The 55,486-nt window shown below is 75.0% G+C and carries 57 protein-coding genes and 1 pseudogene (1 of these 58 cut by a window edge); 13 read left to right on the top strand and 45 right to left on the bottom strand.

Features of this window, described 5'->3' with window-relative positions:
* Together ACI78Q_RS17395 and ACI78Q_RS17390 are read right to left on the bottom strand one after the other, a co-directional pair.
* Positions 1 to 696: the 5' portion of a phosphotransferase gene (locus ACI78Q_RS17395; RefSeq protein ID WP_456924666.1), read on the bottom strand. It extends 321 nt beyond the left edge of the window; 696 of the gene's 1,017 nt are visible here — the first part of the coding sequence; the start codon lies at positions 694 to 696; its stop codon lies off the left edge, out of view.
* A complete protein-coding gene (locus ACI78Q_RS17390) occupies positions 693 to 4,145 on the bottom strand; it encodes a glycogen/starch synthase (protein WP_456924665.1) in 3,453 nt (1,150 codons plus the stop codon). Before ACI78Q_RS17390 ends, ACI78Q_RS17395 begins: the two co-directional genes overlap by 4 nt.
* A gap of 356 nt (positions 4,146 to 4,501) precedes the next feature.
* Here ACI78Q_RS17390 and ACI78Q_RS17385 point away from each other — a divergent pair, with 356 nt between their 5' ends.
* From ACI78Q_RS17385 to ACI78Q_RS17370, 4 genes are all read left to right on the top strand, one after another.
* Entirely contained in the window at positions 4,502 to 5,176 is a 675-nt protein-coding gene (locus ACI78Q_RS17385; protein ID WP_456924664.1) for a response regulator, read from the top strand.
* The gene (locus ACI78Q_RS17380) at positions 5,173 to 6,591 is read left to right on the top strand and encodes a sensor histidine kinase (RefSeq protein WP_456924663.1); all 1,419 of its coding nucleotides are present in this window, start codon (positions 5,173 to 5,175) and stop codon (positions 6,589 to 6,591) included. The genes ACI78Q_RS17385 and ACI78Q_RS17380 overlap by 4 nt, the downstream gene beginning before the upstream one ends.
* A gap of 135 nt (positions 6,592 to 6,726) precedes the next feature.
* Entirely contained in the window at positions 6,727 to 7,128 is a 402-nt protein-coding gene (locus tag ACI78Q_RS17375; RefSeq protein ID WP_456924662.1) for a hypothetical protein, read from the top strand.
* A complete protein-coding gene (locus ACI78Q_RS17370) occupies positions 7,125 to 8,828 on the top strand; it encodes an AMP-binding protein (RefSeq protein ID WP_456924661.1) in 1,704 nt (567 codons plus the stop codon). Before ACI78Q_RS17375 ends, ACI78Q_RS17370 begins: the two co-directional genes overlap by 4 nt.
* Positions 8,829 to 8,884: 56 nt before the next feature.
* Here ACI78Q_RS17370 and ACI78Q_RS17365 read toward each other — a convergent pair whose 3' ends face one another.
* The 3 genes from ACI78Q_RS17365 to ACI78Q_RS17355 form a co-directional block, all read right to left on the bottom strand.
* Positions 8,885 to 9,079: a YbdD/YjiX family protein gene (locus ACI78Q_RS17365; RefSeq protein ID WP_456924660.1), complete on the bottom strand. Its 195-nt coding sequence runs from the start codon at positions 9,077 to 9,079 to the stop codon at positions 8,885 to 8,887.
* On the bottom strand, positions 9,076 to 11,295 hold the full coding sequence (locus ACI78Q_RS17360) for a carbon starvation CstA family protein (RefSeq protein WP_456924659.1): 2,220 nt from the start codon (positions 11,293 to 11,295) through the stop codon (positions 9,076 to 9,078). Before ACI78Q_RS17360 ends, ACI78Q_RS17365 begins: the two co-directional genes overlap by 4 nt.
* Before the next feature lie 181 nt (positions 11,296 to 11,476).
* A complete protein-coding gene (locus ACI78Q_RS17355; RefSeq protein WP_456924658.1) occupies positions 11,477 to 12,607 on the bottom strand; it encodes a 5-methyltetrahydropteroyltriglutamate--homocysteine S-methyltransferase in 1,131 nt (376 codons plus the stop codon).
* A 140-nt stretch (positions 12,608 to 12,747) separates the two neighbouring features.
* Between ACI78Q_RS17355 and ACI78Q_RS17350 the strand changes: the two genes are divergently transcribed.
* A complete protein-coding gene (locus ACI78Q_RS17350; protein ID WP_456924657.1) occupies positions 12,748 to 13,485 on the top strand; it encodes a ComF family protein in 738 nt (245 codons plus the stop codon).
* A gap of 26 nt (positions 13,486 to 13,511) precedes the next feature.
* Here the strand turns inward: ACI78Q_RS17350 and ACI78Q_RS17345 are convergent, their stop codons facing one another.
* From ACI78Q_RS17345 to ACI78Q_RS17305, 9 genes are all read right to left on the bottom strand, one after another.
* Positions 13,512 to 14,075, bottom strand: coding sequence for a DUF1353 domain-containing protein (locus ACI78Q_RS17345; protein ID WP_456924656.1), 564 nt, complete (start codon positions 14,073 to 14,075; stop codon positions 13,512 to 13,514).
* Positions 14,076 to 14,245: 170 nt separating this feature from the next.
* The gene (locus tag ACI78Q_RS17340; RefSeq protein ID WP_456924655.1) at positions 14,246 to 14,884 is read right to left on the bottom strand and encodes a class II aldolase/adducin family protein; all 639 of its coding nucleotides are present in this window, start codon (positions 14,882 to 14,884) and stop codon (positions 14,246 to 14,248) included.
* Positions 14,881 to 15,912, bottom strand: a complete 1,032-nt coding sequence (locus ACI78Q_RS17335; RefSeq protein ID WP_456924654.1) for a s-methyl-5-thioribose-1-phosphate isomerase — start codon at positions 15,910 to 15,912, stop codon at positions 14,881 to 14,883. Before ACI78Q_RS17335 ends, ACI78Q_RS17340 begins: the two co-directional genes overlap by 4 nt.
* Positions 15,913 to 15,915: 3 nt before the next feature.
* The gene (gene pucD, locus ACI78Q_RS17330) at positions 15,916 to 18,198 is read right to left on the bottom strand and encodes a xanthine dehydrogenase subunit D (RefSeq protein ID WP_456924653.1); all 2,283 of its coding nucleotides are present in this window, start codon (positions 18,196 to 18,198) and stop codon (positions 15,916 to 15,918) included.
* The gene (locus tag ACI78Q_RS17325) at positions 18,195 to 18,659 is read right to left on the bottom strand and encodes a (2Fe-2S)-binding protein (protein ID WP_456924652.1); all 465 of its coding nucleotides are present in this window, start codon (positions 18,657 to 18,659) and stop codon (positions 18,195 to 18,197) included. The genes pucD and ACI78Q_RS17325 overlap by 4 nt, the downstream gene beginning before the upstream one ends.
* Entirely contained in the window at positions 18,659 to 19,519 is an 861-nt protein-coding gene (locus ACI78Q_RS17320; RefSeq protein ID WP_456924651.1) for an FAD binding domain-containing protein, read from the bottom strand. Before ACI78Q_RS17320 ends, ACI78Q_RS17325 begins: the two co-directional genes overlap by 1 nt.
* Before the next feature lie 114 nt (positions 19,520 to 19,633).
* Positions 19,634 to 19,981 carry a cytoplasmic protein gene (locus ACI78Q_RS17315; RefSeq protein WP_456924650.1) on the bottom strand — a complete coding sequence of 116 codons (348 nt, stop codon included), beginning with the start codon at positions 19,979 to 19,981 and terminating at the stop codon, positions 19,634 to 19,636.
* 75 nt (positions 19,982 to 20,056) lie between these two features.
* Positions 20,057 to 21,784: a bifunctional metallophosphatase/5'-nucleotidase gene (locus tag ACI78Q_RS17310; RefSeq protein ID WP_456924649.1), complete on the bottom strand. Its 1,728-nt coding sequence runs from the start codon at positions 21,782 to 21,784 to the stop codon at positions 20,057 to 20,059.
* A 59-nt stretch (positions 21,785 to 21,843) separates the two neighbouring features.
* Positions 21,844 to 22,704 carry an SDR family oxidoreductase gene (locus ACI78Q_RS17305; protein WP_456924648.1) on the bottom strand — a complete coding sequence of 287 codons (861 nt, stop codon included), beginning with the start codon at positions 22,702 to 22,704 and terminating at the stop codon, positions 21,844 to 21,846.
* Positions 22,705 to 22,778: 74 nt separating this feature from the next.
* Here ACI78Q_RS17305 and ACI78Q_RS17300 point away from each other — a divergent pair, with 74 nt between their 5' ends.
* Positions 22,779 to 23,789 carry an iron-containing redox enzyme family protein gene (locus ACI78Q_RS17300; RefSeq protein WP_456924647.1) on the top strand — a complete coding sequence of 337 codons (1,011 nt, stop codon included), beginning with the start codon at positions 22,779 to 22,781 and terminating at the stop codon, positions 23,787 to 23,789.
* A gap of 24 nt (positions 23,790 to 23,813) precedes the next feature.
* On the opposite strand, the gene ACI78Q_RS17295 is transcribed toward ACI78Q_RS17300, so the two are convergent.
* From ACI78Q_RS17295 to ACI78Q_RS17245, 11 genes are all read right to left on the bottom strand, one after another.
* Positions 23,814 to 24,125, bottom strand: a complete 312-nt coding sequence (locus ACI78Q_RS17295; RefSeq protein ID WP_456924646.1) for a CDGSH iron-sulfur domain-containing protein — start codon at positions 24,123 to 24,125, stop codon at positions 23,814 to 23,816.
* 60 nt (positions 24,126 to 24,185) lie between these two features.
* Entirely contained in the window at positions 24,186 to 24,479 is a 294-nt protein-coding gene (locus tag ACI78Q_RS17290; protein WP_456924645.1) for a hypothetical protein, read from the bottom strand.
* Between the two features lie 78 nt (positions 24,480 to 24,557).
* Positions 24,558 to 25,367 carry an MIP/aquaporin family protein gene (locus tag ACI78Q_RS17285; RefSeq protein WP_456924644.1) on the bottom strand — a complete coding sequence of 270 codons (810 nt, stop codon included), beginning with the start codon at positions 25,365 to 25,367 and terminating at the stop codon, positions 24,558 to 24,560.
* A 117-nt stretch (positions 25,368 to 25,484) separates the two neighbouring features.
* Positions 25,485 to 28,586: a bifunctional [glutamine synthetase] adenylyltransferase/[glutamine synthetase]-adenylyl-L-tyrosine phosphorylase gene (locus ACI78Q_RS17280; protein WP_456924643.1), complete on the bottom strand. Its 3,102-nt coding sequence runs from the start codon at positions 28,584 to 28,586 to the stop codon at positions 25,485 to 25,487.
* 7 nt (positions 28,587 to 28,593) lie between these two features.
* On the bottom strand, positions 28,594 to 29,325 hold the full coding sequence (locus tag ACI78Q_RS17275; protein WP_456924642.1) for a type 1 glutamine amidotransferase: 732 nt from the start codon (positions 29,323 to 29,325) through the stop codon (positions 28,594 to 28,596).
* A gap of 25 nt (positions 29,326 to 29,350) precedes the next feature.
* The gene (locus ACI78Q_RS17270) at positions 29,351 to 30,691 is read right to left on the bottom strand and encodes a glutamine synthetase family protein (protein ID WP_456924641.1); all 1,341 of its coding nucleotides are present in this window, start codon (positions 30,689 to 30,691) and stop codon (positions 29,351 to 29,353) included.
* A gap of 109 nt (positions 30,692 to 30,800) precedes the next feature.
* The gene (locus tag ACI78Q_RS17265; RefSeq protein WP_456924640.1) at positions 30,801 to 32,039 is read right to left on the bottom strand and encodes an NAD(P)/FAD-dependent oxidoreductase; all 1,239 of its coding nucleotides are present in this window, start codon (positions 32,037 to 32,039) and stop codon (positions 30,801 to 30,803) included.
* 19 nt (positions 32,040 to 32,058) lie between these two features.
* Positions 32,059 to 32,679, bottom strand: coding sequence for a GTP cyclohydrolase I FolE (gene folE, locus ACI78Q_RS17260; protein ID WP_456924639.1), 621 nt, complete (start codon positions 32,677 to 32,679; stop codon positions 32,059 to 32,061).
* Positions 32,676 to 33,098, bottom strand: coding sequence for a hypothetical protein (locus ACI78Q_RS17255; RefSeq protein ID WP_456924638.1), 423 nt, complete (start codon positions 33,096 to 33,098; stop codon positions 32,676 to 32,678). The genes folE and ACI78Q_RS17255 overlap by 4 nt, the downstream gene beginning before the upstream one ends.
* A 74-nt stretch (positions 33,099 to 33,172) precedes the next feature.
* Complete coding sequence (locus ACI78Q_RS17250; protein WP_456924637.1) at positions 33,173 to 33,850, bottom strand: helix-turn-helix transcriptional regulator; 678 nt, start codon at positions 33,848 to 33,850, stop codon at positions 33,173 to 33,175.
* Positions 33,851 to 33,860: 10 nt separating this feature from the next.
* Positions 33,861 to 34,247: a DUF488 domain-containing protein gene (locus tag ACI78Q_RS17245; protein ID WP_456924636.1), complete on the bottom strand. Its 387-nt coding sequence runs from the start codon at positions 34,245 to 34,247 to the stop codon at positions 33,861 to 33,863.
* A gap of 104 nt (positions 34,248 to 34,351) precedes the next feature.
* Here ACI78Q_RS17245 and ACI78Q_RS17240 point away from each other — a divergent pair, with 104 nt between their 5' ends.
* From ACI78Q_RS17240 to panB, 4 genes are all read left to right on the top strand, one after another.
* The gene (locus ACI78Q_RS17240) at positions 34,352 to 34,888 is read left to right on the top strand and encodes a DinB family protein (RefSeq protein ID WP_456924635.1); all 537 of its coding nucleotides are present in this window, start codon (positions 34,352 to 34,354) and stop codon (positions 34,886 to 34,888) included.
* Between the two features lie 123 nt (positions 34,889 to 35,011).
* Complete coding sequence (locus tag ACI78Q_RS17235) at positions 35,012 to 35,821, top strand: slipin family protein (RefSeq protein ID WP_456924634.1); 810 nt, start codon at positions 35,012 to 35,014, stop codon at positions 35,819 to 35,821.
* Between the two features lie 58 nt (positions 35,822 to 35,879).
* Positions 35,880 to 37,712: an NAD+ synthase gene (locus ACI78Q_RS17230; protein WP_456924633.1), complete on the top strand. Its 1,833-nt coding sequence runs from the start codon at positions 35,880 to 35,882 to the stop codon at positions 37,710 to 37,712.
* Positions 37,709 to 38,539: a 3-methyl-2-oxobutanoate hydroxymethyltransferase gene (panB, locus tag ACI78Q_RS17225; protein WP_456924632.1), complete on the top strand. Its 831-nt coding sequence runs from the start codon at positions 37,709 to 37,711 to the stop codon at positions 38,537 to 38,539. The genes ACI78Q_RS17230 and panB overlap by 4 nt, the downstream gene beginning before the upstream one ends.
* 131 nt (positions 38,540 to 38,670) lie before the next feature.
* Here the strand turns inward: panB and npdG are convergent, their stop codons facing one another.
* The 3 genes from npdG to ACI78Q_RS17210 all read right to left on the bottom strand — a co-directional run bounded on the left by npdG (position 38,671) and on the right by ACI78Q_RS17210 (position 40,148).
* Complete coding sequence (gene npdG / locus ACI78Q_RS17220; protein ID WP_456924631.1) at positions 38,671 to 39,366, bottom strand: NADPH-dependent F420 reductase; 696 nt, start codon at positions 39,364 to 39,366, stop codon at positions 38,671 to 38,673.
* Positions 39,367 to 39,446: 80 nt separating this feature from the next.
* Positions 39,447 to 39,629 (bottom strand): hypothetical protein, encoded by a 183-nt coding sequence (locus ACI78Q_RS17215; RefSeq protein WP_456924630.1) that lies wholly within the window; start codon positions 39,627 to 39,629, stop codon positions 39,447 to 39,449.
* Positions 39,630 to 39,674: 45 nt separating this feature from the next.
* Entirely contained in the window at positions 39,675 to 40,148 is a 474-nt protein-coding gene (locus tag ACI78Q_RS17210; protein WP_456924629.1) for a cupin domain-containing protein, read from the bottom strand.
* 132 nt (positions 40,149 to 40,280) lie between these two features.
* Here ACI78Q_RS17210 and ACI78Q_RS17205 point away from each other — a divergent pair, with 132 nt between their 5' ends.
* Together ACI78Q_RS17205 and ACI78Q_RS17200 are read left to right on the top strand one after the other, a co-directional pair.
* Positions 40,281 to 41,396, top strand: coding sequence for a GGDEF domain-containing protein (locus tag ACI78Q_RS17205; RefSeq protein ID WP_456924628.1), 1,116 nt, complete (start codon positions 40,281 to 40,283; stop codon positions 41,394 to 41,396).
* Between the two features lie 44 nt (positions 41,397 to 41,440).
* Positions 41,441 to 42,745, top strand: coding sequence for a M24 family metallopeptidase (locus ACI78Q_RS17200; protein WP_456924627.1), 1,305 nt, complete (start codon positions 41,441 to 41,443; stop codon positions 42,743 to 42,745).
* Positions 42,746 to 42,754: 9 nt separating this feature from the next.
* Here ACI78Q_RS17200 and ACI78Q_RS17195 read toward each other — a convergent pair whose 3' ends face one another.
* The 5 genes from ACI78Q_RS17195 to ACI78Q_RS17175 form a co-directional block, all read right to left on the bottom strand.
* Positions 42,755 to 43,189, bottom strand: coding sequence for a ChaB family protein (locus ACI78Q_RS17195; protein ID WP_456924626.1), 435 nt, complete (start codon positions 43,187 to 43,189; stop codon positions 42,755 to 42,757).
* A 79-nt stretch (positions 43,190 to 43,268) separates the two neighbouring features.
* Positions 43,269 to 43,631 carry an acyl-CoA thioesterase gene (locus ACI78Q_RS17190; RefSeq protein WP_456924674.1) on the bottom strand — a complete coding sequence of 121 codons (363 nt, stop codon included), beginning with the start codon at positions 43,629 to 43,631 and terminating at the stop codon, positions 43,269 to 43,271.
* Positions 43,632 to 43,654: 23 nt separating this feature from the next.
* Positions 43,655 to 43,885, bottom strand: coding sequence for a hypothetical protein (locus tag ACI78Q_RS17185; RefSeq protein WP_456924625.1), 231 nt, complete (start codon positions 43,883 to 43,885; stop codon positions 43,655 to 43,657).
* Between the two features lies 1 nt (position 43,886).
* Positions 43,887 to 44,144 (bottom strand): DUF2795 domain-containing protein, encoded by a 258-nt coding sequence (locus ACI78Q_RS17180; protein ID WP_456924624.1) that lies wholly within the window; start codon positions 44,142 to 44,144, stop codon positions 43,887 to 43,889.
* 28 nt (positions 44,145 to 44,172) lie between these two features.
* Positions 44,173 to 45,306: a baeRF2 domain-containing protein gene (locus tag ACI78Q_RS17175; protein WP_456924623.1), complete on the bottom strand. Its 1,134-nt coding sequence runs from the start codon at positions 45,304 to 45,306 to the stop codon at positions 44,173 to 44,175.
* Positions 45,307 to 45,446: 140 nt separating this feature from the next.
* Between ACI78Q_RS17175 and ACI78Q_RS17170 the strand changes: the two genes are divergently transcribed.
* Positions 45,447 to 45,791 carry a hypothetical protein gene (locus tag ACI78Q_RS17170; protein ID WP_456924622.1) on the top strand — a complete coding sequence of 115 codons (345 nt, stop codon included), beginning with the start codon at positions 45,447 to 45,449 and terminating at the stop codon, positions 45,789 to 45,791.
* Positions 45,792 to 45,839: 48 nt separating this feature from the next.
* Here the strand turns inward: ACI78Q_RS17170 and ACI78Q_RS17165 are convergent, their stop codons facing one another.
* The 12 genes and pseudogenes from ACI78Q_RS17165 to ACI78Q_RS17110 form a co-directional block, all read right to left on the bottom strand.
* Positions 45,840 to 46,730 (bottom strand): type II secretion system F family protein, encoded by an 891-nt coding sequence (locus ACI78Q_RS17165; RefSeq protein ID WP_456924621.1) that lies wholly within the window; start codon positions 46,728 to 46,730, stop codon positions 45,840 to 45,842.
* Positions 46,730 to 47,671: a type II secretion system F family protein gene (locus ACI78Q_RS17160; RefSeq protein WP_456924620.1), complete on the bottom strand. Its 942-nt coding sequence runs from the start codon at positions 47,669 to 47,671 to the stop codon at positions 46,730 to 46,732. The genes ACI78Q_RS17165 and ACI78Q_RS17160 overlap by 1 nt, the downstream gene beginning before the upstream one ends.
* Complete coding sequence (locus ACI78Q_RS17155; RefSeq protein WP_456924619.1) at positions 47,671 to 49,083, bottom strand: CpaF family protein; 1,413 nt, start codon at positions 49,081 to 49,083, stop codon at positions 47,671 to 47,673. Before ACI78Q_RS17155 ends, ACI78Q_RS17160 begins: the two co-directional genes overlap by 1 nt.
* Positions 49,080 to 50,270 (bottom strand): AAA family ATPase, encoded by a 1,191-nt coding sequence (locus ACI78Q_RS17150; RefSeq protein WP_456924618.1) that lies wholly within the window; start codon positions 50,268 to 50,270, stop codon positions 49,080 to 49,082. Before ACI78Q_RS17150 ends, ACI78Q_RS17155 begins: the two co-directional genes overlap by 4 nt.
* Positions 50,267 to 51,055, bottom strand: coding sequence for a Flp pilus assembly protein CpaB (gene cpaB, locus ACI78Q_RS17145; protein ID WP_456924617.1), 789 nt, complete (start codon positions 51,053 to 51,055; stop codon positions 50,267 to 50,269). Before cpaB ends, ACI78Q_RS17150 begins: the two co-directional genes overlap by 4 nt.
* Before the next feature lie 8 nt (positions 51,056 to 51,063).
* Positions 51,064 to 52,023 carry a pilus assembly protein TadG-related protein gene (locus tag ACI78Q_RS17140; RefSeq protein WP_456924616.1) on the bottom strand — a complete coding sequence of 320 codons (960 nt, stop codon included), beginning with the start codon at positions 52,021 to 52,023 and terminating at the stop codon, positions 51,064 to 51,066.
* Entirely contained in the window at positions 52,011 to 52,406 is a 396-nt protein-coding gene (locus ACI78Q_RS17135; RefSeq protein ID WP_456924615.1) for a TadE/TadG family type IV pilus assembly protein, read from the bottom strand. The genes ACI78Q_RS17140 and ACI78Q_RS17135 overlap by 13 nt, the downstream gene beginning before the upstream one ends.
* Before the next feature lie 101 nt (positions 52,407 to 52,507).
* A complete protein-coding gene (locus ACI78Q_RS17130; protein ID WP_456924673.1) occupies positions 52,508 to 52,720 on the bottom strand; it encodes a Flp family type IVb pilin in 213 nt (70 codons plus the stop codon).
* A 217-nt stretch (positions 52,721 to 52,937) separates the two neighbouring features.
* Positions 52,938 to 53,609, bottom strand: coding sequence for a prepilin peptidase (locus ACI78Q_RS17125; protein WP_456924614.1), 672 nt, complete (start codon positions 53,607 to 53,609; stop codon positions 52,938 to 52,940).
* A gap of 153 nt (positions 53,610 to 53,762) precedes the next feature.
* Entirely contained in the window at positions 53,763 to 54,464 is a 702-nt protein-coding gene (locus ACI78Q_RS17120; RefSeq protein WP_456924613.1) for a hypothetical protein, read from the bottom strand.
* Entirely contained in the window at positions 54,461 to 54,607 is a 147-nt protein-coding gene (locus ACI78Q_RS17115) for a hypothetical protein (RefSeq protein ID WP_456924612.1), read from the bottom strand. Before ACI78Q_RS17115 ends, ACI78Q_RS17120 begins: the two co-directional genes overlap by 4 nt.
* A 238-nt stretch (positions 54,608 to 54,845) precedes the next feature.
* Positions 54,846 to 55,486, bottom strand: a pseudogene (locus ACI78Q_RS17110) (PKD domain-containing protein); the annotation flags it as partial.

Raw genomic sequence — 55,486 nt, 5'->3', positions numbered from 1 at the left:
GACCACGATGCGCGAGCGGTCGAGATGGATGTTCTTGGGCTGGAAGTCGCCGTGGGTCACCACCCCCGCGGCGCCGCCGGCGGCCAGCCCGGCGAGGGTGCCCCGGGTGAGCTGGGCCAGCCGGGGAGCCGCGCCGGGCAGGACCTCGGCGAGCGCCGCGGCGTACTCGGCGAGCTTGTGCCGCTCGAAGTCCACCGCCAGCTCCGGCAGCGGCACCCCGCGGACGGCGTGCAGGCGGGCGAGCCAGCGCCCGGTGCGCTCCGCGTCGGGTGCCGCCTCCCCCGGGTTCCCGGCCAGCAGGTCGTGCAGCGTCGTCGCCGGCGCCTCCTCCTGCGCCAGCAGCTGCCGGGCGGGGTCGTAGCCGTACGCCGCGGGCACCTGCAGGTCCGGCGCGTCGAGCCCGGCCCGCCGCAGGCCGTCCAGCAGCTCCCGCGCCTCCGCTCCGCCCCCCTTGCGGTAGCCCTTGCCGATGACCGCCAGCGGGGCCGAGGGGCCGGCGCCGGAGTCCAGGGTCACCGTCCACCGGACCACCGGCCGGCTCCGGGAGGCGTGCACGACCGAGCGGGTCAGGACCTCCACCCGCCCGGGCGGGAGCGCGTCCAGCGGCGGTGGCCGGAGCAGCAGGGACTCGGCCGCGGCCAGCCGCTCGGCCCGCCGGCCGTCGGCGGATGCCGCCTGCGCGGTCCCGGAACTCATGCGAGGACCGCCATCGGCACCGCCGTCCGGGCCAGCCGTTCGCCAGCCGCCGCGACCGCCGTCGCCGCGGTGGCCTCGTCGACGTCCCCGGTGCCCACCACGAGGTGGAACGAGTCCGTCGCGGCCTGCACGCGGACGAGCACCCCGTGCCCCGGGTGCGGTCCGGGCGGCTCGCCGAAGCAGGTGCTCTCGTCGGGCGCCAGGGCGACCCAGGCCCCGACGCGCCCGGTGCGGGCCCCGCGCCAGCAGGCACCGCCCTGCCGATGCACCGCTCCCGCGCCGAAGCGCAGCAACGAGTAGTAGTCCGGGGAGAGGCAGGTGTCGACGACGGCACCGGTCATGGTCGGGGGGAGGTCGTAGCGCACCAGCAGCACGGCGGCGTCCTCGTCGAGCAGGATCTGCTTGCGCAGCCCGGCGGAGGGGCTGGCGTCCTCGACGTCGACCAGGTCCACCCGCACCGCGTCGTCCTCCAGGCGGACCGTCGCCGCGAAGCGGTCGTGCACGGCACCGCCGTCGGCGAGCGCGCCGGGGTGGTTGGCCGGGGCGTCCATGTACCGGTTGAGGTCCTCCTGGCGGTTCCAGTCGTCGGTCGGGTTGCCGACCACCAGCACCCCGCCGTCCCGGTCGCGGCAGGCCAGGTACACCAGCCGGCCGCCGTGCTCGGGCGCGAGCACGGCGAACAGGCGCCGGTTGTGCACGACCAGCTCGTCGGTCCCGTCCTCGTCGACGTCGACCAGAGCGGCGCCGACGGGACGCAGGGGCTGCCCGAGCCACCGGGCCGCGGCGGCCAGCACGGTGGCGGCACGGGCGTGGCTGGCGACCGCCTTGGCCCAGGCGGCCGGGGGGCGGCCCGGGTGATCGGTGTCGTGCCAGGCCGTCTCGTATCCCGAGGCCAGCAGGTGCTTCCAGGCCAGGGCGGTCAGCCTCGGCTCGGCGCCGACGGACTCCGCCCGGGCCACCGCCTGCCGGGCCCGGGCGAGGTGGTCCCGGAAGGGCCGCCACGCCTCGTCCTCGGACCAGCCGCGGTAGTCCTCACCCGCGTGCCAGTCGTGCGCCAACTCCACGAAGGTGCCGCGCTGCAGGACGCGGGTACCCGGATCCCGGCGGCGCTCGCGCAACCACGTCGGCAGTGGGACCGGTGCCAGGTTCGGCTGGGCGGTGAGCCAGCGGAGGAACGCCTCGTAGCGACCCAGGGCGCTGGGGTGCCACGGGCCCACCCCGGCGCTCTTCTCCATGTCGTCGGCGTAGACGAGCACGGTGTCGTCACCTGGGGCCGTGGGCAACTCGGCCACCCGGGCCAGGCTGCGCCAGTGGCTGCGGTCCTCCGGCGGCAGCCAGTAGCGCAGCCGGGTCGACATGGGCACGACCTGCAGGCCGTTGCCGCCGGCGATCGTGTACGGGCGCAGGGCGTCGGCCGGCGGCGGGCCGGCCGGGTCGGCGCCGTCGAAGTCGGCGCGGTCGTCCACGCCGCCCTCGCCGTGGACGGGGTAGAGCAGGCGGTCGTCGAGCAGGACGTACCGGTACCCGCCGTTGGGCAGCGACGGGTCGGTGAGCACCCCGGCGAGCCGGTCGGTGTCCCACACGCGCTCGGGCACCCAGCAGATCTCCAGCTCCTCCGGCCGGCAGCCCAGGTGACGCTCGTACAGCCAGAACAGCTCCTCGAGCTGGCGCCGGTTGTACTCCGGGTCGAACGCCGTGAGGACGTTCTCCGCGTAGGTCCCGCCGACCAGCGAGAGCAGCCCGGCGCGGCGGAGTCGCCGCACGTCGTCGAGGAGCCCGGGGCCGGACCAGGCGGCCGCCTCCACCAGGGTCCCGGACAGGTGCAGGTTGACCGGGATGCGGTAGCGCTCGTGGAGCCGGAGCAGCGCGGAGTACCCGGCCACGAGCGCGCCGAGCCCCTCCCGGTCCGGGTAGCCGTCGGTGACCAGGAACTGGTTGGCGTGGTGCACCAGCGCCAGCGGCAGGGGCGCCGGGCGCCGCCGCGCCCGGCGCGGGTGGGCGGCGGGGGCCTCGGTGCGCTGCGGGGCCTCCGGGGTCCGGCGCGCACGGACCGCCTCCTCGTACACGCCGGCGTACTCCCGCGCAGGGGTGCGCCAGGAGAAGTCCGCCGCCATCGCGCGTCGCTGCAGGCGGTGCCACGCCTCCGGCCGCCGGTAGACCGCCAGCGCGGTGTCCACCGCCGCGAGCATCGAGGCGACCCGGCGCTGGACGAACACGAAGCCGAGCCCGGTGTCGGGGTCGTCGGCGTAGTCGCGCACCGTGTCGGCCAGCCCGCCGGTCCGCCGGACGACGGGGATGGTCCCGTAGCGCAGCGCGATCAACGGGGTGAGCCCACACGGCTCGAAGACCGACGGGGCGAGGAACAGGTCCGCGCCGGCGTACACCCTGCGGGCCATCGACTCCCGCGCCGTGGGCAGGTAGGCGACGCTGCCCCGCAGCCGCCGGGTGGCGGCGAAGAGGTCCCGCCGGTATCGCTCCGTCCCCTCCCCCATCACGACCAGCTGGCCGCCCCGGGCCACGATCTGGTCCACCGCCGAGGTCAGCAGGCCGACGCCCTTCTGCGACACCAGGCGGGCGACCATGCCGAACAGCGGACGGTCCGGCACCGGCTCGAGACCGCTGACCTGCTGCAGGACCGCCTTGTTGGCGCGCTTGCCGGCGACGAAGGAACCGTCGTAGCGGGTGTCGATCCACGGGTCCCGGCGCGGGTCGAACTCGTCGTAGTCGACCCCGTTGAGGATCCCCCGCGCATGGCTTCCCCTGGCCCGCAGCAACTCGTCCACCCCGGCGCCCTGCGCGGGGGTGAGGATCTCCTGCATGTACCGCGGGCTCACGGTCGTGACGCGGTCGGCGAAGGTGATGCCCCGCTCCAGCAGCGAGCCTGCCGCCGGGAGCCCGATGAGCTGGTCGGTGGCCGCTCCGACCCGGCCCTGGTAGGCGATGTTGTGGATGGTGAACACGACCGCGGTCCGGTCCAGGGCGCGCCGGTGGACCCCCTGCCGGGCCTCCTGGGCGACCAGCCCGCTGTGCCAGTCGTTGAGGTGGACGACGTCGGGCCGCCACGGTCCCTGCGCGGCCAGAGCCGTGACCGCCTTCGAGAACAGGACGAAGGGCAGCACGTCCTCGTCCTGGTAGCCGTACGGGGCCTCCCGGTCGAACCACTCCGTGACGCCGACGGTGAGGACCTCCACCCCGCCCACCCCCGCCAGCCGGCGGACGACGACCCGCTCGTCGACCTGGCCGAACGGGACGTCGAGCGTCGCCACCGGTGTGCCGCCGAGCCCCTGGTACCCCGGGATGACCAGCCGCACGTCGAGGCCCAGCTCCGCCAGGGCCTTCGGCAGCGCGCCACTGACGTCGGCCAGCCCGCCGACCTTCGCGAAGGGATAGGCCTCGGCACTGGCGAACAGCACCCGCAGCGGCCGTCCGGAGGCCGGGACCTGTACCACGAACTCGTCACCTCGCCAGGGGGGAGAGCGGCGATGGGCATGCGGCGACGGACGCGTGAGCCCGCGCCGATGCACCTGGGATGTGGGCGCGACAGGGAGACGTCGGGACCAAGGTGTCCACGCCCCCACGGGGCGCCTGGATCCCACCTGCCGGTACTGCGAACTCCACCTGAACACGAGGTGGAATCCGGGTAACGAGACGGTAGCGATCCGAACCCGGCAGTTCCAGTCCCGAGATGAACGAATTCTCAGAGTCCCGCGTGTCGCGTCCCGCCGCCCCCCTGCGCAGGGGGCTCCCGGCGTCTTGAGCCGACGGCAGAGGACACCCACACTGGCACCGGTCCGGAGGTGGCGTCGTGCGGGTGCTCGTGGTCGAGGACCAGCTGAAGATGCAGGCCCTGCTCCGCGAGGGCCTGCAGGAGGCGGGCTTCGACGTGCACGGCGCCGGGGACGGGCCGGCGGCCGTGGAGGAGACCGGCCGGCACGCCTACGACGCCGTCGTGCTCGACGTCATGCTCCCCGGCTTCGACGGGTTCGAGGTCTTGCGCCGACTGCGGGACGCCGAGGTGTGGACCCCGGTCCTCATCCTCACGGCCCGGGACTCCGTCGCCGACCGCGTGCGCGGACTGGACGCCGGCGCCGACGACTACCTGGTCAAGCCCTTCGCCCTCAGCGAGCTGGTCAGCCGCGTGCGGGCACTGGTCCGCCGCGGCTCGGCGCTGCGCCCGGCGGTCCTGCGCTGCGGTCCCCTGGAGCTCGAGCCGGTGGCCCGGTCAGCGACGGTGGAGGGCGTCCGCGTGGAACTGTCCCCGCGCGAGTTCTCGCTGCTGTGGCTGCTGCTGCAGCGGCGGGGGCGCGTGCTCAGCCGCACCGAGGTCCTCGAGGAGGTGTGGGACGGGTCCCCCGACGTCGGGTCCAACGTGGTCGACGTCTACGTGAAGAACCTCCGCGACAAGGTCGACCGCCGGTTCGGGGTGGAGCTGATCCACACCGTCCGGGGCGTCGGCTACCGCCTGGGGCCACCGCGGTGACCCCCGGCGAGGCCGGCCCGCTCCGCCCGCTGCCGATCAGCGTGCGGCTCGGTGCCACGTACGGGAGCGTGTTCCTGCTCGTCCTGGCCGGGTTCGCCGCCATGGCCTACGTCGGACTCGGCGAGATGCTGCGCGGCGACGTCGACCGTGGCCTGGTCGCCGCAGCCGACATCCTCGACGACCGCGGGTCCGCTGCCGTCGACGCCGACGACATCGACGAGGACCGCCTCGGTGGGGTGGAGTCCGTGCGCTTCGAGAGCCAGGTGGTCACCGCCGGCGGACGGCTGGTCGACGGCTCGGGAGTGGAGATGCGGGAGCAACCGCTGATCACCGGCGCGCAGGCGAGCGCGGTGCTGACCGAGGGGCCGACGTTCTCCGACGTCTTCGCCGACGGTCAGGACCAGCGGGCCCTCGCGGTGCCGCTGGAGCAGGACCCCGACCGGGTCCTGGTCGTGGTGGCGACCCTGGAGTCCGTCTCCGACGCCCAGGCGGGCCTGCTGCGGATGACGCTCACCCTGGCCCCCGTGGCGGCACTCCTGGCGGGCGTCGCGGGCTGGCTGGTCGCGCGGCGGGGCCTGCACCCCGTCGCCCGGATGACCGCAGACGCCGCCGCTCTGGGCGCCAGCGACCCGTTCCCCCGGCTCGCCGTACCGGCCACGCGCGACGAGGTCTTCCTGCTGGGCACGACGCTCAACGGACTGCTCGACCGGATAGCCGACGCCCGCCTGCGGGAGCGGGAGTTCACCGCGGACGCCAGTCACGAGTTGCGCACGCCGCTGGCGATCCTCCGTGCCGAACTGGAACTCGCCCGCCAGCACGCCGGCCCCGGCCGGCTCGCCGGAGCCCTGGACAGTGCGCTGGAGGAGACCGACCGCCTCGGCCACCTCGTCGACGACCTCCTCCTGCTGGCGCGGGCCGACGCCGGACACGTCACCCCCGGCACGCTCGTCGACGTGGCCGAGGTGGCCGCCGGCCTGCTGCCGGGTTTCCGCGCCCTCGCCGGGCGGCGCGACATCACCGTGACCGGCTCCGGCGACTCCGTGGTGCGCGCCGACCGGCGCGCCCTGACCCGCGCCCTGGCCAACCTGCTGGACAACGCCGTCCGCCACGCCCCCGACGGCGGGCACGTCGATCTGGCGATCACCGCGGATCCGGACGGAACCGCGATCACCGTGACCGACGACGGCCCCGGCGTCCCGCCCGAGGAGCGGCAGCGGCTGACGCAGCGCTTCGCCCAGCTCGACCGCACCCGGGCCGGAGGCGGTGGCGCGGGCCTGGGCCTGGCCATCGTGGCCTCCGTGGCCGCGGCCCACGGCGGGCGCGTCGACATCACGGAGGCGCCGTCCGGGCAGGGGCTCTCCGTGACCCTCCACCTCCCCGTCACGTCCCCGGACGCCGTTCCTGTCGAGAGCTGATGGCGGTCAGCCGAGCAGCGGGCCCAGCCGCTCGGCGAACCCGACCGGTCGGCCTCGGCCCACTGCGCGAGCGGAGTGACGCCGTCTGCGCGGCGGGTCTTCCGTGGCGCCGGTGACGGCCCCATGATCGGCGGGGTGCGCGCTGAGGTCACCGTCGTCGGGCGGCTGGCCGCCGTGCTCGCGCTCGCCTCGGCCGGGGTGCACGCCACCGCGCTGGACACCGGCTCGCTGACCTCCCTGGCCATGGCCGGGATGGGGCTGGCCTGCCTGCCGTGCGCCTGGCACCTGTGGCGGGCGCCGGCGCCCCGGGTGTGGGGCACCACCGTCGCGCTGGACCTCGGCATGCTCGCCGTCCACGCGCCGGTCGCCGCGGGCGGCGGGCACGTCCACGACCGGCCGGGGACGCCGGGAGCCGGTGTCGCCCTCGTCGTCGCGTCGCTGCTGCTCGGCCTCGCCGTCCTCGGCGTCCTCGCCGTCCGCATGGCGACCGCGCGCCTCCCCCGGACCGCCGACGGAGAGCAGACTCCCCGACCATGACCGCGACCGATGCCTACCGCGCCGCCCGTGACCAGCTGCTCGCCCTGCGGGGACAGCACGACCGAGCCGTGGCCGAGTTCCGCTGGCCCGACCTCGGCGACCGCTTCAACTGGGCGGTGGACTGGTTCGACGCGATCGCCCGCGGCAACGGCCGGCCGGCGCTCGTGCTCGCCGAGGACGACGGCAGCACCACCTCGCGGACGTTCGACGAGATGGCCCGCCGCTCCGACCAGGTCGCCGCGTGGCTGGCCGCCCGGGGCGTGCGGCGGGGCGACCGCGTGCTCCTCATGCTCGGCAACCAGGTCGAGCTGTGGGAGTCGATGCTGGCGATCATGAAGCTGGGCGCGGTCATCATGCCGACGACGACGGCGCTGGGTCCGAACGACCTCACCGACCGGGTCGGCCGCGGCGGGGCCCGCCACGTGCTGTGCAACGCCGTCGACACCGCCAAGTTCGACTCGGTGCCCGGCGACTACACCCGGCTCAGCGTCGGCCCGGCCGAGGGGTGGGCCGACCTGCGCGAGGCCGAGCAGCTCGAGGCCGGGCCCGCCGCGCACCCGGGCACCGCCCCCGGCGACCCGCTGCTGCTCTACTTCACCTCCGGCACGACCTCCCGGCCCAAGCTGGTCGAGCACACCCAGGTCTCCTACCCCCTGGGCCACCTGACCACGATGTACTGGCTGGGCGTGCAGCCGGGCGACGTCCACCTCAACGTCTCCTCCCCCGGCTGGGCCAAGCACGCCTGGTCCTGCTTCTTCGCCCCGTGGATCGCCGAGGCGACGGTCTTCCTGCACAACTACAAGCGGCTGGAGCCGGCGACACTGCTGGAGAGCATCCGCACGCACGGGGTGACCTCGTTCTGCGCGCCGCCCACGGTGTGGCGGATGCTCATCAACGCCGACCTCTCCGGCGGCCCGGGCGCGCTGCGCGAGGTGATCGGCGCCGGCGAGCCGCTCAACCCCGAGGTGATCGAGCAGGTGCGGCGCGCCTGGGGGCTGACCATCCGCGACGGCTACGGGCAGACCGAGACCACCGCGCAGGTCGGCAACACCCCGGAGGCGCGGGTGCTGCCCGGCTCGATGGGCCGGCCGCTGCCCGGCGTCCCGGTGGCGCTGGTCGACCCGCTCACCGGCCGCCCGGTCGAGGGCCCCGGCGAGGGCGAGATCTGCCTGGACCTGTCGGCGCACCCCCTGCCGCTGATGACCGGCTACCAGGGCGACGCCGAGCGCAACGCCGAGGCCATGGCCGGCGGCTACTACCACACCGGCGACATCGCCAGCCGGGACGCCGACGGCTACATCACCTACGTCGGGCGCACCGACGACGTCTTCAAGGCCTCGGACTACAAGATCAGCCCGTTCGAGCTGGAGTCGGTGCTCATCGAGCACCCGGCGGTGGCCGAGGCGGCCGTCGTCCCCGCGCCGGACGCGGTGCGCCTGGCCGTGCCGAAGGCCTACGTGGCGCTGGCCCCCGGGCACGAGCCGACCGAGGAGACGGCGCTGGCGATCCTGCGCTACGCCCGCGAGCACCTGGCGCCGTTCCAGCGGGTGCGCCGGGTGGAGTTCGCCGAGCTGCCCAAGACGATCTCCGGGAAGATCCGCCGCGTGGAGCTGCGCGGCCGGGAGGAGCAACTGGCCGGCGTCGAGGGGCCGCGGCCCGGCGAGTGGCGCGACGACCAGTTCCCCGCGCTGCGCGGCTGAAGTCTGGACCCGCCGAGGCCCCGCCCCGTTCCCGGGTCGGGGGCCTCGGTACGGCGTCAGCAGCAGCGGCTGACCGGCGTCCGCTCCAGGGCGTCGGCCCGCCGCCGCTCGAACTCGCGGCGGGTCATCGGCTGGTGCCCGTGCTCGGCGCAGTGCCGCAGGTAGTCGTCCCAGCGGGCCTCCCCGCTCCACTCGCGCAGGTACCAGCGCACACCGCGCCAGGTCCGGACGGCGACCTCCCCCACGCTCATGACCCGCTCCCCGCGCTCGGCCGGCCCGCACCCACCAGCCGCTCGTGCTCCGCCATCGCCCGCCGCTCCTCGGCGGTCGGGAAGAGGCCGGAGGGCTCGACGATCTCCGACCGGACCGCCGGCTCCTCGGTGGTGGGCAACCCGCCGGCCCGGATCGCCCGCGCGATGACCACGATCGCGTTGACGACGACGACGAGCGTGAGCAGGGCGAAGACCGCCTGCAGGATGCCGTTGAGGGTGGAGTTGAAGACGATCTGGTCCATCTGCGCGGGGTCCTGGGCCGGTGCCAGCACCTCCCCGGCGGCCCGGGCGTCGGCGTAGCGCTGCCGCTGGGCGAAGTACCCGACGGCGGGGTCGGAGGAGAAGACCTTCTGGTAGCTCGCGGTCATGGTGACCACGAGGTCCCAGGCCAGCGGGATCGCCGTCACCCACGCGTACTTGAGCCGGCCGTGCTTGATCAGCAGCACGGTGACCAGCGTCAGCGCGATCGCGGCCAGGAGCTGGTTGGAGATGCCGAACAGCGGGAACAGCTGGTTGACGCCGCCGAGGGGGTCGGTCACGCCGACGTAGAGGATGTAGCCCCAGAGCGCGACGACGAGGGCGCTGGCGATGACGTTGCCCGGCCGCCACGACAGGTCGCCGAACTTCTTCCAGACGTTGCCGATCGTGTCCTGGAGCATGAACCGGCCCACCCGGGTGCCGGCGTCGACGGCCGTCAGGATGAACAGCGCCTCGAACATGATCGCGAAGTGGTACCAGAAGGCCGCCATCCCGGAGCCGAACGCGTCGGACAGGATGTTGGCGATGCCGACCGCCAGGGTCGGGGCGCCGCCGGTGCGGGAGATCAGGCTGGGTTCCTGCACCGCCGCGGACGCCGCCGCGAGGTCCTGGGCCGTCGTGTCGAAGCCCAGCCCGTTGACGTAGGCGGCCGCGGACTCCACCGTCCCGCCGGTGGCGCCGGCCGGGCTGTTCATCGCGAAGTAGAGCCCCTGGTCGATCACCACGGCCGCGATCAGCGCGCTGATGGCGACGAAGGACTCCATCAGCATCCCGCCGTAGCCGATCAGGCGGACCTGGCTCTCCTTGGCCACCATCTTCGGCGTCGTCCCGGAGGAGATCAGGGCGTGGAAGCCCGACAGCGCGCCGCAGGCGATGGTGATGAACACGAAGGGGAACAGCGACCCTGCGAAGACGGGGCCGGTGCCCTCCCGGGCGAACTCGGTGACGGCGTCGGCCGCCAGCACCGGCCGGGCGAGGAGGAGGCCGATCGCCAGCAGGACGATGACGCCGACCTTCATGAACGTCGACAGGTAGTCGCGGGGCGTGAGCAGCAGCCAGACCGGCAGCACCGAGGCGACGAACCCGTAGACGACCAGGGCGAGGACCAGCCACTCCTTGGAGAGGGTCAGCGCCTCGGCGAGCGGGGTGTCCTGGATCCAGCCACCCCCGATGACCGCGAGGAGCAGCAGGACGACGCCGATCGCGGTGGCCTCGAGCACCCGGCCGGGCCGGATGGTGCGCAGGTAGACGCCCATGAACAGTGCGATCGGGATGGTCAGCGCGATGGAGAAGACGCCCCACGGCGACTCGGCGAGCGCGTTCACCACGATCAGCGCCAGCACCGCCAGGATGATGATCATGATCGCGAAGACGGCGATGAGGGCGGCGATGCCACCCACGATCCCGATCTCCTCGCGCACCATCTGGCCGAGGCTCTTGCCGTTGCGCCGCATCGAGAAGAACAGGACGGTCATGTCCTGGACGGCGCCGGCGAAGATGACGCCGACGATGATCCAGATGGTGCCCGGCAGGTAGCCCATCTGGGCGGCGAGCACCGGACCGACCAGTGGCCCGGCACCGGCGATCGCGGCGAAGTGGTGCCCGAAGAGCACCCGCCGGTCGGTGACGTCGAAGTCCACGCCGTTGTGCAGCCGCTCGGCCGGGGTGGCTCGCCGGTCGTCCACCCGCAGCACGCGGCGGGTGATGAACTTCGCGTAGAAGCGGTAGGCGATCGCGTACGAGCACAGCGCGGCGAACAGGATCCACAGCGCCGACACCGTCTCCCCGCGCGCGAGCGCGAGCACCGTCCACGCCACCGCGCCCACCGCGGCCACCAGCACCCAGACCACCACGGACTTCAGCGTCGGGCGACGGCGGACGTCGCCGTCGGGAGGCAGCCCTCCGCCGGTGTCGTCCCTGCTGACGGTCGTCGACATGAGCGCCCTCCCTGCGTGCCGGGCGGCGCCCGGACGACGCCGCCCGCAGTCAGGACGATCATGCGGCGTCCCGCCCGGCCCCACCACCGGAGCGGATGGGGACCGCCGTCCTCACCGCGCCGTCGCCGTCCTCGCCTCGCGCGGTGAGGACGGCGACGGCGGGGTGAGGGTGGCCCGAGGATCAGGCGTAGCCCCAGACCTCCTGGGCGGTCTCCACGACCAGGGCGAGCTTGGCGATCTGCTCGTCGCGGGTCAGCGCGTTGCCCTCGACGGTCGAGGAGAACCCGCACTGCGGCGAGATCGCCAACTGCTCCAGCGGCACGAACTCCGACGCCTGCTCGATCCGCCGCTTGAGCTGGTCCTTGTCCTCCAGCTCGGGGCGCTTGCTGGTCACCAGCCCGAGCACCACCCGCTTGCCGGGCGGCACGAACCGCAGCGGCTCGAACCCGCCGGAGCGGGCGTCGTCGTACTCCAGGAAGAAGCCGTCGACGTCGAGTCCGCCGAACAGCGCCTCGGCGACGAAGTCGTACCCGCCCTCGGCGACCCACGAGGAGCGGAAGTTGCCCCGGCACAGGTGCGTGGTCACGGCCAGGCCCTCGGGGCGGCCGGCCAGGGCGGCGTTGATCTGCCGGATGTAGCGCTCGTGCTGGTGCTCGGCGTCGCGGCCCTGCTCGGCCAGCTCGGCCCGCTGGGCGGGGTCGTTGAGGTAGGCCAGGCTGGTGTCGTCCAGCTGCAGGTAGGTGCACCCCTGCGCGGCGATGCCCTGCACCTGCTGGCGGTAGGCCGCCGACAGCGCGTCCCAGAACGCGTCCTCGTCGGCGTAGACCGCCGGGTCGATGGCCGCCGCACCCCCGCGGTAGTGGACCATCGACGGCGACGGGATCGTCAGCTTGGCCGTCTGCCCCTCGCCGACCACCGACTGCAGGTAGGCGAAGTCGGCGCCGAAGATCGGCTCGTCGATCGACAGCGGCCCGTCGACGTGCAGCCCGGCCGGCACCCAGTCGATGTCCCCGGCGGCGTTGTGGAAGTGGACCGGCCGCCCCTCCCCCTCCACCTTGGTGATCCCGTTGATCGCGTAGATGAAGTCCATGTGCCAGGTGGCGCGGCGGAACTCCCCGTCGGTGGCGGTGTGCAGCCCGACGTCCCGCTGCAGGCGGACGACGTCGGCGATCGCCCGGTCCTCGATGCCGCGCAGTTCGGCGGCGTCGATCTCGCCGGCGGCGAAGCGGGCGCGGGCGTCGAGCAGGTCCGGCGGTCGGAGGAGGCTGCCGACGTGGTCGGCGCGGAACGGCGGCCCGGAGGAGTCGGTCATGGCGTGAGCTTGGTCGAGTCCCGTCGGGGGCGCAGCCCCCTGCGGCACGGTGTCCGTGCCCGTCGACCGCGGGACCGTCCCTGCCCTAGGGTCGCGGCTCCTGTCCGCGCTCCGCAGCGGTCCCCGAAAGCAGGTCCTGGATGCCGATCGACCTCGCGACGCTGCAGCCGTCCCCGGCCGGCTTCGACGCCTGCGAGACGTGCGCCTACCGCGCGTCGGGGACGCCGGTCATCTGCTTCACCTGCTGCCGCGGGGAGCCCGCCGCCCCCGGACCCGACGGGTGCGCGGTCTGCGGGCAGCCAGTGGACGGCGGCCGCTGCCCGAACACCGTGTGCGGGCTCGACGACCGCTCCTTCTCCCGCATCTACACCGTGTCCGAGCAACCGGAGGCGATGTGGAACGCCGTGTACGCCTACAAGTACGGCGAGGACCGCAGCTGGGCGGAGGTGCTGGGTCGCATCCTCGTCGGGTTCCTGGAGGACCGCCGCGAGGAGATGTCCCGTTTCGACGTCATCACGACCGGTGCGATCTACGTGGGGCCGCGGGCCGTCCGGCTGTGGGACTACCTGCGGCTGGTCGTCGAGGCCGCCGACCGGACCGGCCCCGAGTGGCCGTTCGCCCCCTGCCTGATCGCGAAGTCCGGCCCCACCGGACGCTTCCTCGGGATCGGCGTGGAGGCCCGCCGGCAGATCGCGGAGGGTGAGCTGCGCAGCGCGCTGTCGGTGCCGGAACCGGAGCGCGTGGCCGGCGCACGGGTCCTCGTCGTCGACGACGTGTACTCCGAGGGCTACTCCCTCCGCGAGATGGCCCGGGTGCTGCTGGCCGCCGGCGCGGCCGAGGTGGCGGGCCTGGTGTTCGCCCGCCGCAAGGGCGGCTGAGCGGCCCGGGACGGGGCCGCGCCCCGTCAGCGCCCGTCCGGCGGCACCGGGGTGCGCGTCGGGACCACCAGCGGCTCGGTGCCGGCCGGCACGAACCGGCCGACCACCCACTCGGCGGCTGCGTAGACCAGCAGGCCGGGCACGATCACGACCGCCGGCGGGACGACGAGCGGCGCGGCGAGCACCGAGATGGCGAGGACGCCGCCGGCGCTGGCCGGCCACCCGGGACGCCGCACGGGGTCGGCCAGCGCGCCCCACCGGACGCCGGTCCACATGAGCCAGCGGCGCAGCACCGGCACCCCGCTCTCCCGCAGGACCCGCCGGAACAGCCCGTCGGCCTCCCGGGAGGTGACGACGCCGGAGGTGATGCCCTCGGTGCACAGCCAGTCGTGCAGCACCGCCGCCAGGGTGAAGGCCCCGAACCGCGGCACCAGCCAGGTCACCAGCCGCGGCACGGTGGCGAAGTCGGTGCGGAACCCGGCAGGGACGACGAAGCGGTCGCGCTTGCCGCGGTAGACCAGCGGCTCGACCACCGCCCAGGTCTCCGCGTCCACCCGGCGGACGACGAGGTCGGCGGACTCGAACGGCACGCCGGAGATGGTCCCAGGGCGGGCCGGACGGCGCCCCCGGCGCACGGGGACCCGCGGCCGGTCTGCGCACTCCCCGTGGCGTCGGCGGGCCTCTCACCACGACCAGTGCACACACCGCGGACGCGGCCTCCCCCGAAGCCGTGCGCGGGTGACCCGGCCCGGCCGGGTGGTCAGGGCGGGGAGTGGAGGTCCCCGAGCGCGGCGGCCGGGAAGGCGCAGGAGGTGTCGCCCAGCAGCAGGGCGCGGTAGGTCGCCGTGGCCGCCTCCTCCAGGTTGAGCGCCCGGCGGAAGGCCATGCCGACGTCGGGCCCCAGCGCCGAGCAGCCGTGGTGGGCCAGCACGACGCAGTCGTGCCGGCGGGCCTGCTCGGCGGCGCCGTCGGCCAGCGCGTCGGAGCCGTTCGGGGCGTAGGGCACCCGGCCCACGGAGCGCACGTAGGTCGCGTGGTCGAGGGTGATCAGCCGGATCGGGTGGCCGAGCGCGTCGACCAGGACGGCGTGCTGCGGGTGCAGGTGGACCACGGCGTTCACGTCCGGCCGCGCGCGGTAGGTGCGCTGGTGCAGCTTCCACTCGCTGGAGGGCCGCGCGGCGCCGCCCACCACCGCGCCGCCGAGGGTCACCACGCTGAAGTCCTCCGGCGTGAGCCGGTCCAGCCAGGTCCCCGCCGCGGTCACCACGAACTCGGTCTCCCCGGGCAGCCTCGCGGAGAGGTTCCCGCCGCTGGCGAGGACCAGCCCGCGCTCGACCGCCAGCCGGCCGACCTCCACCAGCTGGCCGACCGCCTCGGTCCGCGTGGTCGCGGCCCTCATGCCCGGTGGTGGGACGCGAGGTCCCAGGGCGCGAACCGGCCGCGGTCGGTGACCACGACGCTCACGAAGCGGGCCGGGGTGACGTCGAAGGCCGGGTAGACGCCGGTGACGCGCTCGGACGCGGTGCGGTGCCCGAGGCAGTGCAGGACCTCCCGGCCGTCCCGGTCCTCGAGCTCGACGGCGGCCGCGTCCGGCGCCTGCCGGTCCGGGGCCTGCACCAGCGCCACGAACGGCACCCCGAACGCGTGCGCCGAGACGGCGATCTGCAGCGTGCCGATCTTGTTCACGACGCTGCCGTCCATAGTGACCCGGTCTGCCCCGGTCACGAACAGCGTGACCTCGTCGCGGCTCATCAGGTGGGCGGCCGCGCCGTCGGTGATCAGCCGCGTGGCCACGCCCATCTCGGCGAGGCTCTCGGCCGTCAGCCGCGCACCCTGCAGGTAGGGCCGGGTCTCGGTGCAGACGGCGTCGATCCGCCGGCCCGAGCGCAGGACGGCGGCCACCGTCTCGGTCAGGTAGGTCTCGGCCCAGCAGTGGGTCAGCACCGTGGCGCCGTCCGGGACCAGCGCCGCGGCGTGCTCACCGAGACGCCGGTGCGCGGCACGGGTGCGCTCCGCGAGGTCCCGGGCGGCCGCCTCGACGGCCGGCCCGACGCGCTCCCCCGCGTCGGCGGTGACCGTGGCGACCGCGAGCAGCTCCGCCACGACGTCCCGGATCGCGTTGTTCGTGGGCCGGGTGGCGACCAGCCGGCGGCCGGCGGCGGTCACCAGGTCCCGCCGTGCCCGCGCCGTCGGCAGACGGTCGGCGTCGCGTGCCGCCAGGACCATGCCACCGGCGGCCGCGAACAGCGGGCCGAGGCTCTGGGTGACCATCTGCTCGATGGCCGTGGCGACCTCCTCGTGGTCGCGGCAGGTCACCCAGCGGCGCTCGAAGGGGAACACCCGGCGGTCGAGGATCCGGACGGCGTCGGGCTCGACCAGCACGCTCTGCCCGACGAGCGTGGGGACGGGGACGTCCAGGGCGGTCATGGCTCAGGTACCCGTGACGTGCTCCGGCCGGATCGGCACCCGGCGCAGCGGCCGCCCGCAGGCGGCCCGCACCGCGGCGGCCACCGCCGGGCCCGACGAGATGGTCGGCGGCTCCCCCACCCCCCGGACGCCGTAGGGCGCGTGCGGGTCGGGGTTCTCCAGCACCTCCACCCGCATCGGCGGCACGTCGAGGACGGTGGGCAGCAGGTAGTCGGTGAACGAGGGGTTGCGCACGTGCCCGTCGGCCACGACCACCTCCTCCATCAGCGCCAGGCCCATCCCCTGCGCCGACCCGCCGTGGATCTGGCCCACGACCGCGTCCGGGTTGACCGCCTTCCCGACGTCCTGGGCGGTGTCGAGGGCGACCACCTTCACCAGGCCGAGCTCGACGTCGACGTCCACCACCGCCCGGTGCGCGGAGAAGGCGAACTGCACGTGCGCGTCGCCCTGACCGGTCTCCGGGTCGACGGCGTGGGTGGGCCGGTGCCGCCACTCGACGGTCTCCTCGACCGCGTCGTCCCCCAGCAGGTCGGCGAGCCCGGCCAGCACCTCGCCGGAGGGGCCGACGACCTTCTCGCCGTCCAGCCGGAGGCCGGCGACCGGCCGGTCCAGCGCGACGGCGGCCCGCTGCAGCACCGCCGTCCGCACCGCCTCGCAGGCGGCCTTGACCGCGCCGCCGGTGACGTAGGTCTGCCGGGACGCCGACGTCGACCCGGCCGAGCCGACCGCGGTGTCGGCGGGGACGACGACGACCCGCTCGACGCCGAGTTCGGTGCGGGCGATCTGCTGCTGCACGGTGACCAGGCCCTGGCCGACCTCGGCCGCGGCCGTGTGCACGCTGACCGTGGCCTCCCCGCCGGCCACCGCCAGCCGCACCCGGGCGGTGGAGAAGTCGTCGAAGCCCTCGGAGAACCCGATGTTCTTGTAGGTCACCGCGTAGCCGACGCCGCGCCGGACGCCCTCGCCGTGCGTGGTGTTGCAGACCGCCCCCGGGCAGGAGCGGACGTCGGAGGCGTCCGCGGGCGGCGGCAGCGGCATCGCGGCCACCCGCGTCACCAGCTCGGCCACGGGTGCGGCGGAGTCGACCACCTGGCCGGTGACGGTGCGGTCGCCCTCGCGCAGGCCGTTGCGCCGCCGGATCTCCACCGGGTCGACGCCGACCGCGGCGGCGAGCTCGTCCATCAGCGCCTCGTAGGCGAAGGCGGTCTGCACGCAGCCGAAGCCCCGCATCGCGCCGCAGGGCGGGTTGTGGGTGAAGACCCCGTAGGCGTCGACGGCCACCGACGGGATCCGGTAGGGCCCGAGGCCGAGCAGCCCGGCGTTGCCGACGACCGCCGCGGTCGACGACGCGTAGGCGCCGCCGTCGAGCAGCACGCGGGCCCGCGCGTAGCGGAGGGTGCCGTCGCGCTCGGCGCCGAACTCGTAGGTCATCGTCGCCGGGTGCCGGTGCACGTGGCCGAAGAAGGACTCCTCCCGGCCGTAGCTCATCTTCACCGGGCGGCCGGTCCGCAGCGCCAGCAGGCAGGCGTGCACGTGCACCGAGAGGTCCTCGCGGCCGCCGAAGGCGCCCCCGACGCCGGCGAGGGTGAGCCGCACCTTCTCGGGCGGCAGGCCCAGCGCGAGGCACACCTGCCGCTGGTCGACGTGCAGCCACTGCGTGGCGACGTACAGGTCGACGCCGCCGTCCTCGGCGGGGACGGCGAGCCCCGACTCCGGCCCCAGGAACGCCTGGTCCTGCATGCCCACCTCGAAGTCCAGGGCGACCACGACCGGGGCCGTCGGCCGGGCCTCGCCGCGGCGCAGCTGCAGGTGGCGGACCAGGTTGCCACCGGGGTGCACCTGCGGCGCGTCGTCGTCCAGCGCGCGGCGGGGGTCGGTCAGCGCGGGCAGCACCTCGTAGTCGACCCGGATGCGGCGGGCCGCCCGGCGGGCGGTCTCCGGGTGGTCGGCGGCGACCAGCGCCACCGGCTCCCCCTCGTAGCGGACGACGTCGGCGGCGAGCACCGGCTGGTCGGCGTGCTCGAGGCCGAACGCGTTCTCCCCCGGCACGTCGTCGGCGGTGAGGACGGCGGTGACCCCGGCGACGGCGAGCGCCTCGGAGACGTCGATGCCGCGGATGCGGGCGTGCGGGTGCGGGCTGCGCAGCGTGACGCCCCAGACCATGTCGTCGTGCCAGAGGTCGCTGGCGTAGGCGAACTCGCCGGTGACCTTGAGCGTGCCGTCCGGACGCTGCGCGCTGTCGCCGACCCGCCCGGTCGTCCGGACGCCGGCCTCGGTGGTGGTCATGCCCGGCGCTCCGCGGCCAGCCGGACGGCGTCGAGGATCTTCTCGTAGCCGGTGCAGCGGCACAGGTTGCCGGCCAGCGCCTCGCGGATCTCCGGGTCGGTGGGGCGGGGCACCCGGGCCAGCAGGTCGGCTGCCGCGACGACCAGTCCGGGTGTGCAGAAGCCGCACTGCACCGCGCCGGCCTCGACGAACGCCTCCTGCACCGGGTGCAGCCGGTCGCCGTCGGACAGGCCCTCGACGGTTCCCACCTGCCGGCCGGCCGCCTGGCCGGCCGCGACCAGGCAGGCGCACACCGGCTCGCCGTCGAGCAGGACGGTGCACGACCCGCACTCGCCCTGCTCGCAGGCGTTCTTGGCGCCGGGCAGGCCCAGCCGCTCGCGCAGCACGTAGAGCAGGCTCTCCCCCGGCCAGACGTCGTCCACCTCGTGCGGGACGCCGTTGACGGTCGTGGCCACGCGCATCAGGCCGCCCTCCTCAGGTCGTCCCAGGCCCAGGTGGCGGCGCGGCGCGCCATCACCGCGAGGGAGTGCCGCCGGTAGGCCGCGCTCCCCCGGACGTCGTCGATCGGCGAGGCCGCGGCGGCCACCCGGCGCGCGAACTCCGCGGCCACCGCCTCCGGGAGCGGCCGGCGCGACGCCCAGTCCAGCTCCCCGGCCAGGAACGCCTCGGCCTCCGGCGCCCGCCGCGGGGTGGGCGCCGCCGAGCCGATGCCGGTGCCGACGGCCTGCCGGTCGGGGTGCAGCGCGACGGCGAAGGCCGCGACCGCGATGACCATGGCGTTGCGCGTGCCGACCTTGCAGAACTGCTGCGGCCCGGCGGCGGCCGGCACCCGGACGGCGGCGATCAGCTCGTCGGGGGCGAGGGCGTTGCGCTTGACGCCGGTGAAGAACTCCGCGACCGGCACACGCCGCACGCCGCGGGCGGCGGACGCCACCTCGACGACGGCGCCGGCGGCCAGCAGCGGCGGGTGTGCGTCGCCGGCCGGGGACGCCGAGCCGAGGTTGCCGCCGACGGTGCCCCGCGCCCGGATCTGCGGCGATCCGACGGTGCGGGCGGCGATCGCCAGCCCCGGCAGCTGCGCTCCCAGCTCGCGGATCACCCGCGCGTAGGGGACGCCGGCGCCGAGCCGCACCACCTCGCCGTCGGCCGTCCACTCCCGCAGCTCGGGCACGCGGGTGAGGTCGAGCAGCGCCGCGGGACGGCGGCGGTCGAAGTTGAGCTCCACCATGACGTCGGTGCCCCCGGCGAGGGGCAGGGCCCCCGGGTGCTCGGCGCGGGCGGCGAGCGCGTCGGCCCACGACGTCGGCTGCAGGAAGTCCACGGCGCCCTCCTCGCCGTCCCGCGCGCGGCGCTGCACGAGGGACGTGACGAGCAGGAGACAGCGCGCGACCGGTCGTGACAAGGGGTACCGGCCGGGTGTGTTCCGGCGCCGCGGTCAGGGACTGCTCGGCCCCAGCGACGCCGACACCTCGGGGGCGGCCGGCCGCGGCTCCTTGAGCTCCACGAAGATCGAGTGGCTGGGGGTGCTGCCGGTGTTCTCCCCGGCGTGCTCCTGCGCCGACACCCACCGGGCCTGGCCGGCGTGCAGCTCGACGTCCACCTCGCGGCCGCTGCCGTAGAGCCGCCGGCTGAACGAACTGAGCGTGATCATGACGCTGTCCGGGTGGTGGTGGGGTCGGGTGCGGTACCCCGGCTCGTCGGTGTACTCGAGCACGCGCACGCGCTCGTTCTCGAACACCACCCGGTACGCCCCCGGGTCGGTGACCGTCGGGTCCTCGCCCATGCCGGGACCGTAGCCCTCCCCGGACGGCCCGCACAGGGCCGCCGGCGGCCCGCGAGGGGCCGGCGGGCCACCGCCTCAGCCGGCGCCGATGCGGTCCAGCGCCGGTGCCGCGACCGGCGAGCCCGCCCCCAGGTACGCGGTGAACGCGTCGAGGTCGATGGGCCCGGTGACCGGGTTGGTGGCCCCGGTCAGGACGGTGAAGCCGTCGCCACCGCCGGCGAGGAAGTTGTTGACCGTGACCCGGTAGGTGTTCCCGGCGAGCACCGGCTGGCCGCCGATCTGCACCGACTCGTCGGGCACGCGGGTGCCGGTGCACGGGTCCCCGCCCACCGGGGCGGGCACGCCGGCCGCGGCGACCCGGTAGCGCACGGTCGCCGACGGGTACAGCACCTTCTCCACCGCGAACTGCTGCTCGAGCAGGCAGTTCAGCTGCGCCCCGGTGAGGTCGAGGGTCACGAGGTTGTTGGCGAACGGCTGCACCGTGAACGCCTCCTCGTAGGTGACCTCGCCGGCCAGCAGGTCGGCACGCACCCCGCCCGGGTTCATGAACGCCGCGACCGCCCCGGCCTCGTCGTCGGTGGCCGCGAGCTGGGCGTCGGCGATGACGTTGCCGAGGGTGGACTCCGCGCCGTCCAGGACCGGTTCCTGCGCCCGGGTGAGGTCCACCGCCGCCGTCCCGACCACCTCGTTCGCGATCGGCCCGAGGGCCGCCCGGTAGCGGGCGATCAGCTCGGTCTGCGCGGGGTCGGCGGCCACGTCGCGCGTGACGACGACGTTCTCGGCAGCCGCGGTGACGACGTCCCCGCTGCGCCGGTCGATCGCCAGGTCGATGTCGGTGACCAGCCGCCCGAAGGAGCTGCCGCTGGTGACCAGCTTCCCGGAGAGCTCGCAGTTGTAGGCCTGGTGGGTGTGGCCGCTGACGACGACGTCGATCGCGTCGTCCATGCCGGCGGCGATGTCCACCACCGGGCCGGTGAGGCCGGCGCAGCCGTTGACGTCCCAGGCGTTCTCGCCGGTCTGCACCCCGCCCTCGTGCAGCAGCACGACGATCGCCTCGACGCCCAGCTCCTGCAGCTCGGCGGCGTACCGGTTGGCCGTCTCCGCCTCGTCGCGGAACTCCAGGCCGGCGGTGCCCTCGCGGCTGACGATGGCGCCGGTGCCCTCCAGGGTCATGCCGATGAAGCCGATGTCCACGCCCTGCACCCGGTGGACGGCGTAGGGCGGCAGCAGCGGCTCACCGGTCTCGGTGACGAAGGCGTTGGCCGACAGGTACTGGAAGTCCGCGCCCTCGTAGGGGGTGCCGTCGGCACAGCCGTCGACCGGGTGGCAGCCGCCGTCCTGGATGCGCAGCAGCTCGGCCGGGCCCTCGTCGAACTCGTGGTTGCCGACGCTGGCGTAGTCCAGGCCGGCCAGGCCCATCGCCTCGATCGAGGGCTCGTCGTGGAAGGCGGCCGACAGCAGCGGCGAGGCGCCGATCAGGTCGCCCGCGGCGACGGTGACCGTGTCGTCCGCCTGCTGCGCGGCGGCCAGCTGGGCCAGCTGGGTGGCGAGGTACGCCGACCCGCCGGCGTCCACGGTCTGCGCCGTGCCGTCGGCGTTCACGCCGACCTGGATGCGGCCGCTGGACCCCGACGGCGGCTCGAGGTTGCCGTGGAAGTCGTTGAGGGCCAGCAGCTGCACCTCGACCGGCGGCGGGCCCGGGGTGGCCGCCGCCGGGGCGGCCAGGCCGGCGCAGGTCAGCGCGGCCAGGGTGGACGTCGTGGCCGCGAGGACCGTGGCGCGGCGCGGGGCGGTGGGGTGCATGCGGACCCTCCCGGTGGAACCGACCGGACACCCCACCGTGGGGTCTGTGCTCCGACCCGTCAAACGCGGGGACCGGTCCGCCGCTCGACCGACCGGGCGGCGATCCGGCGGATCCGGTCGGCCTGCCGGGACAGCAGCAGGTCCAGCGCGCGGTCCACCGGCGGCACCTCCCCGAGCCGGGCCAGCCCCATCCACCGCGGCACCGCGACGGTGCGCGACCACGGCGCGGTCAGGCACCGGCCGATCTGCTCGGCCACCCGCTCGCTGCGGATGCCACGTGAGAGCCGGCCGGGGGCGTCGGCGTCCGAGGCCGGCGGGGCGCCGTGCCCGCGGGCCAGCCACTCGGTGGCGACCGGCCCGGGGTTGACGGTGTGCACGCTCACGCCGCGGGCGGTGACCTCCCGGCGCAGCCCCTTGACGAACCCGTGCACGCCGGCCTTGGTCGCCGAGTAGACGGTCAGCGGCGGCACCTGGGACCACGCCGCCGCCGACGCCACGGTCACCACGTCGGCCCGCCCGTGCTGAGCCGCCGCCGCGAACAGGTGCGGCAGCGCCAGCCGGGTCAGCTCCACCACGCCGGTGAGGTTGAGCGCGACCATGCCCTCCACCACCTCCCCCGGCATGTCCTCGACCAGCCCGGCCCAGCCCAGGCCGGCGTTGAGGACGACGGCGTCGAGGCGGCCGTGCTGGTCGAGGACGCGCTCGACCAGCCGGGCACGGTCACCGGCGTCGGCGACGTCGGCCACGACGCCGGTGACCCCGGGGGGCAGCGAGCCGAGGGCCTCGGCCAGCCGGTCCCCGCCCCGGGCGCAGGTGACCACCCGTGCCCCGCCGGCGGCCAGCCGGGCCACGGTGCTGCGGCCGATGCCGGCGCTGCCGCCGGTGACGAGGACGACGCGGTCGGCGAGGGAGGCGCTCATGCCGATGTCCTACCCCCGAGCGACATCACACGCCCGGGCGCATCGAACCGGCAGGCCGTGGGCATGCTCGACCCATGCACCTGCCCGAGCCCCGGGGCCCGCTGACCGCCGGTCTGTTCGCCGACCTGCGCGCCGGAGCCCTCTCCGACGCCACCGTCGAGCTCGCCGCCCGCACCGCGGCCACCGCGGCCGACCCCCTCGCCGACGAGGACCTCCAGCTGGCCCTCGCCGTCTGCTACGAGCTGCACTACCGCGGCTTCGACGGCGTCGACGAGGCCTGGGAGTGGGACCCGGCGCTGCTCACCCTGCGCGCGCACCTGGAGCGCCGGCACACCGCAGCGCTGCGTGAGCTCGTCGGCGACCCGCAGGCCACCGGTGAGCCGATCGACCGGCAGCTCACCGAGCTGATCGCCGCCGACGACGGCCCGTCGCTGTCGTCGTACCTGGCCCGCTCCGGCTCCCTCGACCAGTGGCGGGAGTACCTGACCCTGCGGTCGGTCTACCACCTGAAGGAGGGCGACCCGCACACCTTCGCCGTCCCCCGGCTCAGCGGCCGGGCGAAGGCGGCCATGGTGGAGATCCAGGCCGACGAGTACGGCGGCGGCGCGCCGGCGCGCATGCACAGCGAGCTGTTCGCCGGCCTGATGCGCGACCTCGACCTCGACGCCACGTACGGCGCCCTGTGGGACGACGCGCCCGCCTGCGCCTTCGCCTCGGTGAACACCATGTCGCTGTTCGGGCTGCACCGCCGGTGGCGCGGTGCCGCGCTCGGCCACCTCACCGCCGTGGAGATGACCTCCTCGGAGCCCTCCCGCCGCTACTCGGCCGGCCTGCGCCGGCTCGGGTTCGACGAGACGACCCGGGTGTTCTACGACGAGCACGTGGAGGCCGACGCCGTCCACGAGCAGATCGCCTCGGTGGACATGTGCGGCTCCCTGGTGGCCGAGGAGCCGCACCTGGCTGGCGACGTCCTCTTCGGCGCCGCCTGCTCGCTGGCCGTCGACGGGCTGACCGCGCGGCACCTGCTCGGCGCCTGGGAGGCCGGACGCTCGGGGCTGCGCGGGCAGGGGGTCCTGGCCGCCTGACCCCCGCACCTGGAGCCCCGGGCGCTACCCCGGCCGGCCCTCCCGCACGATGCGGGCAGCCGGCCGGGGCCGGGCCGGCGCGCTCGGTGCGGTGAAGCCGGTCAGCTTGTGCGTGCCGTCGCAGAACGGCTTGATGCCGGACCGGCCGCAGCGGCACAGCGCCACCGTGCCCCGGCCGGGGTCGATCTCCGCGCCGTCCTGGTCGAGCAACCGGAAGTCGCCACGCACGATCAGCGGGCCGTCCCGGTACGGGGTGATGGTGGCGCCGTCGGCGCGGCCCGGGACGTCGTCGTCGGGCAGGTCCGGATCGGCTGGGGCGGGCAGGGGTTGCGGCACCCTGCCCCCCTGCCCCACCCGGCCGGGCGTCACACCCGGGTCACCCTCCCGGGGCAGTGGTCAGCGCCGGTCCTCGCCCCACCGGACCCAGGAGGCCGTGAACGGGTGCTCGGCGGCGAACTCCTCGCTCGCCTTGCGCTGGCGGGCCCGGCGCTCGGGGTGCTCGTGGTGGTGCTCCAGCTCCTCGCGGCGGGTGTGGCTGAGGTGGTGCAGGAGTGCCGCCGTGGGGTCCACCCGGCCGCCCCGGGCGGCCACGTCGTGGCGGGCCTCCCACTCGCACATCAGCTTCTCCGCCGGGGACATCTCGACGTAGCCGCGCGTGCGCTCTGTCGAACGGTGGACGGGATCCGACATGCCGCTCTCCTCCCGGACACTGCGGTCTGCACCGATGGTCCGCCCGACCGTCCCCGGGAGGCAAGCACTCCAGATCCGTCAGGTGTCCCGGACCCGGCGCTCCGCCTGCTGCGCGCCGGACGGCTCGCGCGGCGTGGGCGCAGCCCCCGGCGGCAGCTCCACTCCCGTCCGGTCCACCAGCGCCCCGGTCTCCGGCTCGGCCTCCGCCGCCAGCGGGACGGTGAGCACCCGGGCCACGAGCACTGCCAGCACCGCTCCCACCAGCGGGGCGAGGACGAACAGCCACACGTGTGCCAACGGCTCGCCGCCGGCGAACAGCGCCGGCCCCAGTGACCGCGCCGGGTTCACCGACGTGCCGGTCAGCGGGATGCCGAACAGGTGCACCGCGGTGAGGGCCAGGCCGATCGCGAGGCCGGCGAAGCCGGGCGCACCCGCCTTCCCCGTCACCAGCAGGATGACGAAGACGAACGCCGCGGTGAGCAGCATCTCGAGCAGGAACGCACCACCCCTGGTGATGGTCGGCCCCCAGTCGTTGCTGCCGAGCACGCCGGTCTGGTCGGTGACGCCGCCGAACGGGCTGACCATCAACTGCAGCAGCGCCGCCCCCGCGATGCCCCCGGCGAACTGGACGACCCAGTAGGCAGCCGCCTCCGGCAGCGTCATCCCCCGGGAGAGCAGCACACCGAGGGTGACCGCCGGGTTGATGTGGCAGCCGGAGACGGGCCCGATGGCGTAGGCGAGGGCGAGCAGCACCAGGCCGAAGGTCAGCGCGACGCCCGGGGGCCCCAGCTGCTCGATGCCGGCAACCGCCGAGCCGACGGCGATGAACACCAGCAGGGCGGTACCGAGGAACTCCGCGAACAGGGAGCGGACGAGGGTGGCGGGCAACGGATCACCTCCGCGCGGCCGCATCCGCGCCCCCGTGCCGATTCCCCCACGACCGCGGTGCGGACTGCGGTCAGGCTGCTCCGGTCTGCAGTCGGCGACCAGGGACCTCGGTCCCGCTCAGCCCCCGGCCGGCTGCCCGTAGAAGACGGAGTCGACGACCGCCCGGGCGCGCCGGGTGGCGCGGCCGTAGTCGTCGAGGAACCGGCCGGGGTCGACGTCGGGGCCATGGCCGCTGGCGCGGGCGACGCCGGCCAGCTCCGTCCCCGGCCGCGGCAGCTGGTCGCTGGGCCGGCCGCGGACCAGGAACACCGCGTTGCGCGCGCGGCTGGCCAGCTCCCACGCCACCCGCAGCGCGTCGGCGTCGTCGGCGCGCAGCAGGCCGGCCTCCCGCAGCACGGTCAGGGCGCCGACCGTGGACGGCAGCCGCAGCTCGGGCACCTCGGCGGCGTGCTGCAGCTGCAGCAGCTGGACGGTCCACTCCACGTCGGCCAGCCCGCCCCGGCCGAGCTTGGTGTGCGTGGCCGGGTCGGCGCCGCGAGGCAGCCGCTCGCGCTCCACCCGCGCCTTGATCCGGCGGATCTCGGCGACCTGCTCGACGGTCAGCCCGCCGGCGGGGTAGCGGATCGGGTCGATGAGCTCCACGAACGCCGTCCCGAGGGCCTCGTCGCCGGCGACCGGGACGGCGCGCAGCAGCGCCTGCACCTCCCAGACCGACATCCACCGCTCGTAGTACTCGCGGTAGGAGTCCAGGCTGCGCACCAGCGCGCCCTGCCGGCCCTCCGGCCGCAGGTCGGCGTCGACCTCGAAGGCGGGGTCGGGCGCCGGCTCGCCGAGCAGCCGGCGCAGCGTGTGCGCGATCGCGTTGGCCGCGGCCGTCGCCTTCGCCTCCTCCGCGCCTGCCCGGGGCCGGTGCACGAACAGGACGTCGGCGTCGGAGCCGTAGCCCATCTCGCCGCCGCCGAGCCGGCCCATGCCGATGACCGCCACGTCGGTGGGGACGTCGGCCGGGTCGGTGCCGGCCTCGGCGGCGTGCACGCGGATCGCGGCGTCGAGGCCCACCTGCAGGGTGGCCACGGCGATGTCGGTGAGCGCCCGCCCGACCTGCTGCACGTCGAGCATCCCCAGCAGGTCCGCGGCGGCGACCCGGAGCAGCTCCGAGCGGCGCAGCCCCCGCAGCACCCGGACGCCGTCCTGCGGGTCGGCCGCGCGCGCGGAGGCCTGCCGCCACGCCCGGACCAGGGTCTCGGCGCTGCGCGGCTGCAGCTCGGCGTCGTCGGCGAGGATGCGCAGCGCCTCGGGGGTGCGGGTCAGCAGGGAGGCGACGTACTGGCTGGAGCCCAGCAGCTGGGCCAGCCGCTCGGCGACCTGGCCCTCGTCGCGCAGCAGCCGCAGGTACCACTGGTTACCGCCGAGGGCCTCGCTGACCCGGCGGTAGGCCAGCAGCCCGGCGTCGGGGTCGGCGCTGTCGGCCAGGGTCTGCAGCACCACCGGCAGCAGGTACTTCTGCATCGACGCCGACCGGGACACCCCGCCGGTGAGCGCGCCCATGTGCCGCAGGGCGCCGTCCGGGTCGGCGAAGCCGAGGGCGCGCAGCCAGTCGCCGGCCGCCTTCGACCCCAGCTGCCCGGCGTCGCCGGGGACCCGCGCCACGGCCGAGAGCAGCGGCCGGTAGAAGAGCTTCTCGTGCAGCCGGCGCACCTCGCGGGTGTGCAGGGCCAGCTCGGCGTCCAGGACGTCGACGGCCTCCCCGCGGTGGTCGGGCTTGTAGCCGAGGGACCGGGCCAGCCAGCGCAGCTGCTGCTCGTCGGCCGGCAGCAGGTGGGTGCGCCGCAGCCGCAGCAGCTGCAGCCGGTGCTCGACGGTGCGCAGGAACCGGTAGGAGGCGATCAGGGTGGACGCGTCGTCCCGGCCGACGTAGCCGCCGGCCGACAGCGCCATCAGCGCCGGCACCGTGCCGCCGACCCGCAGCGAGGGGTCGACCCGCCCGTGCACCAGCTGGAGCAGCTGGACGGCGAACTCGACGTCGCGCAGCCCGCCGCGGCCCAGCTTGAGCTCCCGCTCGACCTGCGCCGGCGGGATGTTCTCCAGCACCCGGCGGCGCATGGCCTGCACCTCGGCGACGAAGCCGGGCCGGTCGCCGGCCTTCCACACCAGCGGCCACAGCTCCTCGACGTAGGAGCGGCCGAGGTCGGGGTCGCCGGCGACCGGGCGCATCTTCAGCAGCGCCTGGAACTCCCAGGTGCTCGCCCACTGCCCGTAGTAGGCGGCGTGCCCGGCGAGGGTGCGCACCAGGGCGCCGGCCTTGCCCTCCGGGCGCAGCGCCGCGTCGACCTCCCAGGCGGCCTCCCGGCAGATCCGCATGAGGGCGGCGGCCACCCGGGTGGCGCTCCGGATCGCCGCGGTCTCGGTCTCGGTGGGGTCGACCGGCTCGCCGACGAAGACCACGTCGACGTCGCTGACGTAGTTGAGTTCGCGGCCGCCGGTCTTGCCCAGCGCGATGACCGCCAGCCGGCAGGCCGCGGCGTCGGCCGGCTGCTCGGCGACGGCCAGCGCCAGCCCGGCGGTGAGGACGGCGGCGGCGATGTCGGCCAGCTCGGCGGCGACCTCGTCGGCGGTGAGGCTCTCGGCGAGGTCCCGCCCGGCCAGGGAGAGGATCGCCCGCCGGTAGGCCAGCCGCAGCTCGCCGATGCGCTGCGGGCTCGCGTCCGGCGCGGCCTTGCCCAGGCGCACGCCCCACGGCGGGTCGTCGGGGTCGGCGCCGACGGCGACCAGCATCTGGCGCTCCAGCGCCTGCGGCGTGGGCCGGGAGGGGCCGCGACCGTCGGCGTCCAGCACCGTCCAGTCACCGGGGTGCGCGGCGAGGTGGTCGGCGAGACCGGAGCTGGCGCCGAGCACCGCGAGCAGGCGCGCCCGCAGCGGCGCCGAGCCGCGCAGGCGGGCCAGCAGGGCGGCGGCCGAGCCGCCGGCGGGGTCCTCGCGGTCCAGCGACTCGATCAGCCGGCGCAGCGACCGGACGGCGAGGTCGGGGTCGCCGGTGCGCGCCAGGGCCGAGACCACGGGGCCGGCCTCGGGATCGGCGGGCTCGTTGCGCTCGAGGTCCCACAGCCCCATGGCCGGCTCGGACAGCAGGCGGGCGGCCCGCTCCCCGTCGAGGAAACCGAACCGCACCAGCCGGACCACGGCCCGGCGGGGCACCTCCGTCGCGTCGCTCGTCGTCACGGCGGACTCAGGCCGCGGCGCGGGCGCGCTCGCGCACCAGGTCGGCGAAGCGGGCGGCGAACGGCGCCCACACCTCCTCCAGGTCCGGGTGCACCGCGGCGGCGCGGGCGCAGATCGTCTCCCGGTCCAGCCCGCTGGCGGCCACGCCGACCACGTCGCGCCCGGCCCACTCCGCGACGATCTCCGGGGTCGTCTCGATGTGGAACTGGAGGCCGTAGACGTGCCGGCCGACGCGGAAGGCCTGGTGCGGGTACATCGGGCTGCTCGCCAGCAGCGTGGCGCCGACCGGCAGCTCGGCGATCTCGTCGTGGTGGAACTGGATGACGTCGGGGCTCAGCGGCAGCAGCCGGAACAGCGGGTCGGCGTCCGCCGCGTCGCGCTTGGCGACCAGCAGGGCGCCGACCTCCGGGCCGTCGACGGCCTTCCGCACCCGCCCGCCGCCGACCTCGGCCAGCAGCTGCGCGCCGAGGCAGATCGCCAGCGTGGGGACGTCGGCCCGCCGGGCCTCGGCCAGGAGCCGGCGGACCCCGACCAGCTCCGGGCTGGTCTGCTCGTCGTCCATGGCCGACTGCGGACCGCCCATCACCAGGAGCCCGTCGAACGCGTGGAGCGTCTCGGGCAGCTCGTCGCCGGTGCCGAGGTGGCGCTCGTCGAGCTCGAGCCCGGCCTCGCGCAACCACCCGGCGAGGCGGGCGGGTGGGTCGGTCTCGTGGGGGACGACGACGAGCAGGCGGGCCACGCCGCCGAGGGTAGGCGACGGACCCCTACAGGCCGGGCAGGTAGCTGCGCAGCTCCCACGGGGTGACGTTGCGCCGGTAGGCGTTGAACTCCTCCCACTTGTTGCGCAGGAAGAACTGGAAGACGTGCTCGCCCAGGGTCTCGGCGACCAGCTCGCTGCCCTGCATCGCGGTGAGCGCCTCACCGAGGGAGACCGGGAGGTCCTCGTAGCCGGCCGCGCGCCGCTCGGTGTCGGTGAGCGACCAGACGTCGTCCTCGGCCTCCGGCGGCAGCTCGTAGCCCTTCTCGATGCCGCGCAGCCCGGCGGCCAGCAGGACGGCGAAGGTGAGGTAGGGGTTGCACGCGGAGTCCGGGGAGCGCACCTCGACCCGCGCCGACTGCGCCTTGCTCGGCTTGTACGAGGGCAGCCGCACCAGCGCCGAGCGGTTGGCCCGGCCCCACGTCGCCGCCGTCGGTGCCTCGGTGCCGGCCAGCAGCCGCCGGTAGGAGTTGACCGTCTGGTTGGTGACGGCCGTGTACTCCTTCGCATGCAGGAGCAGACCGGCGATGAACTGCTTGCCGGTGGTCGACAGCTTCATCGGGTCGGCCGGGTCGTGGAAGGCGTTGCGGTCGCCCTCGAACAGCGACAGGTGGGTGTGCATCGCCGAGCCGGCCAGGTCGGTGAACGGCTTGGGCATGAACGTGGCGTGCACGCCCTGGGCCAGCGCCACCTCACGGACGACGTGCCGCAGCGTCATGATGTTGTCGGCCATCGACAGCGCGTCGGCGTAGCGCAGGTCGATCTCCTGCTGGCCCGGGGCGACCTCGTGGTGGCTGAACTCCACCGAGATCCCCATCGCCTCCAGCGCGAACACCGCCTCGCGCCGGAAGTCGTGCGCGACGTTGTGCGTGGACAGGTCGAAGTAGCCGCCGTTGTCGGCCGGCTGCGGCGCGCTGCCGTCGGTGGGGAGATCCCGGAGCAGGAAGAACTCCACCTCGGGGTGGGTGTAGAAGGTGAAGCCCATGTCGGCGGCCTTGGACAGGGTCCGGCGCAGCACGTGCCGGGGATCGGCCCACGACGGCGAGCCGTCGGGCAGCGTGAGGTCGCAGAACATCCGCGCGGTGTCGCTGGGCCGCCCCGAGGACGCCGGCATCACCTGGAAGGTGCCCGGGTCGGGCTTGGCCAGCATGTCGGACTCGTAGACGCGCGCGAAACCCTCGATGGCCGAGCCGTCGAAGCCGATGCCCTCGGCGAAGGCCGCCTCGATCTCGGCCGGCGCGACGGCCACCGCCTTGAGGTAGCCCGACACGTCGGTGAACCACAGCCGCACGAAGCGGATGTCGCGCTCTTCCAGGGTGCGCAGGACGAACTCCTGCTGTCGGTCCATGCTCGGCATGATCGTGTCCAGTCGTTTCCGGGTCGTTTCGTCGTCCCCAGCCTGCCCCCTGCGGACGGCGGACACACGGGTCGGGGCCCGGAATCGTCCCGTGTCGCGCTCAGCCCACCGGGGCGCTGACCTCGGTCAGGGGCACGTCGGGGTCGGCCAGGCGCGCCGGGTCGACCGCCACCCGGGACCGGATGAGCTCCTGCACCGGCTCGGTCAGGTCCCACACGTTCACCGTCATCGCGGCGGTCACCCGGTCCCCGGCGGTCCAGAAGGCGGTGAAGGCGCCGTCCTCGGGAGCGCCCCGGCACACCACGGTGTCCTCGGGCGAGGCGAGCCCGGAGTACTCCATGCCGAGGTCGTACTGGTCGGTGAAGAAGTAGGGCAGCCGGTCGTACGCCGCCTCCTGGTCGAGCATCGACCGGGCGGCCGCCGGCCCGCCGTTCAGGGCGTTGGCCCAGTGCTCCACGCGCACGTGCCGGCCGTAGAAGGGGGCGAACGACCGCGCCACGTCGCCGGCGGCGAACACGCCGGGGGCCGAGGTGCGCAGCCGCTCGTCGGTGACCACGCCGTCGTCCACCTCGAGCCCGGCCGCGGCGGCGAGCTCCGTCCGCGGCGCGACGCCCACGCCCACCACGACGAGGTCGGCCGGCAGCCCGGCGTGCTGGTCGGTGACGACGGAGGTGACCCGGCCGCCGTCCCCCCGGAACTCGCGCACGGTCGTGTCGGTGAACAGGTCCACGCCGTGGTCGCGGTGCAGCCGGGCGAAGACGGCGCCCATCTGGCGGCCGAGGGAACCGAACAGCGGGGTCGGCTGCGGCTCGACGACGACGACGTCGTTGCCGAGCGACCGCGCCGCCGCGGCCACCTCCATGCCGATCCAGCCGGCCCCGACGACGAGCACCCGCCGCCCGCCGCCGGTCAGGTCGGCGCGCAGCCGGTCGGAGTCCGCCAGGGTGCGCAGGTACCGGACGCCGTCGAGGTCGGCGCCGGGCACCGGCAGCCGGCGGGGGGCCGATCCGGTGGTGAGCAGCAGCCGGGCGTAGGGCAGCTCCTCTCCCGTGTCGAGCCGGACGCGGGAGCCGGCGACGTCGAGCCCGGTCGCCGCGACGCCGGTGCGCAGCTCGACGTCGTGCGCGGCGTACCAGTCCTCGTCGTGGACGAACGCCTTCTCCCGCTCGGCGCTGCCGAGCAGGTACTGCTTGGACAGCGGGGGCCGCTCGTAGGGCCGCTCCGGCTCGGCGCCGAGCAGCACGAGCGGCCCGCCGAAGCCCTCCTCCCGCAGCGTCTGGGCGGCCTTGGCGCCGGCCAGCCCGGCTCCGACGATCACGAACGGGTTCGAGGCGGGCATGGCGACCTCCCGGGACGGGTCAGGCGGTGGTTCCGGTCAGGGCGAAGAACTCGGCGCGGGAGCGGGCGTCGGACCGGAGGACGCCGTGCAGCGCCGAGGTGACGGTGCGGGCGCCGGGCGCGCGGACGCCGCGCAGGGACATGCACAGGTGCTCGGCCTCGATGACCACGCCGACCCCGCGCGGGGCGAGGTGCTCCTGCAGCCAGTCGGCGACCTGCTGGGTCAGCCGCTCCTGCACCTGGAGGTCGCGGGCGAACAGCTCGAGGACGCGGGCGAGCTTCGACAGCCCGAGGATCCGGCCGGCCGGCAGGTAGCCGATGTGCGCGACCCCGGAGAACGGGAGCAGGTGGTGCTCGCACAGCGACTGCACCGGGATGTCCTTGGCGATGACCAGCTCGTCGTAGCCCTCGTTGGCGAAGGTCGTGAGGTCGAAGGGACGGCCGGTCAGCAGCTCGGCGAAGGACTCGGCGACCCGCCGTGGCGTCTCGGCCAGGTGCGGGGACCCAGGGTCCTTGCCGAGGGCCCGGAGCAGGGCGGTCACCGCCTCCTCGGCGGCGGCCACGTCGACCCCGGTGCCGGGACGGACCGCCCGCAGGTGGCCGCTCCGGCTGGTGCCCGCCGCGGCCGCGAGCTCGCTCACGCGTGGGCCTCGGCGCGGGCGTCGTGGCGGGCGGCCAGCCGGGCGAGGGCGACCGCGGCGACGAGCAGCCCGAGGTCCCGGAGGGCGACGTCGTAGAAGCCGGGGACCGTCAGCAGGTTGACGATGATGCCGCCGAGCCACGCGGCGACCAGCCAGCCGCCGAAGCGGGGGGCAACGGCCACCACGACGCCGGCCAGCACCTCGACGACGCCCACCGCGTACATGGCCTGCTGCGCGGTGCCGGGCAGCAGGTCGTCGACCCACGGGGCGAGGTAGCCGGGCCAGTCGGTGAGCAGGTTGGCGAACTTGTCCAGGCCGAAGGCGATCGGGGCGATCGTGAACACCGTGCGCAGCAGCACGAAGGCCTGGTGGGCCGGGTCGGCGACCGTGGCGCGGGGCCGGGTGAGGTGGATCGTCATGGCAGACCCTCCTTCTAAAACCAACGATGGCTAGAAGTAGAGACCTGGGTCACAGTCCTGTCAATCCCTCCCGGCTACGGCTCGAGGCGGACGCAGCAGCGGTCCGGGCTGGGCGCCAGCCGGGCTGCCCAGCCGGTGCCGGGCACCGCCTCCAGGAGCCCCTCCAGCAGCTGCAGGTTCATGCCGCACACCAGCGCGGTGTGCTCGCGGGCCAGGGCGTGGAACGGGCAGTTGGCCAGCGTGGTCGCGCCGTCCTCGGTCCGGGGCTCGAAGCCGGCGCCCTCCAGGGCCTCGACGACGCGGGCGCGCGGCTCGCCGCCCGCACTCCCCGCCGAGTCGCCGAGCTCCCGGCCGCGGGCGCGGGCCCGCCGGCCGAGCACGACCCGCGGCGGCTCACCGGAGGCGTCGGCCTCCTCCAGCGCGCCGGCGAGCAGCTCACCGGCCAGGTCGTACCGGCGCTCGGGGAAGGAGACCTCGACCGCGCACCCCGCCCGCCGGTACAGCTTCGCGGGGCGGCCCGCCCCGGGCCCGGACCGGCCGGTGCGCCGCTCGAAGGAGACCTCGAGCAGCCCGTCGGCCACCAGGCGGTCCAGGTGGAAGGCGGTCGTCGGGCGCGGGACCCCGAGCGCGCCGGCTGCGTCGTCCCGGCTCACCGCGGCCGGCTGCCGGACGACGTAGTCGTAGAGCCGGCGCCGGGTGGGCTCGGCGAGGGCGGCCACCGCGGCGACCCGCGCGCTCCGGTCGGCGTCCACACCCGGGATTCTAGGACTCAGAGTCGTTGGCGGAAGAGTCTTCCGCCAGCCGGGCGAGCAGGTGCTCGCGCAGCACGAGGGCGCTGTTGTGCTCCCGGTCGCGGGCGCTGTACAGCAGCGTCACGTCCCCGGCGCGGGCGGCGTCGAGCAGCGGCTGCACCGCTCCGGGCGAGGACTCGAGCTCGGCCAGGTAGCGCCGGCGGAACTCCGTCCACCGCTGCGGGTCGTGCCCGAACCAGCGGCGCAGCTCCGTGCTCGGCGCGACGTCCTTCGCCCAGCCGTCCAGCGGCAGGTCGTCCCGGCGGACGCCGCGCGGCCACAACCGCTCGACGAGGAAGCGCGGCCCGCTCCCACGGGCGCCGTCGGCGTCGTGGACGCGGGCGAGCCGGATCCCCACGGGGCCTCCTCGGTCGAGGGCCGGAGCGGGAGTGACGAGTACCACACTTCCGTCCGAGGACAAGGTCCCTGGTCAGCCGTCCGCGTGTCGGCCACGCTGCGCGGATGACGACCGTCGTACCGAGCCGCGTGTCCGGAGCAGCCGAGGCCCTGGCGCGTCAGCAGGCGCGTGTCGACCTGCTGGTCGCGCGGGCGGTCTCCTCGGGACGGTGGGACGCATCCCTCTCGGCCGCGGACCGCGCCCGCCTGGTCGCGCTCGGCCACTTCCCCGCCTACGACGCGGAGCTGCACTGGACGCCGTGCGAGGTGGCCGGCCACCTGCGCGACAGCGCCCTGGTCTTCACCGAGCGCATCTACCGGCTGCGCACGGAGACCGACCCGCTGCTGCCCGACTTCGAGACCGACGAGCCCGCCCGCGTGGCCGGGTACCACACCGTTCCGCCGGTGCAGCTCGCCGAGCAGCTGCGGCGGGCCCAGGCCGCCCTGTTCGACAGCGTGGCGCGCCTCGACCCGGCCGACCTCCACCGGACCGGCCGGCACGAGGTCGACGGCCGCACCACCCTCGCCGAGGTCCTCGCGTTCCTCCCGGCCCACCAGCGCGACCACGCCGACCAGCTGGCCGCCCTGCTGGCCGGCGGCTGAACCGGGGGCCGACGCCCCCTCCTCGCCGCGGCCCGGATCTAGCATGTGACGGCCACCAGGAGAGCGCCGCGGCCACGGGCGCGACCCGCACGCCCGGCCGTGGCGCCGGTGGCGGAGGGCGAGATGGACGCCGTTCTGGCAGTGGTCGTCATCGCGGTCCTGGCCCTGGTCGTGCTGGCCGTGTCCAGCGTGCGGGTGGTCTCCCAGTACGAGCGCGGCGTGGTCCTGCGGCTCGGCCGGCTGCACGGTGAGACCCGTGCGCCGGGGCTGGCCCTCATCGCCCCCGCGGTCGACCGCATGCACAAGGTCAACATGCAGATCGTCACGATGCCGGTGCCGGCTCAGGAGGGGATCACCCGCGACAACGTCACGGTCAAGGTCGACGCCGTCGTCTACTGGCGGGTCTTCGACCCCGTGCGCGTGGTCGTCGACGTGCAGAACTACCAGGCGGCGATCGGCCAGGTCGCCCAGGCCTCCCTGCGGTCGATCATCGGCAAGAGCGACCTCGACGACCTGCTGTCCAACCGCGAGCGGCTCAACCAGGGCCTGGAGCTGATGATGGACAGCCCGGCCGTCGACTGGGGTGTGCACATCGACCGCGTGGACATCAAGGACGTCGCGCTGCCCGAGTCGATGAAGCGCTCGATGTCCCGCCAGGCCGAGGCCGAGCGCGAACGCCGGTCCCGGGTGATCACCGCCGAGGGCGAGCTCCAGGCCTCCCAGAAGCTGGCCCAGGCCGCCGAGGTGATGGCCACCCAGCCGGCCGCGCTCCAGCTGCGGCTGCTCCAGACGATGGTGGAGGTCGCCGCGGAGAAGAACTCCACCGTGGTGCTGCCGTTCCCCGTCGAGCTGCTGCGGTTCCTCGAGCGGACCACCCCGGCGGAGACGGTCACGGCTCCCGCCGTGACCAACGGCGTCCCCGTCCGTTCGTGATCACGGGAACAGCCCTCCCGCCTGGCCGGGGACCCGGGAGGACGACGAGACTGACCGGGTGACTGGACAGCAGGTACAACTCCGGGTGGCCCTGGCCCAGGTCGACACCCGGGTCGGCGACATCCCCGGCAACGTCGAGCTGGTGACCCGCTGGACGGCGAAGGCGGCCGAGGCCGGCGCGCACCTCGTCGTCTTCCCCGAGATGACCCTCACCGGCTACCCGCCCGAGGACCTCGTCCTCCGGGAGTCCTTCGCGCGCTCCAGCGAGCACGCGCTGGTCGACCTCGCCGCCTCCCTGGCCGACCAGGGCCTGGGCGGCATGGCGGTCGTCGTCGGCTACCTGGCCCACACCGAGGGCGCCGGCCCGGCCCCGGTGGAGTCGATGCCCGAGGACGACCGCCCGGCCGACGCCAACCCGCGCCGCGGCGCACCGCGCAACGGCGCCGCCCTGCTCTACGGCGGGGACGTCGTCGTCCGCTACTACAAGCGGCACCTGCCCAACTACGGCGTCTTCGACGAGGCGCGCTACTTCGTGCCCGGCACCGAGCTCCCGGTCGTGCGGCTGCACGGCATCGACGTCGCGCTCACCGTGTGCGAGGACCTCTGGGTCGAGGGCGGCCCGTGCGGCGTCGCCGGTCAGGCGGGGGTCGACCTGGTCGTCTCCCCCAACGCCTCGCCCTACGAGCGGGCCAAGGACGACCTGCGGCTGCCGCTGGTCCGCCGCCGCGCCGCCGAGGCGCGGGCCACGGTCGTCTACTGCAACCAGGTGGGCGGGCAGGACGAGCTGGTCTTCGACGGCGACTCGATGGCCGTGGCTCCGGACGGCGAGCTGCTCGGCCGCGCCCCGCAGTTCGTCGAGCACCTGCTGACCGCCGACCTGACCATCGACCCGTCGTCGGTGCCCGAGCGGCGCGAGGGCCGCATCGGGCCGATGACGGTCACCCGGCACGTGGTGTCCGAGCAGCCGCTGCCGGCCTTCGACGCCCGGCCGCCGTCCATCGTCGAGCCGCTGGAGGACTGCGAGGAGGTCTGGCGGGCGCTGGTCCTGGGCCTGCGCGACTTCATCGACAAGAACGGCATGCCCTCGGTGGTGCTGGGCCTGTCCGGCGGCATCGACTCCGCCGTCGTCGCCGCCCTCGCCGTCGACGCCCTCGGCCCCGACCGGGTGTACGGCGTCGGGCTGCCGTCGAAGTACTCCAGCGAGCACTCGCTGGCCGACGCCGAGGACCTCGCCAAGCGGACCGGGCTGCACTACACGGTGGTGCCGATCGCGCCGATGGTCGACGCCTACCACGCGTCGGTCGAGCTCAGCGGGGTCGCCGCGGAGAACCTGCAGGCGCGGGTGCGCGGCACGCTGCTCATGGGGCTGTCCAACCAGTCCGGGCACCTGCTGCTGACCACCGGCAACAAGAGCGAGGTGGCCGTCGGCTACTCCACCCTCTACGGGGACTCGGCGGGCGGCTTCGGGCCGATCAAGGACGTCCCCAAGACCCTGGTGTGGGAGCTGGCCCGCTGGCGCAACGCCTGGGCCCGCGACCACGGGGAGACCGAGCCGATCCCGCAGAACTCCATCGACAAGCCGCCGTCGGCCGAGCTCGCCCCCGGCCAGGTGGACACCGACTCGCTGCCCTCCTACGAGGAGCTCGACGCGGTCATCGCCGACTACGTCGACCGCGACCTCGGGATGGCCGAGCTGCTCGAGCGCGGCCACGACCCCGAGGTGGTCGCCCGCGTGCTGCGGCTGGTCGACGCCGCCGAGTTCAAGCGCCGGCAGTCGGCTCCGGGAACGAAGATCAGCCTGAAGGCGTTCGGCCGTGATCGGCGTCTGCCGATCACCAACCGCTGGCGGGAGTCCCTGCCCAGCGTCCGCGAGGGAGCGGCACAGTCATGAGCGAATCGGTGCTCTACGGCGGGACCTCGACCGCCCGGGTACGCGTGCACCACCTGCAGCAGGCCAAGGAGCGCGGCGAGAAGTGGGCCATGCTCACCGCCTACGACACGGTGAGCGCATCGGTGTTCGAGGAGGCCGGCATCCCGGTGCTCCTGGTGGGCGACTCCGGCGGCAACGTCGTCCTCGGGCTGGACAGCACCGTGCCCGTGACCCTCGAGGACATGCTGCTGATGACCCGCGCGGTCACCCGCTCCACCCGGCGCGCGCTGGTCGTGGCCGACCTGCCCTTCGGCAGCTACGAGGCCGGACCGCAGCAGGCGCTGGCCAGCGCCGTCCGGCTGATGAAGGAGGGCGGGGCGCAGGCGGTCAAGCTCGAGGGCGGGGTGCGGGTCGCGCCGCAGATCCGGGCGTTGACCGAGGCCGGCATCCCCGTGATGGCGCACATCGGGTTCACCCCGCAGAGCGAGCACGCCCTCGGCGGTTTCCGGGTGCAGGGTCGCGGGGCCGGCGCCGAGCAGCTGCTGGCCGACGCGCACGCCGTCCAGGAGGCCGGGGCGTTCTCGGTCGTCATGGAGATGGTCCCGGCCGAGATCGCCGGCCAGGTCACCAAGGAGCTGGCCATCCCGACCATCGGCATCGGCGCCGGCGTCGACTGCGACGCCCAGGTGCTGGTCTGGCCGGACATGGCCGGGATGACCGGCGGGCGGGTGCCGCGGTTCGTGAAGCAGTACGCCGACCTGCGGGCCGAGCTGCTGCGCGCGGCCCGCGAGTACGCCGACGACGTCCGTACCGGCACCTTCCCCGGCCCCGAGCACTCCTTCGAGTAGCCCTCCGCCGGCTCACCCCGGCCGAGTGGGCAGTTGCGGTCGCCGACACGCGGGAACCCGCCGAGGGCGGCGACGACGACTGCCCACTCGGCCCGCTGCCCGTCGAGGAGCGGCCGGAGCGGCGGACGGCGTCAGACGTCGGTGACTCGGATGCCGGCGTGCGCCTTGTACCGGCGGTTCACCGACACCAGGTTGATGGTGAGCGCCTCGACCTGGCGGGCGTTGCGCAGCCGGCCGGCGTAGACCCCGCGCATCCCGGGCAGCCGGCCGGCCAGCGCCTGCACCGTGTCGGTCGCCTCGCGCACGTCGCCGACGACCATGACGTCGCCGTCCAGGGTCGGCTTGGAGAGGTCCTCGAGCAGGACGGCCGACAGGTGGTGGAAGGCGCCGACCACGTGCGAGTCGGGCAGCAGGGCCGCGGCCTGCTGGGCCACCGACCCCTCCGGCACGTCGAGCACGTAGGCGCCGAGCTCGTCGAAGGCCATGGGGACGACGCAGTCGACGACGACCTTCCCCGCCAGCGGGGTGGCCAGCTCGGCGAGGGTGTCGGCGTGCCCGGCGAACGGCACCGCGACGATCACCAGGTCCGCCGCACCCGCGACGTCCACGTTCGACCCGCCCTGCACCGAGACCTCGGCGCCGCCGGTCGCGACGGCGGCCCGGGAGGCGACCTCGGCGGCGACGTCCGTGCACCGCTCCGGGTCGCGGGACCCGAGCAGCACCCGCTGTCCGACGGCGGCCAGTCGGACGGCGAGCCCGCGCCCCTGGGGTCCGGTGCCACCGAGCACCCCGACGACCAGCTCCTCCACCGAACGTCCGTCAGCCACGTCGCCACCTCTCGCGCGCCGGACCGCCCGGCACCCCGCCGCTGATCATGCCCGGACGGCCGGCGACCCGAACCGGCCGCTCAGTCGCCCTCCCACGCGCGGTCCTCGTTGGTCAGCCGTTCCTCGCGCTCGGCCACCGACTGCAGGGCGTGCTCGGCTTCCTCGCGCGTGGCGTACGGGCCGAGCCGGTGCCGCTCGGCGCAGCCGTCCCGGTCCTCGACGGTGTGGTGCTTGAGGCAGTAGAACCACGGTCCCTGCGCCATGTGCGACCTCCTCGCGATCGGGCTGGTCCGCCCACCCTCCCACCGTCAGACGTCCACCATCACCTGGTCGTGCCGGGCGTAGAAGGCGGTCATCTCCTCCGGGGACAGCTGCCGGCCGCTGCGGCGCAGTTCGGCCATCTCGGCGAAGAAGTGCTCCCGGGCGATGCCGGGCGCGAAGAGGATGAGGAAGGAGACCGGCTCGTCGCCGTCGTTGCGGAACCCGTGGACGCCGCGCTCGTGCACGAGCGCGTAGTCCCCCGCCGCGTGCGGCCGCCAGGCGCCGTCGGCGTAGACGGTCAGCTCGCCGGAGAGCACGAAGAACGCCTCGGAGAAGGTCGAGTGGTAGTGCGGGGCCGCGCCGCGGCTGCGCGGCGCGACCGAGTACTCGACCAGGCCGTACCGGCCGCCGGTGACCGACCCGGGCGCGACCATGCGCAGCGCGCTCGTCTCGCCGTTGGCCACCATCGGGTGCTCGGACAGCGTGCGGACGACGACCAGCCCGGGCTCCGGGTGCGACATGGCCGCCACCCTGGCACCGCGAGCGGGCCGCGTCGACCTCCGCGCGGCGAGTTCAGCCGCCCATACGGAACTCGCAAGACTCGCGACGGCCTGCGACTTCCGGCCGCCTGCCCGGTACGGCATCCTGCTTCCGTGACCGGACGGCGACGCATGGGCACCGACACACCGAGCAGCGCGGTGAACCGCGGGCCGGAGCACCGGGTGGCCGTGATGGTCCTCGCCGTCCTCACCTTCCTCGGCGGGCTCGTCGGCTCGGTGGCGCTGCTCTTCGACGGCACGGTGCACCCCGGGCCCGCGCGGCTCTGGTACGCCGCCGTGATGCTCACGTGCCTGGTCGTCTCCCTGTCGCTGGCGGTGCGGCAGCGGGCCGGCCCCTGGGCGACCTTCGGGCTGGTGCTCCTCGGCCACGTGGTCTACGTCGTCGCCGTCCTCAGCATCGAGGAGCCCCGGCACGCACCACCGTTGCTGCTGCTCTTCCCGTGTTTCGTCGCAGCGTGGTTCCTCGGCCCGTGGATGGTCGGGGTCAGCATGCTGATGACCGTCCTGTCCTGTGCGATCGCGCTGACGCACTCCGAGAGCTCCGTGCTGGCAGTCCTCATCCAGGTCGCGATCTCCGCCGGGGTGCTCAACGCCGCGTCCCTCGGCGTCTACGTGCTGCGCCGCCGCGTGCAGCGACTGCTCGGAGCCACGCAGGCGCTGTCCCTCCAGGACCCGCTCACCGGCCTGGCCAACCGCCGCTACCTCGTCGAGCACGCCCCGCGGGTGTGGCGCCAGGCCCGCCGCGAGGGCACCCGGGTCGCGGCCATGGTGCTCGACCTCGACCACTTCAAGCAGCTCAACGACGCCCACGGGCACGCCGCGGGTGACGCGGTGCTGCGGGCGGTCGCCGCCTCGCTGGCGGCGACGGTGCGCCCCACGGACGTGCTGGCCCGCATCGGCGGCGAGGAACTGGTCGTGCTCGGCCTCGTCAGCGACTCCGCCGAGGCCGGCCGGCTGGCCGAGCGGCTGCGGACGGCGGTCTCGACCAGCCGCAGCGAGGCGGGGCACTCGGTCACCGCCTCGATCGGCATCGCGCTGGTCCGGCCGGTCGACGGCGAGGACGCCGCGGCCGCGACCTGGCGGCTCATCGACCGGGCCGACGGCGCCATGTACGAGGCCAAGCAGGCCGGGCGGGACCGGGTGGCCGCCGTCGTGCCGCGGCAGCGCACCGCCGGTGACCACCTGCCGGCGGCCGGCGAGCCCGCCTGAGCTCTCGACCGGTGGGGACGCCGGTTCTCTGCTTCCCTGTCCCCATGACCCTCGTCGCGCCCGACCCGACCCGCACGGTGCCCTTGCCGCTGCGCGAGCAGGCCGACGTCCGCGACCGGTGGCTCACCCAGCGGGTGCTCGACCTGCTGCCCGGCCTCATGGACCGCGCCGGGATCGACCTGTGGCTCGTGGTCGGCCGCGAGTACAACGAGGACCCGGTGCTGGCGACGCTGCTGCCGGCGACCTGGCTGTCCGCGCGGCGGCGCACGATCCTGGTGCTGCACCGCAGCGACGACGGCGTGACGGCGGCGGCCGCCTCCCGCTACCCGGTCGGTCAGTTCCTGCCGGCCTGGTCGCCGGAGGACGCCGGGGACCGGCCGGCCGAGGAGGCGCAGTGGGCCGAGGTGCGCCGCATCGTGGAGCAGGCCGACCCGCGGCGGATCGGGATCGACGTGTCGGCGGACTTCGCGCTGGCCGACGGCCTCTCCCACACCGAGCACCGGCAGCTCACCGAAGCTCTCGGCCCCTATGCCAGCCGGCTGGTGTCGGCCGAGGAGCTCGCGGTCAGCTGGTTGGAGACGCGGTTGCCCGAGGAGATCGCGGCGCTGCACGGACTCAACCGGCTGGTCGCCGAGGTGGTCGCCGAGGCCTTCTCCCCCGCCGTGCTGTCCGTCGGGGCGACCACCGCCACCGACCTCGCCTGGTGGATCCGGCAGCGGCTGACCGACCGCGGGGTCGACCCGTGGTTCCACCCGGTCGTGGACCTGCAGCGTGCCGGCGTGCCCCCGATCGAGGAGTGCGGCGCGCTGCTGCCCGCCGTTCCCTACGACTCGCCCGTGCTCCCCGGCGACCTCGTGCACTGCGACGTCGGGGCGTCCAGCCTGGGGCTGAAGAGCGACAGCCAGCGCACGGGGTACGTGTTGTGTCCCGGTGAGCGCGAGGCCCCGGCCGGGCTGCACCGGGCGCTGGCCACCGGCACGCGGCTGCAGGACCTCACCACCGCGGAGCTGCTCGTGGGCCGCACCGGGAACGAGGTGCTCACCGCCGCCCGCGCCGCCGCCGCGGCGGAGGGCATCGACGGGGACGTCTACTCCCACCCCGTCGGCTTCCACGGCCACGGCGCCGGCCCGGCCATCGGCCTGTGGGACGACCAGGACGGCGTCCCCGGCGCCGGCGACCGGGTGCTGCACCCCGACACCGTGTACGCGCTGGAGCTGTGCGTGCGGGTGCCGGTGCCCGAGTGGGGCGGCCAGCCGGTGCGCTGCGCGTTGGAGGAGGGCATCGCCCTGACCGACGAGGGCGTCACCTACCTCGGCGACCGGCAGACCGAGCTGATCCTCATCCGCTGAGCGGGGCCCTCACCCCTTCTTCTTGCGCGCCTCGGCGGTCTTCTCGTCGTTCGCCTTCTGGACGGCGTCGACCAGTTCCTTCTTCTTCATCTTCGAGCGGCCGGAGACGCCGAGCTTCTTGGCCAGCGCCAGCAGGTGCTCCTTGGAGGCGTTGGCGTCGACCCCGCCCTTGGTCTTCCGATCGGTGTCCCGGCCACCGGCGGCCTGCGCGTCCGACGGTCCCTTCCTGCCGCCCTCCTTCGGCGCCCACCGGTCCCCGACCTTCTCGAAGCTGTGCTTGACCGCCGACCAGGCCGTCTGGTTGGCCCGCTGCTCGTCGTCGTAGGAGTCCATGGCCGAGTCGTAGGCCTTGGTGAAGGTCCGCTGGGCCTTCTTCGGCGAGCGCCGCAGGGTGCTGGGCAGCTCGTCCTGCTTGGCGGTGCCCTTCTTCGTCGTCTTCGGCATGGGCCGCCCCTACCCGCGGCACGCGCCAAGATCACATCCGCGGCGACGGGGCCGGCGTCGCGACCAGGTCCTCCGCGGCTCAGGCCGCGGCGAACCGCGACCAGTGGGCCCGCTCGGCGTCGGTCATCGCCCGGCTGGTGTCGGTGACGAAGTCGAACAGCACCATGACGACGTCGGCCCGGATGGCCACCTCGCCGTCCTGGAGCAGCTCCTGGCGCAGGGTGAGGGACTTCGTGCCGAGCCGGGTGACCGTGCTGCGCACGCACAGCCGCTCGCGCACCCGGTAGTACAGCTGGCGCAGGTAGTCGACCTCGAGCCGGGCGAGGATCACCCCGCCGTCCCCCGGCGCCCCCTCGGTCATCGCCAGCCGCGCGTCCTCGATGAGGGCGAGCGCCCGCGCGTGGTTGACGTGGCCGAGGGAGTCCGGGTCCGACCAGCGCAGCTGGACCTCGTGCTCGTGGACGCTCAGGGCAGGTCCGCGGTGTCGGAGGACTGCCGGTGCCCGCCCTGCGCGTCGTCGGGGTCGGTGTGGACCGTCCGCTCCTCGGACTCCGCCAGGATCACCTCCGCGGCGACCTCCTCCATGCCGCTGCCGTGGAGGTCCTCCTCCTCGGGCAGCAGCTGCGACCGGGTGCGGACGTTGTCCTCGGTGACGTTGGCCAGCGCCTCGGGGCTGGGCTCCTTCTGCGTGGTCATCTCAGAAGCGCTCCTGCTCGGTGCCGATGCCGAGCGCGCGGGCGACGTCCTGCACGTTGGTGAACTGCTCCCCCTCGGGCAGGCGGCGCAGGTCGGACAGCACGCGGTCGGTGGCGTTGGACTCCTGCGCCTTCGCCACGAGGGTGTCGCGGTCGGCCGGCCACACCTCCTTGCCGAGGGCCTCGGCGATGGCGGCGCGGCGCTCGACGTCGGCCTCGGAGGTGCCGGGGGACGTGGCGGGGGTGTGCGGGTCGGTCATCGGGAGGTCCCTCCGTCGTCGGGGATGGTCACTGGGCCGACGGCGTCGACGCGTCGGTGTAGCGCAGGACGGCGGCCACCGGGACGTCGTCGGGCATCGCCGCCCGCGGGACGACGACGACGCCGGCGCTGCTGGCGACCGACGCCGCGAGCAGCGCGCTGGGGGCCGGGACGACGGTGCCGTGGATGCCGAGGGCGTCCATGTCGTGCTGGTCGACCCCGAGCTCGAGCGGGGAGTTGCCGACCAGCAGCGTCGCCCCGTCGTCGGGCTGGTCGGCCAGCACGAGGGTCTCGACCTGGCCCTTGCGGAGCGCCTCGACGACCGCCGCGGTGCCGGTCACGGCCAGCCCGTGCGCGCCGGCCGCCTGGACCTTCTCGACCGCGTCGGCTTCGTCGTGCCCCTCGTGCTCGGCGACCAGCTCGGCGGCCCGCCGGGCGCCCGGCGCGCGGGCGGCGCCGGCCCCGCGGCCGCCCTCCTCCATGGTGACGACGAGGTCCTTCCAGGCCTCCCCGGCCTGGTCGGCGAGCAGCGTGCGGGCACGGACGTCGCCGGCGACGAGGACGAACCGCGGGGACAGGCGGCGGGCGTAGGAGGAGATCCGGTCGGCGACGCGGCCGGCGTTGTCCTCCCACTGCCCCTCGGCGCTGTTCTGCCAGTGGTCGTGGGCCCAGCCGCCGACCTTCACCTTGCGGATGTGGAAGGTCTCGCCCGAGACCGTCTCCTCCTCGCCGCCCTCGCCCGGCATGCCGACGTAGCTGATGTCACCGCCGGTCCGGTCGACCAGGACGACGATGTGCGGGATCCGTCCGGGCAGCTCGCGCAGCACCGGGAGGACGTCGGCGTGGGGCGACCACTGCGCCACCTCCTGCCGCGGCGCCTCGACCAGCGGCTGGTCGAGGACGACGCTCCCGTCGGCGGCGACGACCACGGCCCGGCCGCGCAGCGTGGCGACGTCCCCGCCGTCGTTGGCCTCGAGCAGCCGGCCGCGGACCGCCTCGACGACCACCTCGGGGGCGCCCTGCTCGGTGAGCCTCTCGGCGAGGGCGCGGACCCGCAGCTCGACCTCGGTGTCGGCGTTCTCGGTGGTGTGCGTGACGTCGGCGCACACGGTGGCGTACGGCCCGGTGGCGCTGAAGACCGGCTCCAGGAAGGACACGTCCATGGGGTGGGAACCACTCCTCGATCGCTGGCGGAAGACGAACCGCGGGGCCCTGACGGGGCACTCCCGCCTCCGCCGCCTACCCACCGACCGGGGGCTCACACCCGGTGTCGGATGGGTGGGGCAGGGGTAGGCGGGCTGCCATGACCGAACACGACCAGCTGCCGCTGCCCGACTACGACCACCTGCCGGTCGACGGCCTCACCTCGCGGATCCGCACGCTGGACGCGGCGGGTCTGGAGACGCTGCTGGAGTACGAGCGCGCCCACGCCAACCGGCTGCAGGTGGTGACGATCATGGAGAACCGCCTCACCTCGCTGCACGAGGGCGCCCAGCCGTCCGGGGGCGACCCCGCCGCCGCGGCCGCCGACGACCCGGTGCACGCCTCGACCGGGTCGAAGGTCTCCGAGGCCACCTCCGGTCCCCCGGTGAACCCGCCGTCCCAGGGCGACCCGACCAACCCGGCGCAGCCGCGTTCCACCGGCTGAGCCGCCGCGGGTGCGGGAGCGGATGACCGCCGCGCTCCCGCACGCCGGTCATCCGCTGAAGGCGTCCACCATGTCCATCGCCGCGGGGCCGAGCAGCACGATGAACAGCGTCGGCAGGATGCACAGGATCAGCGGGAAGATCACCTTCACCGGGATCTGCATCGCCTTCTCCTCGGCCCGCTGCCGCCGCTTGAGCCGCATCTCCTGCGCCTGGGTGCGCAGCACGTCGGCGATCGAGACGCCGTACGCGTCGGCCTGGACGACCGCCCGGATGAAGCGGCGCAGGTCGGGCACCGACGTCCGCTCGGCCAGGGCCAGGTAGGCCTCCCGGCGGGGCTGGCCGACGGCGATGTCCTGCAGCGTCCGGACCAGCTCCTGCGCCAGCGGCCCGCGACCGTTGCGCCCGGCCCGGGCCATCGCCGCCTCGAACCCCAGGCCCGCCTCCACCGCGATGGTCATCTGGTCGAGGGTGTCGGCCAGTTCCAGCGCGATCGCCTGCTGCCGCTCCTGGCCCCGGCTGTACAGCAGCAGCTCGGGCACCACGTAGGCGACCCCGGTGACGACGACGGTCATGAGCACCGTCAGCGCCCCGGGCCGGGCGGCGACCACCAGCAGCCCGAGCGCCGCGGCCATCGCCGCGAGCACCAGCTTGGCGGCCACGAGGCGGGGCACCGGCCAGTCCGCCGGCCGGCCGGCGGCACCGGCCAGCCGGTTCAGCCGGGCCACGGTGCCCGCCGGGGTCAGCGCCCGGGCCAGCCGGCTCAGGACCCGCGGGCGGGCACGGACGCCCGCGGACCCGCCGGGGAGGTCGAGCCCGCGGGCGAGGTTGGCCCGCGTGCGCGCGGCGGCGTCCTGCGGGCGGGCGACCAGCGCCCAGCCGAGCAGGGGGACGGCGAGGGCGACGGCCGCGGCGGCGGCGACCACGGGCGCGGGCGTCATCAGAACGTGATCCGCACGGTCTTGCTGAGCCAGAGCCCGCCCACGACCAGAAGGACCGCCGCGCCGGCGAGCATCAGGTGCCCGGCGAGGCTCTCGGTGAAGGCGGCGAGGTAACCGGGGTTGGACACCGAGATGAAGCCGAGGACCCCGAACGGCAGCGCCATGAGCACCACCGCGGAGAGCTTGCCCTCGGCCGAGAGCGCCTTGACCTGCCGGCGGATGGCGTTGCGCTCCCGGATGGTGTGCCCGACGGTGTCGAGCACCTCGGCCAGGTTGCCGCCGACCTCGCGGTGGATGGCGATGGCCTGGGCGGTCCAGCGGAAGTCGTCGCTGCCCATCCGCTCGGCCACCTCGTCGAGGGCGTCGCCGAGGTCGCGGCCGACCCGCGTCTCGTTGACGATGCGGGCGAACTCCTCCGACGTGGGCGCCGCGGCCTCGGTGGCCACCGAGTCCACCGCCCGCAGCAGGCTGTGCCCGGCCCGCAGGCTGCTGGCCATGAGCTGCAGCGAGTCGTCGAGCTGGTCGGCGAAGGCCGCGCGCCGCCGGGCCGTGCGCACCGCCAGGAGCAGCCGGGCGCCCACCGGGGGCAGGGCCGCCAGCACCAGGCCCGCGAGCACGCCCCCGGCGAGGAAGCCGAGCGCGCCGAGGACGACGGTGGCCAGACCGACGGTCAGGACGAGGTCGGGCAGCGCGATGGTCATGCCGGCCCGCTCGAGCGCCGCGGTCCCGGCGGCTCCCCGGCCGCGCTTGACCAGCGCACGCTCGACGGCCGCCCCGGCGGCGGCCGAGGCGCCGGCCAGCGCGGAGGACGGCGGCGCGACCTGGGGGTCCAGCCGGCTCAGCGGCACCCGCCGCGGCCCGGTCGGGAGGACGACGAGCGCGACGAGCAGCAGTGCCCCGGTCAGCGCCGCGAGGCCGAGCAGCAGCAGCGCCGGGGACATCAGGCCCACCCCCGCCGCGGCGCGACGCTGCCGAAGACGCGGGGCGAGACCGTGATGCCGAGCTCGTCGAACCGGTCGGTGAACCGCGGCCGCACCCCGGTGGGCACCGGCTTGCCGAGGAACCGGCCGGAGGCGTCGACGCCGGCGGAGTAGTCGAAGACGAACGCGTCCTGCAGCGTGACCGTCTCCCCCTCCATGCCCTGGACCTCGGTCACGTGGGTCACCCTTCGCGTGCCGTCGCGCAGCCGGGTCAGCTGGACGACGACGTCGACGGCGGAGGCGATCTGCTCGCGGATGGCGCGCAGCGGGAGGTCCATCCCGGCCATGAGCACCAGCGTCTCCAGGCGGGCGACGGCGTCCCTCGGGGAGTTGGCGTGCACCGTGGACAGGGAGCCGTCGTGACCGGTGTTCATCGCCTGCAGCATGTCCAGGCTCTCCCCGCCACGGCACTCCCCCACGACGATGCGGTCCGGCCGCATCCGCAGGGAGTTGCGCACCAGGTCGCGGATCGTGATCGCGCCCCGGCCCTCGATGTTGGGGGGCCGTGACTCCAGGCGGACCACGTGGTCCTGCTGGAGCTGCAGCTCGACGGCGTCCTCGATGGTGACGATCCGCTCCCCGTCGGGGATGAAGGAGGACAGGACGTTGAGCAGCGTCGTCTTCCCGGTGCCGGTGCCCCCCGAGACGATGATGTTCAGCCGGGCCTCGACACAGGCCTGCAGCAGCTCCGCCATCTCCGGGGAGAGGGTGCCGAAGCCGATCAGGTCGTCGACGCCGAAGGGGTCCTTGGCGAACTTGCGGATGGTCAGCGTCGACCCGCTGAAGGCCAGCGGCGGGATGATCGCGTTCACCCGGGAGCCGTCGGCGAGGCGGGCGTCGACCAGCGGGGAGGACTCGTCGATGCGCCGTCCCACCCGGGAGACGATCCGGTCGATGACCCGGCGCAGGTGCTCCTCGGAGGTGAACCGGGAGCCGGTGCGCACCAGCTTGCCGCCCTGCTCGACGTAGACCATCTCCGGCCCGTTGCACATGATCTCGGTGACCGTGGGGTCGTCGAGCAGCCGCTGCAGCGGGCCCAGGCCCAGGACGTCGTCGGCCAGCTCGGCGGTGAGGCGCTGGCGCTCCTCCGCGCTGAGCGGGACCCGCTCCTCCTCGACCACCTCGTCGAGCTCCCCGAGCACGATGGTGCGCAGCTGGTCCTCGGACAGCGTCGGGTCGTTCATCCGGTTGCCCATGCGCTCGAACAGCGCCTTGGCCACGCGGTCCTTCAGCCTGCTGAGGGCGTCGGCCGGAGGCGCGGCCGCGGGCCCCGGGCGGGGCGCGGGGACGGGCGCCGGCGGGTGCACCGCCGCCACGGTCTCCGGCGCGGTGTGCCGGCCCTGGGCCGCGGCCAGTCGCGAGGCGAGGTTCACGACGCCGCCCGGTGCTTGGCCCGGTAGCGGCCGGGCTTCATCAGCGGGGTGGCGGCGAAGCGGGCGACGAGCCGGCGCAGCTCCTTGACCGCGGGGTCCTTGCGCCCGCCGGCCAGGATGGGCACGCCCTGGTTGGTCGACGCCGGCACCGCGGCCGAGCGCGGGATGACGACGTCCACCCCGGTGCCGATCGCGGTCTCCACGTCGCGGACGGACAGGCCGCCCTTGGGGTCGGCGAGGTTCATGACCACGTGCCGGCCCGCCGGGATCATGCACAGCTCGCGGAGGACGTCGAGCTCCTTGCGCAGCCCCCGCACACCGGGGACGTCCATGCTGCTGAGCATCACGACGTCGGTGGCGCGGTCCAGCGCGGCCAGGGTCTGCTCCGACAGGCCCGGCGCGGTGTCGACCACGACGTAACGGAACTCCCGGGCGAGGGAGGCGAGCAGCCGGGTGACGTCGGCGGCGGTGACGGTGTCGCCGGCCGCCGGCGACTCCGCGCCGCACACCGCGTACAGGCCGCTGGGGTGCTGGGTCAGGAAGGTCTTGAGGACCATCGTGTCCTCGCTGGCCGGGCCGTGGGCGGTGTCGGGCAGCGTGTACTCCGGCACGAGGCTCAGCGCGGAGGCGACGTCGCCGAACTGCACGTCCAGGTCGACCAGGACCGTCGACTGCGGCGCGGCGGCGGTCAGCCCGATCGCCAGGTTGGTGGCCACCGTGGTCTTGCCCACCCCGCCCTTGGGCGAGGCGATGGTGATGACCCGGCCGGTGTAGCGCGCGGTCTCCTCGACCGGACGCAGCACCCGCCGGCGGCCGGCCGAGGCGGCGCCGGCCCGCTCCACCGCGGCGCGGATCTCCTCGACACCGGCGCCGGGCGGCAGCAGATCCCGGATGCCGGCCCGCATGGCCGCCTGCCACATCTCCGGGGAGGGGTCGGCCAGGAGGACGACGCTGATCCCCGGGCACTGGACGTCGAGCCGCCCGGCCAGGGTCAGCACCTCCTGCGGGGGCGCCAGCGGGCCGATGAGCAGCACGTCGGGCAGCTCGCCGTCGCTCAGCTGCTCGAACAGGCGCGCCGGGTCGCCCGGGAGGCGGCCGGGCGGGAGGACGTGCACGTCGCCGTCGGCGGCGGCGTGCACGCGCCCCGACAGGTCGTCGTCGGCAGCGGCCAGGACAACGCGACTCACTTCGACCCCCCGTAGACACTGCCCAGGCCGGCGAGCGCGTCGCCGTAGACGTTGCCCTGGGTGACGATCCTGGTGCCGCTGTCGTCGGCTCCCTCGGGCTCGTGCGACAGCCACACGGTGCCGTGCTCCATGCCGAAGACGACCAGCTCCGCGTCCCGCGCCGGCACCGCGAGGGTGACCAGCAGGCTGTTCGTCGGCGCGGCGGCGCCGGAGGAGGCGGTCTCGGTCCCGTCCCCGTCCGCGGGCGCCGGGGCCCCCTGGACCTGCGTGACGAGCACGCCGTGGAGGGTCGCGTGGGTGGCGCCGATGGTCTTGCCGGCGTCGTTCTCCAGCGTCATGGAGACGTAGACGCCGATCTCGTCGCCCGCCGCGATCCGGCCGCCGACCGCGCGCTGCGGCTCCAGCAGCACGCTGACCTCCGAGGCCCCCTCCGGGACCGGGACGGTCCCGGGCGCGGCGAGGTCCTCCGGGACGGCGAAGCGGCTGTCCAGCAGCTGCTCCCCCGGCTGCAGGTCGACGGTGGCGACCCGCCCGGCGAGCGCGGCGAGGTCGGTCACCACCCCGTCGACGGCCGCCTTGGCCGGCAGCTGCTCGGTGCGCACCAGGTCCGAGAGGTCCTCGCCCGGCGTCCCCTGGGGGACCACCTGGTCGACCACCAGCACCGTCACGGTGCGGACCCCGGCCAGTGCACGGGCGTCGGCGCCGCGCACGTAGGCCAGGAGGACCACGGTGCCGGCGACGGCGAGGACGAGCGCCGCGAGAGCGGCGAGCAGTCGGCGTCTCACGAGAGCCCCTATCGGATGAGTCGGAGGACCCAGGCACCCAGCTGGGGTGCACCGGAGTCGTAGTCGAAGGCGTCGCCCAGGTCGACGAAGCGGGTGAAGTAGCCGGTCACGCAGCGCTCGCTGCCGCCGCACGGCCGGGGGCTGGAGCTGAACTGGCCGCCCAGGTGGTAGCCGGTCAGCCGGAAGGCGGCGTAGCCGTAGACCCGGTACCAGGCGTTGCTGCCGGTGTCGCCGTACCGGTCGAAGATCGGCAGCAGCACGGTCCGCCCCACCCACGAGGCGAAGTGGGCTGCGGTGCACGTGCTGGGCGGGGTGTTGCCCGTCGACGAGTACGACCGCTCCCCGACCGCGCTGGAGGCGCGGCAGTCACCCGGGTCGCTGACCAGGTAGCCGAAGCCCCCGGGGACGATGTTCTCCGAGGGTCCGGTGCAGTCCTCCGTCTCCGAGGACTTGGTCAGGTAGACGGTGTGCTCGGTGGTGGTCGACGGCAGGCCACCGCCGGTCTGCTGCTCGAACTCGCACCAGGAGAAGGTCAGCGGCAGCACGGCGGTGCCGCCGCTGGGGCCGCCCCAGGCCACCGTCGCGGTGGCCGAGACGGTGGTCGCGTCGTGCCCGATCACCGGTGCGAACCAGTGCTCCTGGGGGGTCTGCCCGGAGACGGTGACGCGGTTCGGGTTGCTCGCGAGGACCGGAGGGGCGGCCTCGGCGCTCCCGGTGTTGGCGTCGACCATGCCCTGCGCGGTGGCCTGCATGTCGCCGCAGGCACCTCGGGCACAGTCCTGGGCGACGGCGAGCGCGGCGGCGTCGGCCGCGGTCTGCAGCCGCGCCTTGGCGGCGTACAGCGCGCCGATGTCGACCGCGATGGCGGTGAAGCCGAGCAGCGGGACGAGCAGCAGCGCGAGCAGCACCGCCGACGCGCCGCGCTCGTCGGTGAGCCGGCGCCGGGGGCCCTTCCTCAGCCGTTGCACCGCATGACCCCCGTCCCGGTCAGGTCGAGGCTCGCCCCGAAGAAGCGGGTCAGGAAGGGCATCGGGTAGTCGATGGTCACGCGCACGTTCGTCGTGCCGGCCCCGGTGGCCGGGCAGGCGGCCGGGGTGACGACGATCTGCGCGTCGGCGATCGCCGGGTCGAGGGTCGGGGTGGCCTCGCGGACGGCGGTGCGCGCCGCGGCCGGGTCGTTCTGCAACGCCATGACGCGAGCGCCCTCGCGGGCGGCGGCGGCGAGGGTGCCCTGCACCTGGAAGGCGTGGCCGAACTCGGCGATGCCCAGGACCAGGACGACCAGCAGGGGCACGATGAACGCGAACTCCACCGCGGCCGCGCCGCGCTGGTCCAGCAACCGGTCGGGCACCGGTCCCCACCTCCTCCCTCGTCGTGTCCGGTGTGCAGCGGCGCGGCGGCCACCCGGGGGGACGGGGGCCGCCGCGCCGTGGCAGCTGCGGTGGGGCCGGGTCAGCCGGCGGTGTTGGCCTTGGTCAGCTCGTTCTTGACCGTGGTGAACAGCTTGTCGAGCTCACCCCCGAGCAGCACGACGGTCGCGATGATCGCGACGGCGATCAGGCCGACCAGCAGGCCGTACTCGACGGCGGTGGCGCCCTTCTCCTCACGCTCCAGGCGCTCCTTGGCGAAGGCGACGAGGGTGACGATGGCGGCGTAGGGGTGCATCACGGGTACTCCCTGGGGGACGGGCGCCGGCCGGTCCGGGTCGGTCGACCCGGCCTCGCGGCAGTGGGAGTGCTGTCGGTACGGCCGCGCGCCGACTTGAGGGACCACCACCCGGTCGGATGACACGGGCCCCTCTCCGGGGTGTGCGACCGAGCACCGGTCTCACGCGGTGTGACCGGCGTCCGCCGGGACGGGCCGTCGGGCGCGCGCCCCGCCCTCAGGGGACCAGCGCGCTCCAGCCGATCGCCACCGCGGCACCGGCCAGCATGGCCGGGCCGAAGGGGAGTTCGCCGCGCAGCCCGATCCGGCGGGTGACGAGCAGGCCGAGGGCGACCACGGCCTGGACGACGAACCCGGCCGCCGCGCCCAGGGCGACCGCCGGCCAGCCCAGCCAGCCGAGGTACAGGCCGAGCACGGCGGCGAGCTTGACGTCGCCCATCCCGAGTCCGCTGGGCGAGACCAGTGCGAGGACGAGGAAGGCCGCGAAGAGCGCCGCGGCGCCCAGCACCGCCCGCAGCAGCGCCGGCCAGGCGCCGTCCAGCGCGGCCGGGAGCACCAGCAGCGCCGCACCTCCCGCCAGCGAGGGCAGCACCACCCGGTTCGGGAGCAGCCGGTGGCGCAGGTCGACGACGGCGAGCAGGACCCCGGCGCCGGCCAGCAGGAGGAAGGCCGGCACCTCCCACGAGAGCCCGAACGCCCGGCCGACGAGCGCGAACAGCACTGCGGTGACGATCTCGAGCAGCGGTCGTGGGACCGCGGCCGCGCCCGGGGCGAGGACGTCGCTCAGCCGGGCTCCCGCCGGCCACGGGAACCGGCCGGCAGCGCGGTTGACGAGGACGCCCACGACGGCCCCCACCGCAGCTGCGGCGACGACGACGGCCGCGCTCACCGGCTCTGCGCTCCCACGCTCGTCACGATGGCACGGCGACGGGCCGGCACCCGGCAGCGCACCTCACCCTGTCGGGGGATTCCGCCCGGGGACGACGACGAGCCGCCGCCACGCACCGGGGGATGCACGACGGCGGCTCGGGCCATCGCCCGGTCAGCGGGTCGGGACGGCCCCGCTGAAGACGGCCGGGAAGCGGTGCCCGTCGACGTCGACGGAGAGGGCGACGTCGCCGAGCTGGTCGGCCGGGATGGCGAAGGAGTAGATCGCGGTGGCGCCGGCCCCCGGCTCCAGCACGCCGGTGAAGTCCACCGTGTCGCGGTCGTACAGCGGGGCGGCCTGCGACGCCCCTGCCGCGTAGACGGCCTGCACGACCACCGCGTTGACGTCCAACGGTGCCCCGGAGCCGTTGGTGAGCTCGAGGGTGAACACCGTCTGCGGCTGCCCGGCGAGGGCGCCGGGGCCGGAGCCCGCGGAGACCTGCTGGCGGGCCTCGGCGACCCGCACCGACACCCCGTCGGCCCACTCGGCGGAGGTGGTGAACTCCGCGGGCGCGGCCGCCACCGTGCGCTCCGCCTCCGGCACGCCCTCCCGGGCGACCACGGACGGTGCGGCCGCCACGGTCACCGGCGCCGGCGACTCCGTGGGCGTGGGCTCGGCCTCGGCGCCGGGCTCGGCCGTCGGGTCCGCGGGGGCGGAGGTGGTCGGCGCCGCAGCGGTCCCTGACCGCTGGTCGTCGCCCGGACCGGTCAGCCAGACCACCAGCCCGGCGGCCACGGCCAGCAGCACGACCACCGGGAGCCCGCGGCGGAGCAGCAGCGACCGGCTACCGCGCCCTGGGGCGGACCGGCGGCTCACGGGACCGGCCGGACGCTGGAGGCGGGAACCCGCACGGCGGTGGCGTCGGCGGCGCTGCTCGGGCGGGTGGCGCTGCTCGGACGGTAGGCCGTCAGGCCCACCGCCCCCGGCGTCTGCAGCGCGCCGGTGGACGATGCACTCATCGTTGATTCCCCCACGTGCGTCGTACACGAGCGCCGACCACCCTCGTGATCGACGTGTACCGACGGTGACGATGGCACGGGTCGACCCCCGCTGGGATCACACGATCCGGTGACGGACGGTGAGGATCCTCCCACGGGGGGAAGCTCATCTCGCGGTGGGTGACCGTCTCCGGACGCGCAGACGCCGATCGCCGGGGGCCGCGTGACAGCGGCCCCCGGCGATCGGGGTGCGGTGGGGTCAGCGCACCGCGGTCACCGCGAACGAGGTGACCCGGACCGCGGTGGCCGCGGTGGCGCTGGCCGGCCGGTAGGCGGAGATGCCCACCGAGCCGGCGGCCTGGAGCGCCGCGGTGGTGTCGGTGCGGACCAGCTGCGGCGTGGCCGGCTCGGCCTGCCCGTCGGCCCAGACCGAGGCGTTCACCGTGGTGGTGCCGGTCCCGGAGACCTGGACCCGCACGTTCAGCGTCGTGCCGGGCGTGTAGGTCAGCCCCGGGACGACGACCTCGCCGCCGGGCCAGGCCTCCGCGTTGCCGGCCAGCCGGGACAGCGTCAGCGACACCCGGCCGTCCGCGCCCACCTTGACCAGCACCCGGTACTCGTTGCCCGCCGACAGCCGCCGGCCCGAGACGTACACGTACGTGCCCGCACCGGTCGGCATCGAGCTCAGCGCGAACGACGTCCGCACGTCCGCGCCGGTCGTGGAGACCCCGCCCAGGTGGGCGCCGGTGTTGTTGCCCGCCGACGGCAGGTTCAGCACCGCCGCGCCCGGGGTCACCGACAGCCGGGTGGCGCCGGCCGTCGCCGTCCACGCGCCGCCCACGTCGGCCGTGCCCAGCCCGCCGGAGACGGTCCGCCCGAAGGCGTCGGAGGCCAACGCCG

The sequence above is a fragment of the Geodermatophilus sp. SYSU D00705 genome (assembly GCF_054050135.1).
Note: the sequence above shows the minus strand (reverse complement) of the source record. Positions and strands in the feature narration are given on the sequence as shown.

Coding starts and splice junctions, on each gene's coding strand:
- ACI78Q_RS17370 (WP_456924661.1), top strand. CDS start 7,125: ATGACCGCGACCGATGCCTACCGCGCCGCCCGTGACCAGCTGCTCGCC.
- ACI78Q_RS17365 (WP_456924660.1), bottom strand. CDS start 9,079: ATGAGCGTGGGGGAGGTCGCCGTCCGGACCTGGCGCGGTGTGCGCTGG.
- ACI78Q_RS17360 (WP_456924659.1), bottom strand. CDS start 11,295: ATGTCGACGACCGTCAGCAGGGACGACACCGGCGGAGGGCTGCCTCCC.
- ACI78Q_RS17355 (WP_456924658.1), bottom strand. CDS start 12,607: ATGACCGACTCCTCCGGGCCGCCGTTCCGCGCCGACCACGTCGGCAGC.
- ACI78Q_RS17350 (WP_456924657.1), top strand. CDS start 12,748: ATGCCGATCGACCTCGCGACGCTGCAGCCGTCCCCGGCCGGCTTCGAC.
- ACI78Q_RS17340 (WP_456924655.1), bottom strand. CDS start 14,884: ATGAGGGCCGCGACCACGCGGACCGAGGCGGTCGGCCAGCTGGTGGAG.
- ACI78Q_RS17335 (WP_456924654.1), bottom strand. CDS start 15,912: ATGACCGCCCTGGACGTCCCCGTCCCCACGCTCGTCGGGCAGAGCGTG.
- pucD (WP_456924653.1), bottom strand. CDS start 18,198: ATGACCACCACCGAGGCCGGCGTCCGGACGACCGGGCGGGTCGGCGAC.
- ACI78Q_RS17325 (WP_456924652.1), bottom strand. CDS start 18,659: ATGCGCGTGGCCACGACCGTCAACGGCGTCCCGCACGAGGTGGACGAC.
- ACI78Q_RS17315 (WP_456924650.1), bottom strand. CDS start 19,981: ATGGGCGAGGACCCGACGGTCACCGACCCGGGGGCGTACCGGGTGGTG.
- ACI78Q_RS17310 (WP_456924649.1), bottom strand. CDS start 21,784: ATGCACCCCACCGCCCCGCGCCGCGCCACGGTCCTCGCGGCCACGACG.
- ACI78Q_RS17305 (WP_456924648.1), bottom strand. CDS start 22,704: ATGAGCGCCTCCCTCGCCGACCGCGTCGTCCTCGTCACCGGCGGCAGC.
- ACI78Q_RS17300 (WP_456924647.1), top strand. CDS start 22,779: ATGCACCTGCCCGAGCCCCGGGGCCCGCTGACCGCCGGTCTGTTCGCC.
- ACI78Q_RS17290 (WP_456924645.1), bottom strand. CDS start 24,479: ATGTCGGATCCCGTCCACCGTTCGACAGAGCGCACGCGCGGCTACGTC.
- ACI78Q_RS17270 (WP_456924641.1), bottom strand. CDS start 30,691: ATGGACCGACAGCAGGAGTTCGTCCTGCGCACCCTGGAAGAGCGCGAC.
- ACI78Q_RS17265 (WP_456924640.1), bottom strand. CDS start 32,039: ATGCCCGCCTCGAACCCGTTCGTGATCGTCGGAGCCGGGCTGGCCGGC.
- ACI78Q_RS17255 (WP_456924638.1), bottom strand. CDS start 33,098: ATGACGATCCACCTCACCCGGCCCCGCGCCACGGTCGCCGACCCGGCC.
- ACI78Q_RS17240 (WP_456924635.1), top strand. CDS start 34,352: ATGACGACCGTCGTACCGAGCCGCGTGTCCGGAGCAGCCGAGGCCCTG.
- ACI78Q_RS17235 (WP_456924634.1), top strand. CDS start 35,012: ATGGACGCCGTTCTGGCAGTGGTCGTCATCGCGGTCCTGGCCCTGGTC.
- panB (WP_456924632.1), top strand. CDS start 37,709: ATGAGCGAATCGGTGCTCTACGGCGGGACCTCGACCGCCCGGGTACGC.
- ACI78Q_RS17215 (WP_456924630.1), bottom strand. CDS start 39,629: ATGGCGCAGGGACCGTGGTTCTACTGCCTCAAGCACCACACCGTCGAG.
- ACI78Q_RS17210 (WP_456924629.1), bottom strand. CDS start 40,148: ATGTCGCACCCGGAGCCCGGGCTGGTCGTCGTCCGCACGCTGTCCGAG.
- ACI78Q_RS17200 (WP_456924627.1), top strand. CDS start 41,441: ATGACCCTCGTCGCGCCCGACCCGACCCGCACGGTGCCCTTGCCGCTG.
- ACI78Q_RS17195 (WP_456924626.1), bottom strand. CDS start 43,189: ATGCCGAAGACGACGAAGAAGGGCACCGCCAAGCAGGACGAGCTGCCC.
- ACI78Q_RS17185 (WP_456924625.1), bottom strand. CDS start 43,885: ATGACCACGCAGAAGGAGCCCAGCCCCGAGGCGCTGGCCAACGTCACC.
- ACI78Q_RS17180 (WP_456924624.1), bottom strand. CDS start 44,144: ATGACCGACCCGCACACCCCCGCCACGTCCCCCGGCACCTCCGAGGCC.
- ACI78Q_RS17175 (WP_456924623.1), bottom strand. CDS start 45,306: ATGGACGTGTCCTTCCTGGAGCCGGTCTTCAGCGCCACCGGGCCGTAC.
- ACI78Q_RS17170 (WP_456924622.1), top strand. CDS start 45,447: ATGACCGAACACGACCAGCTGCCGCTGCCCGACTACGACCACCTGCCG.
- ACI78Q_RS17165 (WP_456924621.1), bottom strand. CDS start 46,730: ATGACGCCCGCGCCCGTGGTCGCCGCCGCCGCGGCCGTCGCCCTCGCC.
- ACI78Q_RS17160 (WP_456924620.1), bottom strand. CDS start 47,671: ATGTCCCCGGCGCTGCTGCTGCTCGGCCTCGCGGCGCTGACCGGGGCA.
- ACI78Q_RS17130 (WP_456924673.1), bottom strand. CDS start 52,720: ATGCACCCCTACGCCGCCATCGTCACCCTCGTCGCCTTCGCCAAGGAG.
- ACI78Q_RS17115 (WP_456924612.1), bottom strand. CDS start 54,607: ATGAGTGCATCGTCCACCGGCGCGCTGCAGACGCCGGGGGCGGTGGGC.